This is a genomic window from Streptomyces sp. NPDC088732 (genome assembly GCF_044751205.1).
Lineage (GTDB): Bacteria > Actinomycetota > Actinomycetes > Streptomycetales > Streptomycetaceae > Actinacidiphila.
The window spans coordinates 1-49896 of the sequence record NZ_JBIVLI010000042.1 but is presented as its reverse complement, the minus strand read 5'-3'; the positions used below and the strand labels follow the sequence as shown (position 1 = coordinate 49896).

The 49896-nt window shown below is 69.6% G+C and carries 45 protein-coding genes, 2 pseudogenes and 1 riboswitch; of the genes and pseudogenes, 18 read left to right on the top strand and 29 right to left on the bottom strand.

The window, feature by feature from the left end; genetic code table 11:
• Positions 1-113, bottom strand: a pseudogene (locus ACIP9H_RS41040) (glutamine synthetase); the annotation flags it as partial.
• Between the two features lie 97 nt (positions 114-210).
• Positions 211-1842, bottom strand: coding sequence for a glutaminase A (gene glsA, locus ACIP9H_RS41035; RefSeq protein WP_401964104.1), 1632 nt, complete (start codon positions 1840-1842; stop codon positions 211-213).
• 767 nt (positions 1843-2609) lie between these two features.
• Here glsA and ACIP9H_RS41030 point away from each other — a divergent pair.
• Positions 2610-3086: a hypothetical protein gene (locus tag ACIP9H_RS41030; RefSeq protein ID WP_401964102.1), complete on the top strand. Its 477-nt coding sequence runs from the start codon at positions 2610-2612 to the stop codon at positions 3084-3086.
• Between the two features lie 202 nt (positions 3087-3288).
• On the opposite strand, the gene ACIP9H_RS41025 is transcribed toward ACIP9H_RS41030, so the two are convergent.
• A complete protein-coding gene (locus ACIP9H_RS41025; protein WP_401581192.1) occupies positions 3289-3927 on the bottom strand; it encodes a TetR family transcriptional regulator in 639 nt (212 codons plus the stop codon).
• Between the two features lie 248 nt (positions 3928-4175).
• On the opposite strand from ACIP9H_RS41025, the gene ACIP9H_RS41020 reads away from it, so the two are divergent.
• Positions 4176-4649: a cupin domain-containing protein gene (locus ACIP9H_RS41020; protein WP_401581195.1), complete on the top strand. Its 474-nt coding sequence runs from the start codon at positions 4176-4178 to the stop codon at positions 4647-4649.
• A gap of 233 nt (positions 4650-4882) precedes the next feature.
• On the opposite strand, the gene fabG is transcribed toward ACIP9H_RS41020, so the two are convergent.
• From fabG to ACIP9H_RS40940, 16 genes are all read right to left on the bottom strand, one after another.
• Positions 4883-5662: a 3-oxoacyl-ACP reductase FabG gene (fabG, locus tag ACIP9H_RS41015; protein ID WP_401581198.1), complete on the bottom strand. Its 780-nt coding sequence runs from the start codon at positions 5660-5662 to the stop codon at positions 4883-4885.
• Positions 5611-6288 (bottom strand): 2-phospho-L-lactate guanylyltransferase, encoded by a 678-nt coding sequence (gene cofC / locus ACIP9H_RS41010; RefSeq protein WP_401581200.1) that lies wholly within the window; start codon positions 6286-6288, stop codon positions 5611-5613. The genes fabG and cofC overlap by 52 nt, the downstream gene beginning before the upstream one ends.
• Before the next feature lie 14 nt (positions 6289-6302).
• The gene (locus ACIP9H_RS41005) at positions 6303-8873 is read right to left on the bottom strand and encodes a bifunctional FO biosynthesis protein CofGH (RefSeq protein WP_401581202.1); all 2571 of its coding nucleotides are present in this window, start codon (positions 8871-8873) and stop codon (positions 6303-6305) included.
• Positions 8874-8904: 31 nt separating this feature from the next.
• Positions 8905-10062, bottom strand: coding sequence for an acyl-CoA dehydrogenase family protein (locus ACIP9H_RS41000; RefSeq protein ID WP_401581205.1), 1158 nt, complete (start codon positions 10060-10062; stop codon positions 8905-8907).
• A gap of 53 nt (positions 10063-10115) precedes the next feature.
• Positions 10116-10772: an enoyl-CoA hydratase/isomerase family protein gene (locus ACIP9H_RS40995; protein ID WP_401964101.1), complete on the bottom strand. Its 657-nt coding sequence runs from the start codon at positions 10770-10772 to the stop codon at positions 10116-10118.
• Positions 10769-11818: an LLM class flavin-dependent oxidoreductase gene (locus ACIP9H_RS40990; protein ID WP_401964099.1), complete on the bottom strand. Its 1050-nt coding sequence runs from the start codon at positions 11816-11818 to the stop codon at positions 10769-10771. The genes ACIP9H_RS40995 and ACIP9H_RS40990 overlap by 4 nt, the downstream gene beginning before the upstream one ends.
• 252 nt (positions 11819-12070) lie before the next feature.
• Complete coding sequence (locus ACIP9H_RS40985) at positions 12071-12373, bottom strand: muconolactone Delta-isomerase family protein (RefSeq protein ID WP_401964097.1); 303 nt, start codon at positions 12371-12373, stop codon at positions 12071-12073.
• An 83-nt stretch (positions 12374-12456) separates the two neighbouring features.
• Entirely contained in the window at positions 12457-13335 is an 879-nt protein-coding gene (locus ACIP9H_RS40980) for an ABC transporter substrate-binding protein (protein WP_401964095.1), read from the bottom strand.
• 185 nt (positions 13336-13520) lie between these two features.
• Positions 13521-13871, bottom strand: coding sequence for an NIPSNAP family protein (locus tag ACIP9H_RS40975; RefSeq protein ID WP_401581219.1), 351 nt, complete (start codon positions 13869-13871; stop codon positions 13521-13523).
• Positions 13868-14536: an NADPH-dependent F420 reductase gene (npdG, locus tag ACIP9H_RS40970; protein WP_401964093.1), complete on the bottom strand. Its 669-nt coding sequence runs from the start codon at positions 14534-14536 to the stop codon at positions 13868-13870. The genes ACIP9H_RS40975 and npdG overlap by 4 nt, the downstream gene beginning before the upstream one ends.
• Positions 14537-14663: 127 nt before the next feature.
• Entirely contained in the window at positions 14664-15476 is an 813-nt protein-coding gene (locus tag ACIP9H_RS40965) for an IclR family transcriptional regulator (RefSeq protein ID WP_401964092.1), read from the bottom strand.
• A 27-nt stretch (positions 15477-15503) separates the two neighbouring features.
• The gene (locus ACIP9H_RS40960) at positions 15504-15974 is read right to left on the bottom strand and encodes a VOC family protein (protein WP_401581227.1); all 471 of its coding nucleotides are present in this window, start codon (positions 15972-15974) and stop codon (positions 15504-15506) included.
• Positions 15975-16051: 77 nt separating this feature from the next.
• Positions 16052-17599, bottom strand: coding sequence for an AMP-binding protein (locus tag ACIP9H_RS40955; RefSeq protein ID WP_401964090.1), 1548 nt, complete (start codon positions 17597-17599; stop codon positions 16052-16054).
• A gap of 53 nt (positions 17600-17652) precedes the next feature.
• Positions 17653-19107: an aldehyde dehydrogenase family protein gene (locus ACIP9H_RS40950; protein WP_401964088.1), complete on the bottom strand. Its 1455-nt coding sequence runs from the start codon at positions 19105-19107 to the stop codon at positions 17653-17655.
• A gap of 25 nt (positions 19108-19132) precedes the next feature.
• Positions 19133-20020, bottom strand: a complete 888-nt coding sequence (locus tag ACIP9H_RS40945; RefSeq protein WP_401581235.1) for an LLM class F420-dependent oxidoreductase — start codon at positions 20018-20020, stop codon at positions 19133-19135.
• Positions 20021-20049: 29 nt separating this feature from the next.
• Positions 20050-21243, bottom strand: coding sequence for a CaiB/BaiF CoA transferase family protein (locus ACIP9H_RS40940; RefSeq protein ID WP_401581238.1), 1194 nt, complete (start codon positions 21241-21243; stop codon positions 20050-20052).
• Between the two features lie 647 nt (positions 21244-21890).
• Between ACIP9H_RS40940 and ACIP9H_RS40935 the strand changes: the two genes are divergently transcribed.
• Both ACIP9H_RS40935 and ACIP9H_RS40930 read left to right on the top strand, forming a co-directional pair.
• Positions 21891-22649, top strand: coding sequence for an SDR family NAD(P)-dependent oxidoreductase (locus ACIP9H_RS40935; RefSeq protein ID WP_401964086.1), 759 nt, complete (start codon positions 21891-21893; stop codon positions 22647-22649).
• A 131-nt stretch (positions 22650-22780) separates the two neighbouring features.
• Positions 22781-23659, top strand: coding sequence for an ABC transporter substrate-binding protein (locus ACIP9H_RS40930; protein ID WP_401964084.1), 879 nt, complete (start codon positions 22781-22783; stop codon positions 23657-23659).
• A gap of 138 nt (positions 23660-23797) precedes the next feature.
• Here the strand turns inward: ACIP9H_RS40930 and ACIP9H_RS40925 are convergent, their stop codons facing one another.
• A complete protein-coding gene (locus ACIP9H_RS40925; protein ID WP_401581246.1) occupies positions 23798-24397 on the bottom strand; it encodes a DUF308 domain-containing protein in 600 nt (199 codons plus the stop codon).
• 188 nt (positions 24398-24585) lie between these two features.
• On the opposite strand from ACIP9H_RS40925, the gene ACIP9H_RS40920 reads away from it, so the two are divergent.
• The 3 genes from ACIP9H_RS40920 to ACIP9H_RS40910 all read left to right on the top strand — a co-directional run bounded on the left by ACIP9H_RS40920 (position 24586) and on the right by ACIP9H_RS40910 (position 28056).
• Entirely contained in the window at positions 24586-25770 is a 1185-nt protein-coding gene (locus ACIP9H_RS40920; RefSeq protein WP_401581248.1) for a sensor histidine kinase, read from the top strand.
• Positions 25767-26426, top strand: a complete 660-nt coding sequence (locus tag ACIP9H_RS40915) for a response regulator (protein WP_401581250.1) — start codon at positions 25767-25769, stop codon at positions 26424-26426. The genes ACIP9H_RS40920 and ACIP9H_RS40915 overlap by 4 nt, the downstream gene beginning before the upstream one ends.
• A gap of 337 nt (positions 26427-26763) precedes the next feature.
• Positions 26764-28056 (top strand): cytochrome P450, encoded by a 1293-nt coding sequence (locus ACIP9H_RS40910; RefSeq protein WP_401964083.1) that lies wholly within the window; start codon positions 26764-26766, stop codon positions 28054-28056.
• 58 nt (positions 28057-28114) lie between these two features.
• Here ACIP9H_RS40910 and ACIP9H_RS40905 read toward each other — a convergent pair whose 3' ends face one another.
• On the bottom strand, positions 28115-28675 hold the full coding sequence (locus ACIP9H_RS40905; protein WP_401581256.1) for a GNAT family N-acetyltransferase: 561 nt from the start codon (positions 28673-28675) through the stop codon (positions 28115-28117).
• A gap of 239 nt (positions 28676-28914) precedes the next feature.
• Between ACIP9H_RS40905 and ACIP9H_RS40900 the strand changes: the two genes are divergently transcribed.
• The 5 genes and pseudogenes from ACIP9H_RS40900 (at position 28915) to ACIP9H_RS40880 (ending at position 32549) form a co-directional block, all read left to right on the top strand.
• Positions 28915-29142, top strand: a complete 228-nt coding sequence (locus ACIP9H_RS40900) for a ferredoxin (protein WP_401581259.1) — start codon at positions 28915-28917, stop codon at positions 29140-29142.
• Positions 29139-30509 (top strand): annotated as a pseudogene (locus tag ACIP9H_RS40895) (NAD(P)/FAD-dependent oxidoreductase); the annotation flags it as partial. The gene ACIP9H_RS40900 and the pseudogene ACIP9H_RS40895, both read left to right, overlap by 4 nt.
• A gap of 282 nt (positions 30510-30791) precedes the next feature.
• On the top strand, positions 30792-31763 hold the full coding sequence (locus ACIP9H_RS40890) for a cytochrome P450 (RefSeq protein ID WP_401964105.1): 972 nt from the start codon (positions 30792-30794) through the stop codon (positions 31761-31763).
• Positions 31764-32067: 304 nt separating this feature from the next.
• Positions 32068-32274, top strand: a complete 207-nt coding sequence (locus tag ACIP9H_RS40885; protein WP_401581260.1) for a hypothetical protein — start codon at positions 32068-32070, stop codon at positions 32272-32274.
• Positions 32271-32549 (top strand): hypothetical protein, encoded by a 279-nt coding sequence (locus ACIP9H_RS40880; protein WP_401581262.1) that lies wholly within the window; start codon positions 32271-32273, stop codon positions 32547-32549. Before ACIP9H_RS40885 ends, ACIP9H_RS40880 begins: the two co-directional genes overlap by 4 nt.
• Before the next feature lie 108 nt (positions 32550-32657).
• Here ACIP9H_RS40880 and ACIP9H_RS40875 read toward each other — a convergent pair whose 3' ends face one another.
• A complete protein-coding gene (locus tag ACIP9H_RS40875) occupies positions 32658-35984 on the bottom strand; it encodes a BTAD domain-containing putative transcriptional regulator (protein WP_401581264.1) in 3327 nt (1108 codons plus the stop codon).
• Positions 35985-36104: 120 nt separating this feature from the next.
• On the bottom strand, positions 36105-36593 hold the full coding sequence (locus ACIP9H_RS40870; protein ID WP_401964080.1) for a monooxygenase family protein: 489 nt from the start codon (positions 36591-36593) through the stop codon (positions 36105-36107).
• 459 nt (positions 36594-37052) lie between these two features.
• On the opposite strand from ACIP9H_RS40870, the gene ACIP9H_RS40865 reads away from it, so the two are divergent.
• Both ACIP9H_RS40865 and ACIP9H_RS40860 read left to right on the top strand, forming a co-directional pair.
• A complete protein-coding gene (locus tag ACIP9H_RS40865) occupies positions 37053-37592 on the top strand; it encodes a hypothetical protein (protein WP_401581269.1) in 540 nt (179 codons plus the stop codon).
• 140 nt (positions 37593-37732) lie between these two features.
• Entirely contained in the window at positions 37733-39190 is a 1458-nt protein-coding gene (locus ACIP9H_RS40860; protein WP_401581272.1) for a PepSY-associated TM helix domain-containing protein, read from the top strand.
• A gap of 72 nt (positions 39191-39262) precedes the next feature.
• Here the strand turns inward: ACIP9H_RS40860 and ACIP9H_RS40855 are convergent, their stop codons facing one another.
• Entirely contained in the window at positions 39263-40372 is a 1110-nt protein-coding gene (locus ACIP9H_RS40855; protein ID WP_401581275.1) for a HoxN/HupN/NixA family nickel/cobalt transporter, read from the bottom strand.
• Positions 40373-40399: 27 nt separating this feature from the next.
• Positions 40400-40601: riboswitch (cobalamin riboswitch) on the bottom strand.
• A gap of 88 nt (positions 40602-40689) precedes the next feature.
• Here ACIP9H_RS40855 and ACIP9H_RS40850 point away from each other — a divergent pair.
• Positions 40690-41067, top strand: coding sequence for an ArsR/SmtB family transcription factor (locus tag ACIP9H_RS40850; RefSeq protein WP_401581276.1), 378 nt, complete (start codon positions 40690-40692; stop codon positions 41065-41067).
• Between the two features lie 152 nt (positions 41068-41219).
• Here ACIP9H_RS40850 and ACIP9H_RS40845 read toward each other — a convergent pair whose 3' ends face one another.
• Complete coding sequence (locus tag ACIP9H_RS40845; RefSeq protein WP_401581279.1) at positions 41220-41837, bottom strand: superoxide dismutase; 618 nt, start codon at positions 41835-41837, stop codon at positions 41220-41222.
• Positions 41838-42204: 367 nt separating this feature from the next.
• Between ACIP9H_RS40845 and ACIP9H_RS40840 the strand changes: the two genes are divergently transcribed.
• Positions 42205-43344: a HoxN/HupN/NixA family nickel/cobalt transporter gene (locus tag ACIP9H_RS40840; RefSeq protein WP_401581282.1), complete on the top strand. Its 1140-nt coding sequence runs from the start codon at positions 42205-42207 to the stop codon at positions 43342-43344.
• Positions 43345-43527: 183 nt separating this feature from the next.
• Here the strand turns inward: ACIP9H_RS40840 and ACIP9H_RS40835 are convergent, their stop codons facing one another.
• The 4 genes from ACIP9H_RS40835 to ACIP9H_RS40820 all read right to left on the bottom strand — a co-directional run bounded on the left by ACIP9H_RS40835 (position 43528) and on the right by ACIP9H_RS40820 (position 47803).
• Positions 43528-44421: a hypothetical protein gene (locus ACIP9H_RS40835; RefSeq protein ID WP_401964077.1), complete on the bottom strand. Its 894-nt coding sequence runs from the start codon at positions 44419-44421 to the stop codon at positions 43528-43530.
• Positions 44418-45212: a hypothetical protein gene (locus tag ACIP9H_RS40830; RefSeq protein WP_401964075.1), complete on the bottom strand. Its 795-nt coding sequence runs from the start codon at positions 45210-45212 to the stop codon at positions 44418-44420. Before ACIP9H_RS40830 ends, ACIP9H_RS40835 begins: the two co-directional genes overlap by 4 nt.
• A gap of 165 nt (positions 45213-45377) precedes the next feature.
• Positions 45378-46157 (bottom strand): hypothetical protein, encoded by a 780-nt coding sequence (locus ACIP9H_RS40825; protein ID WP_401964074.1) that lies wholly within the window; start codon positions 46155-46157, stop codon positions 45378-45380.
• A gap of 380 nt (positions 46158-46537) precedes the next feature.
• A complete protein-coding gene (locus ACIP9H_RS40820; RefSeq protein WP_401964072.1) occupies positions 46538-47803 on the bottom strand; it encodes a TerD family protein in 1266 nt (421 codons plus the stop codon).
• A gap of 429 nt (positions 47804-48232) precedes the next feature.
• On the opposite strand from ACIP9H_RS40820, the gene ACIP9H_RS40815 reads away from it, so the two are divergent.
• Together ACIP9H_RS40815 and ACIP9H_RS40810 are read left to right on the top strand one after the other, a co-directional pair.
• The gene (locus ACIP9H_RS40815) at positions 48233-48430 is read left to right on the top strand and encodes a hypothetical protein (RefSeq protein ID WP_401964070.1); all 198 of its coding nucleotides are present in this window, start codon (positions 48233-48235) and stop codon (positions 48428-48430) included.
• Positions 48431-48639: 209 nt separating this feature from the next.
• The gene (locus ACIP9H_RS40810; RefSeq protein WP_401964069.1) at positions 48640-49551 is read left to right on the top strand and encodes a cobalamin-binding protein; all 912 of its coding nucleotides are present in this window, start codon (positions 48640-48642) and stop codon (positions 49549-49551) included.
• The last annotated feature ends 345 nt before the right edge of the window (positions 49552-49896 follow it).

Sequence of the window (49896 nt, the reverse complement as noted above, 5' to 3'; positions counted from 1 at the left end):
TCGAAGCCCCAGACACCCGGCGCCTCGCCGTCGGCCAGGATCTTGGTCTTCGAGCGCAGCTTCGCGGTCGGCTCGGTACCGTCGATCCAGATGTATTCAGCCTTGAAAGCCACTTGCTCTCTTCTCCTTGCTGGGTGGGTGCCTGCCGGCGGTCGGCAGGACGTGGGTGGCGGCGCGGCGATTCGCGCCGTCGCGGGTGGTGGTGGCCCGTCAGCCGACAGCGGCCGGCGCAGGCTGGAGGAGCTTGACCACGTGGTCGTGGCCGCCGCGCTGGGCGTCGGAGTGCGGCGTGCCGCCCCACCGGTCCTCGATCCCGGGATCGGCGCCCTGGGCCAGGAGGTACTGGACGACCTCGACGTGTCCTTCGGAGGCGGCCAGGTGAAGGGCGGTCCGCTTGTCGTAGTCGCAGGAGTTGGGGTCCTTGCCCGTCGCCAGCGCGATGCGGACCTCATCGAGGTCGCCCTGGCTCGCCGCCCACAGCAACCGCATCGTGGACGCGATCTCCTCCTCGTTCTTGCCGCGCCGCGGATCACGCTTGCCGGACACCTCGCCGGCGGCGAAGGAGTCGTAGACATGGAAGTTGAAACGGCCCACCAGTTCCTTGCAGAACGCCACACCGCGCACCGAGTTGCCCAGCGCGTCCAGCCGCGGGGACCACACGCAGATGCCCATCACGCCAGGGACCACGATCATCAACCCGCCGGACACACCGCTCTTGGCGGGCAGCCCGATGGTGAAGGCGAACTCACCGGAGTAGTCGTACATCCCGCACGACGACATCAGCGACAAGCACTTGCGCACCGTGTCCGCGGAGAAGACCCGCTCCCCGGTCAGCGGGTTCACCCCGCCGTTGGCCAGCGACGCGGCCACCGTCGACAGCGAACGGGCATCCACCTCGATCGAGCAGCACTGGAAGTAGAACTCCAGCGTCTCCACCAGATCGGTGCCCTCCGGGAACGAGCCGTGCTCCCGCATGAAATACCCCAGGGCGAAATTGCGGTCCGCGGTGCGACGCTCGGAGAGATAGACCGCGTTGTTGAAACCCACCCGGCCACCGCCGGACAGCCTGCGCCAGGTCTCGGCGACGTAGTCGAAGCGGTCGGCCGTGTCCTGCTTCGGGCGGATCAGCGAGCACGACATGATGGCACCCGAGTTGATCATCGGGTTGTGCGGCAGGCCGTCGCTGTTCAGTGTGAGCTCGTTGAATCCACGGCCGCTGGGTTCCCGGCCCACGTGCTGGTGCACGACGTCGGCGCCGTGCTCCTCCAGCGTCAGGCAGTAGTTGATCGGCTTGCACACCGACTGCACACAGAACTGCGTGTCGGCGTCACCGACCGCGAAACGCTGCCCGTCGATCGTGCACAAGGCGATCCCGAACCGCTCCGGATCCACTCGGCCCAACTGTGGGATGTAATCCGCGACATGCCCACCGTTCACACGACGCAAATCCTCGTAGATCGCGGAAATCTCGGTCTGGAGCGCGCCGAAGTCCGGAATCACGAAGTCTCCCTTGACGGACTTCACGACGACACCGCCGCCCATCTTGCACAGGGCGATGAACCGGTGGAGATCGATTCGGGACCGGCCTTCGATGTCGGCCCCCCGGCGCAGTGCTGCCCACACCTCGGTGACCCGCGGGTCGGTTTCCGAAACACCGGACTCCCGAAGCCGTGCGGCCAGCACGGCAGCGGCGATCCGGCCGTCCTCACCGACACCCAGGGAGGTGAACAACTTGCCGTAGTACCCGGCATCGAAGGCCTCGCCGTCCGGCCGGGCACTCGGCGCCTTGGGTGCGACGCCAGCGTGGCGCGGCCGGGAACCGGCCTTGGGGGTTGCTGGCATGGCAAGGTTTCTCTTTCTCAAGACGGAGTATTTTCGCTGCGCGGCTCACCTTGGGTGACGATTCCCTGGACGCACTTCACGTGGGTGCATATGGGGACGGAGGCGATATCGGGTCACGGCGAGGGTGCCGGTCGTGACGCGGACCGCAGAAAGTGGTGCTCGTCCGCCGGCGCGGGGTAGGGCGGGGCGGGACTGTGCCACGCCTGTCACTCACCGGTAGGTAAGTGGTTGACGTGTCCCCCAATTGTAAGGACCTATGGTTCATCGTTCAACTTTCACTCTTTGCAGCCACACAGTCGCCCACCGTGGACGACTCCGCCCAGGGATCGGATTCGGAATCGATCAACGACCACCGGAGCACTGGCTGCAACCTGTGCCACACAGCGTGCACCCTCGTGACCTCTGATGCGTATATGAAATGTTGCGAGGTGAGCCCAAAGGAACGCTTAAGGGCCCCCCGACGGAGGGCGGGGTGGTTGCCCCTGCACACGCAAGGGACCGAGGTGGTTGATCAGTCAACCTCTCCCATAGCATCGAGGGAGCGCAATCCCTCACTCCCCGCAGAGCAGGTCGGACGCACCGCAGACTTCCGACTGCAGCAGGTGGTACGCGGGGCGCGTCGACTCCGCAATCACGCCGGCGACCCGAGCCGTCCACCACGGAGCGCGTCTGCAGTCCGGACGCGTCGTCGAGCGAACCCGCGCCCTTCGCCGCTCCTATGCCCCGCCAACCCCGCCCGGTATCGTGCCCGTAAGGGGGAGACCGGCATGCGTGTGGGCATCACAGGGCATCGTGGGCTGTCGCCGGAGGTCGAGGCACACGTCCGTGCCGAACTCGCCGAGCTGGTCGACGCCACCGGGGCGGAGGGCCTGGTCGGCATCAGCTGCATCGCCGACGGCCCGGACACATGGTTCGCCCAGACCGTCGTCGCGCACGGCGGCCGCCTCGAAGTGGTCGCCCCGGCAACCGAGTACCGCGAGAGCCTGCCCGCATGGCACCACCCCGTGTACGACGAGCTGATGGCCCGTGCCGCCGACGTCCACCACACCGGGTTGCGCGAGTCCGACTCGCGGGCCCATCAGGCAGGCAGCGAGATCATGGTGGGCCTGGTCGACCAACTGATCGCCGTGTGGGACGGGCAGCCGGCCCGCGGATACGGCGGTACCGCCGACGCCGTCGCCTACGCCCACCGCGTGGGTGTGCCCGTACGGATCGTGTGGCCCGAAGGCGCCATCCGCGACTGAACCACCGATCGCCGAAAGCGCGGATACCGGCCTTCCGCGCCGCCATCACGTCCACGACCGGCACCGGCTCGATCGGCTTCTCCACCTCGGCGCCCGGCCATCCTCACCACCGCCGGCTACGGGCCGGCGACCACCCCGCGCATGCTGCGTGATCAGCCGGACCGGTACCTCTGGATTGCGTTGCTCGAGCCGGGTGGCTCGTCTACCAGACCGGGCCGGTGCACATGTGCTGAATGGTGGAGGCCAGCGCCCGCTTCAGTACGTCGGCGTCCGCCTCGGTGATCGCCTCGAACGTCAGCAGGTAGCGCCCCACGTGCAGGCCCAGCAGGTAGCTGGCCACCAGGGAAGCCCGAATCTCCGCCTGCTCGGGAGCGATGGCCGTGACGATGGGAGCGATCACGCATGTGGTGAACAGCTCCCGCATCAACGTGGCCGCCTCCGGGCGTTCGCATGCCGCGTGCAACAGGGTGATCGCCGTGTTGGGCCGGCCGTCCTGCTCCCAGGTCTCGAGGAACACCGCCGCGAGACGCTCTCCGATGCGGCCGGGGCCCCCGGCAAGCACCTGGCGCACGACCGTCTCGGGATCGAAGGGCCATTCGACGGTGGCGGCCAGCAAGCCCGCTTTCGAGCCGTAGAAGTGCACGACGAGCGACGGTCTGACCTCCGCTTTCCTCGCGATCTCGCGCAGCGACGTATGGGCGTAGCCCTTCTCGGCAAAGGCCGCGCGGGCAGCCGCGAGGATCGTGGCGCGCGTCGCCTCACCGTCCCGCAATCGCGCCGCTCCGGACGCCTGCGCGCCGGGCGGGCCGGAGCCGGGGGGCGGGGTTTTCGTCGCTGCCATATCAGCAGTCTGACACTCCCGGACTGAACATGTACAGTAGGTGCAGGATACAGCTGTACATGTACAGCACGGCGCGTTCGCCACGGGATTCGCTCCACCGCACGTGGTCCGTCACAGGCGCAGCGCACCGTCCCCACGGCGCCGGGGCGACGTACGTCACTCCGCACCGGACGAATCGACGACTCCTGAGTCGCCGGTCGAGTCCGCCGGGGGTCACCCGGGAACACGTCATAAGCGAAGGAGTCACCATGAAGGCCATGCTCACCCCACTGGTGGTGCAACCCGGTGAGGCGGCCGGGGCATCGCTCACGGACGGCGCGTTCGAACTGCTCGCCGACGGCGGTGCGGTCAGCGCGAGCAGGCTCACCCTCGCGACCGGCGCCGACGGGGCACCACCGCACCACCACAAGCTCTCCCACGAGCTCTTCTATGTGCTGGGCGGGGCGATGCTGTTCCGCCTCGGCGACACACTGACCACCGTGAAGAAGGGCGGGCTCGTCGTGGTACCGCCGTGCCTGCCGCATGTCTTCGGGGCAGCGGAGGGGGAGGTGGCCGACGTAGTGGTCGTGCTCAGTCCTGGCATCGAACGGTTCGGCTACTTCGAGCAGTTGGCCGCCATAAGTCGGGGCGAGGCGGACTTCGCGTCGCTCCTCCCCCAACAGGATCGCTACGACGTGCACTTCGAGGACCTTCCCGAGTGGCGGTCGGCCCCCTCGCGGTAATCCGCCCCTCCGCCCTCGGCCCGGGCCCGCACTTCCCGCACGCCGCCCTCGGTGCGGAAGGAGTTGCGGACCCGGTGCCGGCAGTACCGCGGCCTGGACCTGCGGCAGAGGGCGCTCCTGCACGGTCCGAAGCGTTCCGACGGATCGGAACCCCGCAACGTCCTGGGCCCGGAGCAGGCCCCGGTTCGACGGGGGCTGGCCGCGCGACGCGCGGAAGCCCTCGTCGTGGCTGATCACATGTGCCGGCCGCCGGTCACCTCGATGACCGTCCCCGTCAGGTACGACGCGAGGTCCGAGGCGAGGAAGAGTGCCACCGAGGACACCTCTGACGCCTCACCGGCACGTCGCATCGGGATCTCGGCGAGTTTCGCGTCCCAGATGTGGGGCGGCATCGCCTCGGTCATCGGCGAGCGGATCAGCCCAGGCGCGATGGCGTTGACCCGAACACCGTGGTGAGCCATCTCCTTGGCCGCCGCCTTGGTGAGCCCGACGATGCCCGCCTTCGCCGCGGAGTAGTTGGTCTGGCCGACGAAGCCGACCTTGCCGGAGATGGAGGACAGGTTCACGATGGCACCGGATCGCTGTTCCCGCATGACGGCGGCGGCCAGTCGCGTGCCGTTCCAGCAGCCCTTGAGGTGTACGGCGACGACCTGCTCGAACTGGTCCTCGGTCATCGTCCGCATCGTCGCGTCACGGGTGATGCCCGCATTGTTGACCATCACGTCGAGCCCGCCGAACGTCGAGACACACAGGTCCACGGCGCTCCGGACGTCCGACGCAGCAGTGACGTCGCAGGCTGCTGTCACCACCCTGTCACCCGCGTCGAGGCGTTCAGCGGCGCTGCGCGCCGCTTCGGCGTCGCGGTCGGCGATGACGACGCGCGCGCCCTCGCGCAGGAAGGTCTCGACCGTCGCGAGTCCGATGCCCTGGGCACCTCCGGTGACGACGGCGGCGCGGTCTTTCAGCAAACCCATCGGTGTCCTCCAGGAATGGTGTGTGCGGTCGGCATGCACCTGTACGTCTCCAGGGGGAGTCGGCCGAGCGCCTCCGACAGGTGGGGGTGTGAGTGGTTCACGAGCGTTGCCACCAGCAGCAGATGGTCGAGGTGGTCGACGTCGAATCGCAGGGCGGCGAGGTCGGATTCGTTGAGTTCGTAAGCGCCCGAGCGGCGATGGGCCGCTCGCGACCCGGTGCCGTACGAGGGCCGCAGGGCCTGTCCCGGGGTCGCCGCGAGCAGGGTCGTGCCACGGCACTCCGCATCGGCGACGAACGCCCGGTCGTACGCTCGCGCGCAGCTCAGAGCACGCGCGAGGACTGCGGGTTCGATGAAGGGAAGGTCCGCCGGAAGGGAGGCCACGCCGCACCGCGGATGGAGCGCTCGTGCCGTCCGCTCGCCATGCCGGATGGCCTCGTTGAGCCCGGGGCCGTCGGCAAGGACGGCCCGCACATCGAGGTCGTCGACGGTGTCGAGGTCGTGGATGCGGTCGAACACGACGACGACCTCGCCGACCCCGGGTGCCGCCTGCGCGGCCGCCACGGTGTCGCGGAGCAGGGCGCGGGCCACGCTTCGCCGGGCATGCGGGTCCAGTTGGAGGCGGCTCTTGGCCAGACGGAGGTCCTTCTGGGGTATCACGACCACCCAGTCCCACCGCTTCACCGCAGGAACCCGACACTCAGCGGCACAGCGCGCTGCACTTCGGTGTCGAATCCGAGCGCGGCCTGCGCGCGCTCAGCGGTGACGTCGTCGTACGTGGTGGTGCGCTGCCGGGTGGGCCGGCCCGCAGCGGCCGCCAGTTCCCTGATTCCGGCGATGGTCCGCATCGACCCGTTGGTCGAGCCGGCCATCCGGCTGATCGTCTCCTCCATCAGCGTGCCGCCGAGGTCGTTGGCGCCGCCGCGCAGCATGTCGACGCATTGCTCCGGTGCGAGCTTCACCCAGGAGCAGGCGATGTTGTCGATGGTGCCGTGCATGAGGAGCCGTGCCAGTGCATGGACGGCACGGTTGTCGCGGCGTGACGGGCCTGGGCGGGCGATGCCCGCCAGGTAGATGGGCGAGTTCTGGTGCACGAAGGGCAGGGGCACGAACTCCGTGAATCCGCCGGTCTCCTTCTGCAGCTCGACCAATGTCCGCATGTGGTCGACCCAGTGACGCGGCTCGTCGACATGGCCGTACATCATCGTCGCGGTGGTGTGGATGCCGAGTTCGTGCGCGGTCCGGATGACCCGGATCCACTCCCCCGCCGGGAGCTTGCCCTTGGTGAGCACCCATCTGACCTCGTCGTCGAGGATCTCGGCGGCCGTGCCGGGAACCGAGTCGAGGCCCGCGGCGCGCGCTTCGGCAAGCCATTCGCCGACGGTGATGCCCATGCGGGAGGCGCCGCTGATGATCTCCATGGGCGAGAAGGCGTGGAGGTGGATCCGAGGGCAGCGCCGCTTCACCTCGCGTGCCAGGTCGAGGTGGACGCTGCTGGGCAGACCGGGGTCGATGCCCCCTTGCATGCAGATCTCCGTCGCCCCGACCGTCCACGCCTGCTCGACGCGGTCGCCCGCCTCGCCGAGCGAGAGGCGGTAGGCGTCGGCGTCCGTGGCCCGCTGCGCGAAGGCGCAGAAGCGGCAGCCGACGTAGCAGACATTGCTGAAGTTGACGTTGCGGTTGACCACGTAGGTGACGACGTCACCGACCGCCGTGTGCCGCACCTGGTCGGCGAGCAGGCACAGCGCGTCCAGCGCGCGGCCGTCGGCGTACGCCAGCGCGAGCGCCTGGTCGCGGGTGAGGGCCGCCGGGTCGCGCTCGGCCGCACGCAGGGCCGCGGCCACGTCGGGGCCCAGCCGCTCGGGGGCGGTGGTCCCGGACGGCGCCGCCCTGTCCTTCAACTGGTCCGCGAGTACCTGCCAGTCACCGAAGGCGTGGTCGAAGTCGCCGCGCGCGGTGGTCCGCCGGCCTTCCCGGTCGATCGCGACGTGAAGGTCGGTGCGGCCGGAGGACTCCGCCTCGGCCGCTTCCTGCCAGGGCAGGCCCGAGGGCGACACGTCGGCGGCGAGGCCTGTGGCCGGGTCCGCCAGTGCCAGCAGGTGCGGTCGGACCCTGGCGTCGGCCCACGGGCCGCCCGCGAGCACGTACTCCGGCTGAACCGCGAGCCGTTCACGGAGGTCGAACCCGGCCTCCGCGGTCAGTTCCTTCAGCTTCGCCAACTGCGGCCAGGGCCGCTCGGGGTTCACGTGGTCCGGTGTGAGGGGTGAGACCCCGCCCCAGTCGTCCACGCCGGCTGCCAGCAGCAGGCGCAGTTCCTCCGGGTCCGAGAGGTTGGGCGGCGCTTGGACCCGCATCCGCGGGCCGAGGAGGATACGTGCCACCGCGATGACGGCGAGGTACTCCTCCAGCCCGGCGTCCGGGGCGGCTCGCATCGCCGTGTCGTGTTTGGCCCGGAAGTTCTGGACGATCACCTCCTGAACGGCGCCGTACTGCCGGGCGATCCGGCGGATCTCCAGAAGTGAGTCGATGCGGTCCGCGGGACTCTCGCCGATGCCGACCAGGATCCCGGTGGTGAAGGGGATGCCGGTCCGTGAAGCGTCCTCGATGACCCGGAGCCGGACGGCCGGTTCCTTGTCGGGCGAGCCGTGGTGGCAGCCGCCCGGCTCGGCCCACAGCGAGCGGGCGGTGGTCTCGAGCATCAGTCCCATGGATCCGGCGACGGGCTTGAGCCTCTGCAGCTCCGCCCAGGTCATCACACCGGGGTTGAGGTGCGGGATGAGCCCGGTCTCCTCGAGTACGAGGATCGCCATCGCGCGGACGTAGGACAGGGTGTCCTCGTAGCCGCGGGATTCGAGCCAGGACCGCGCCGCCTTCCAGCGCTCCTCAGGACGGTCACCGAGAGTGAAGAGGGCTTCTTTGCAGCCCAGTCGGGCGCCCTCCCGGGCGATGTCGAGGACCTGGTCAGGCGTGAGGTAGGGCGTATCGAGCCGCCCGGGCGTGGTGGCGAACGTGCAGTAGTGGCACCGGTCTCGGCAGAGCCGGGTGAGCGGCACGAAGACCTTCTTGCTGTACGTCACGACGCCGGGTCGTCCCGCGTCCGTCAGGCCCGCCGAGCGAACAGAGGCCGCGACCTCGCACAGCCGGGTGAGGTCCTCGCCTCGCGCCGCGAGGAGGGCGGTGGCCTCTTCGCGGTCGATGTTCTTGCCCGCCCGGGCTCTCGCCAGCGCCCGGCGCACGGGTGCGGGGTTCACCGTGTTCCCCTCAGGTGGATCTCGTCGCTCATCAGCCGGCTCGCAGTCCCATGGAGCGGGCGACCACGTTGAGCTGGACGGCGGGCGGTCCGGCGACGACGCGGGCGATGATGCCGTCGGAGTGGTGCATCGGCAGGGTGTGGTCGCGGACGTATCCGTACGCGCCCTGGATCTGCATGGCCAGCGCGGACGCCTCGGCGTAGATCTGCCCGGCCAGGAACTTGGCCATGGTGCTCTCCACTTCGCAGGCGAGGCCAGAGTCGAAGAGGCCGGCCGAGCGCCGCACCGCGCACCGGGCGGCGTCCAGGCGGACGAACATCTCCGCGAGCGGGAGGGTGACACCCTGGTACGAGGAAATGGTGCGGCCGAACTGCGCGCGCTCGTTGGCGTAGGTGACGGTCATGTCCAGCACCGATCCGACGCTGCCGAGGAATCCGGAACTGATCATGATCCGTTCCAGTACAAGGCGCTCCTTGAGGATCTGCCAGCCCTGTCCCGGCCGACCGAGCAGTGCGGAGTCGGGCAGGTGGACGTCGCGCAGGAAGACCTCGTAGATGCCGCTGATGTTGCGGCCCAGTGCGGGCATACGGCGGATCTCGACCGAGGGGTGGTCGGCGGGTACCAGGAAGACGGCCAGGTCGTCGCGCTTGCGGCCGCTGTCGCCGACCTTGACCAGCAACTCCATGACGGTGCCGGGCAGTCCCGCGCCCTCGCAGTAGGTCTTCTGGCCGTTGAGCACCCAGCCGCCGTCGACGTGCTCGGCCCTGGTGGCGACGCTCGCGGCGTCCGATCCGACGTCGGGCTCGCTCACCGCGACGGAGAACCTGCCGTCGCCGCTGAGTACCGGAGCCACGTAGGTCTGCCGCTGCTCCGGGGTGCCCCAGCGCACCAGGTCGCGGATCCCGCTGATGTTGAGGTTCAGCAGGGCCACGAGGTCGGAACTGGCCCGGCCGACCTCCTCGCACAGGGCGACGAGCAGTCCGGCGACGTCCTCGACGGGCTCGTCCGCGTCGGCGGCCATGTCGTACCAGCCGAGCTTCGCGATCTCGCGGTAGAGCTGTTCGGGATAGGAGCCCTCCTCGTCCCAGACACGCACGTCGCGCTCCGGGGCGTGGCGGGTGATGAACGCGCGGGCTGTCTCCCGCAGTTGGGCTTGTTCTTCAGTGTCGACGAAGGGACTTGGGCGCATGGTGGTCCTTTCCTGAGTCACGTGGTGGGGGTGCTGCCGCAGGTCGCGGCACGTCAGCCGCTGAGCGCCGCGCGGAGCTTGTGCATGAGGTCTGCCGGCGCGGCGGCGAACTGGTCCACGAGGTCGCGCGCGCGGCGGTCGAGGTCCGGGGCGGCGGTGACGTCGACAAGTCCCAGCCGGGCGAGATCGTCCGCGGTGAAGCGTTCGCCGGCGGCCAGCAGCCGGAACGCGAGGGCCGGGCCGACCGCTTCGCGCATCCGCCGGACGGTCGCGGCCGGAGGGAGGAAGCCCAGTCGTAGCTCCGGGAAGCGGAAGGTCGCCTCCGGCGCCGCGAGGGTGACCACCGCTGCCGCGGCCAGGGCCCACCCCCCGCCGACGGCCGGACCCTGCACCGCGGCGACCGACGCCGGGAAAGCCTCTATGAGGTCGCAGGCCTGCTCGATCAGCCGCCGGCGCAGGCCCGGTTGTCCGATCGAGGTGCCGTCGTCGGCCCGTATGTCCGCGCCCGCGCAGAAGGCAGGTCCCGATGCCCGCAGGACCAGGACGCCCGCGCCCTGGTCGGTGGCGTCCTCGAGCGCTTCGACCAGTTGCAGGAGCAGCGGGAGGTTGAGCGCGTTGCGTGCGGCGGGGCGGTTGAGGGTCACCGTGGCCACGGCGCCGTCGCGCTGGAGGAGGCACAGTGCCGGGGTCTGGTCCGGGTCGGCGTTCACTGCACCTCCGGGAGAATCTCGGAGGTCAGCAGCTCGACCGCCTCTGCCGGATCGGGGCCCACGGGGGCCCCGACATAGGCCTCGGTGAAGCCGGCGCCGCGGGCGAACTCCAGCAGTTCGGTGAGCGCCTCGATGCAGTCCCCCGGTGTTCCGGAGATGATCAACTGGTCGGCTATCTCCTGGGGCAGCAGTTCCGCGGCGGCACGGACTCCGTGGCCCGCCGTCACGGCCGCCCGGGTCGCCGCGTAATCCGCCTGTTCGAAGCCGACGCGCTGCAGGTTCTCGTGCGGCTGCTGGCTGACGATCAGTGCGGCCTGCCTGCGTGCCGCGGCTTTGGCGGCGTCACGGTCCGACGACACGGAGATGTTCACGCCGTAGATGCGGGTGAAGTCGGGTCGGGTGCTGCGTTCCCGTCCGCGTTCGAGCCGGTCGAGGTTGCTCACCGACCCGAACTGGCCGCTGCGGAACGCGGCCAGGCTGTGCGCAGGGAAGTTGCTCGCACAGATCACACCGTCGGCGAGCTCGCCCGCCATCTCGAGTATGCGGGGCCCGGTGCCGGCGACGACCACCCGCACGGCGGGGTCCTTCACCCAGTCCAGGGACGTACGCGCGTCGTCGTGCAGACCCAGGTCCTTGCAGGTCACCGGGAAGTCGCCCATCCGGACGGCCTCGCCGCGCCAGAGCGCCCGGCAGATCCCGATCAGCTCGGCGACACGGCCCACCGGATTCGACCGCTCCATCAGCGCGCTCACCAGGCCGCCGCCGGTACCGATCCCCATGGTGACCTGGCGACCGGCGGGCATGAACTCCGCCAGCGTGGCCATCGTCGATGCCTGCTCCAGGGGGTTGCGCCCGAACGGGAAGGTGACCGCGGTGCCGACGCCGGCTCCGGTCCGGGCCGCGATCGCGCCCAGTACGGCGCTCACACCTCGCGACTGCATCTGGTCGGTGACCCAGATCGTCTCGAAGGCGCGGGCGGCTACCTGGGCGACCTCGACCATGCTCGGTCCGGCTGCCCAGGCGTGCAGTTGAATGCCCTTGATCATCGACCCTCGATTCATTTTACTGAACTGCGTCCACGATATGGAACAAGCTAAGTAGGGAAGTTGCCCAGGTCAAGACCCCTGATTCCTGTCAACGGGTCCCGCAGGACGGCAGCCGGAGACGGCCGGCGCAGCCCGAAGCCCGCGACGGGCAGGGTGGTTGGCTGCCCGTCGCGGATAGGCTGCGCGGGCCGGGGCGCCCGGGCGAGGCGACGACCGAGGTCATCCATCGCCGCATCGGCGGCGTCGAGCGCCTCAGCCGGTGACGCCGCCCTTGCCCGGGTCGTTCGGGTGCGGCTGCAGGGCAGTGACGACCGAGGTCATCCACGGCCACATCGGCAGCGTGTCGAGGACCTTGTCACGCAGTTCGGCCTCGTCGGCAGCGCGCCACAGTGCGATGCTGCGCGTCTGTCCCACCGGGCGCCAGAGCCGGACCAGATGACCGGCGGCAGTGAGCTCGGCGGCCCGAACGGCCTCCGCGGCGCGACGGCGGTCGACCTCGGCCGGATCCACTCCGTCAGGAATATCGGTGGTGACCTCCACCAGGAACTCATTCACAGGCCAGCCTCTTTCTGATGCTCGGAAAGTACGGTGCCGCGGCTCCCCGTTGGGCGGCCGGATGTCGAGATCCGCGGGACGCCCTACGGAGTGGTGGGTGCGGTGCGGTAGAAGTCGGCCGCGGCAAAGGTCGCCGGAACGCCGAGTTCCGCGGCGACCGCGGTGATCGCTTCGGCGCCGGCAGCGAGGTCCGCCTGGCCGTCGGCGGTGAAGTACGGCGCTATGAACTTCTCGTAGTGGGCCCGGACTTCCTCCTCCGTGTGCCCGCTGAGGAAGGCCCGCAGGTACCGCACCGCGGTGTCGGGGTCGTTCCGGATCACCTGCAGGGCACGCCGATGGGCTCGTACGACGGCCTGGACCGCGGGGTCGTCCGGGTGGACGTGGGTGGGGTCGACGGCCACACCCACCGTGGGGATCCGGAAGTGGTCGCCCACGAAGGCCAGTACGCTCCAGCCGTTCGCGGCCGCCACCGCCTCCGGCGCCATGGTGTCGCCGACCACGGCGGCGTCGATCTCGCCGGCGCGCAGCCGGCGCAGGTCCATGCCGTAGTCACCGGGCGAACGGACCTCAGTGCGGACGTCACGGTCCGGGTCGAGGCCGGCCTGGCGCAGGACGACGCGGATGAAGCAGCCAGGGCCGGTGTGCGGCGGATGCACCGCCAGACGCCGGCCGGCCAGATCGGCCAGGGAGTTCAGGCCGGGGCGGGCGAGGACCCAGAACTGCGGACGCTGGGTGTTGACGTTGAGCGCGACCCAAGGAATGCCCCCCACGAGCCGCGACAGCAGGGTCCGGCCGAGCCCGATGACCGCTCCGCGGCGCAGCCGTTCCGGATCCCAGACGCTGCCGTCGCGCAGAGCGACGTGGACGCCCTCCTCGGCATAGTGGTCCTGCTGGTCGGCTGTGTAGGTGACCAGTTCCTCGTGGGGACCGCGCCCCACGTATACGAGATCGATCGTATGCATGAACGTCTCCCTTTGGGGGTCGTTGCGCATCAGCGGGATCGCGGTCCCGCGCGGCGGGCGGCGACGTCGAGCCGGCCGGCGGACCGGTGACCAGCCCCTGCGATGACGCTGTCCGCGTGGTGCGTCGGACGGGAGTCACTCGGGTCAGGGGCCCTGCCCGCCGGCCCGTCGTACAGGGCCTGCGGTCAGGAGGGGACCGGAACCGCCGAAGGCACACGGCGGGAAGTCACGTAATCGGGCTCGACGAGGTAGGTGCTCACGATGGTCTCGATCAACGGCCCCGCGGCCTCGGTACGTTCCTTCAGCGCGATCCACCGCGGATCGGCTCTGAATTCGTCCCAGTGAGCGACTGCCGCGGCGACGTCGTCGAACGCGCAGGCGTAGACGATCCGCCGCCGCTCACCGACGACCTGCCAGAACCCCCGGAGGTCCAGACCCACCTCGTCGAAGAGGTCGAGGGTCTCCTCGGCGAACCGGCGGTGCAGTTCCTCCTCACGGCCGGGCAGCGCGAGGTACTCGCGCAGTTCGATGATCACGCCGGGATCCCGGACACGGCAAGGCCGGAGCGCGTCTTGTAGCGGCGGTTGATGCCGATGAGCACCGCGGTGAGCGGTTCGAGCTGGCGCGCGTTGCGGAGGGGGCCGGCCTCGATGCCGGGTCGCCCGGTGATCGTCGCGGCCAGGTCGACCACCCGGTCCTTCGCGGCCTGGTCGTCACCGCACACCAGGACGTCCTCGTGGTCGAGCAGTCCGTCCTCCTCCCACAGCGTCACCGCCGACAGGTGGTGGAAGGCGCCCACGACGACTGCGCCGGGCACCAGTTGCTGCGCCTGCTCGGCGGCGCTGCCCTCCTCGACAGCCAGGCCGTAGGGGCCATGCCGGTCGAAACCGAGGGGGTTGACACAACTGATCACCAGCTTCCCGGCGAGCTCCGGCGCCAGATCCGTGACCAGTTCACGATGGCCGGCCCACGGCACGGCGAGCAGAGCGATGTCCGCCGCGGCCACGGCGGCGCGGTTGTCGAGGCCGCGCACGTCGACATTCCTCCCGGCGCGGCCCCGGATCAGGACCGCCGTCTCCTGCGCACGTTCGGCCGAACGGGATCCGACGACGACCTGATGCCCGGCGCGGGCGAAACGCAGGGCCAGGCCCTTGCCTTGTGGGCCGGTGCCTCCCACGACAGCGACTGCGTGGTTCCCCATGGTTGTGTACTCCTCTCGGGTGAAAAACCATCCCGGCCCGGCCGCGAACGATCCGCATGAGGGCAGGGTCGGGCGGCCCGGCGCGGCTGCGCCGGGCAGGTGAGGTCGAACGGGGTTCAGGCGGCGCTCAGCCGGCGACGTCCTCCGAACCGACGACGGGGTAGTCGGCCGGGACCTGTCCACCGCTGCGAGCGGTGATGGCCCGGGCCGCTGCCACCAGGTCCGGCGCCAACTCCTCCACGTCCCGCGGTGTGAGGTCCGCGCCGATGCCGAGCAGGGTGATCAGGAGACACGGGTATCCGTCACGGTCGAAGACGGGGAAGCCCACGACGTTGAGCTCGGGCCGGTACTCACCGAAGACGGCACCGAAGCCGAGGGCGCGGATCTCCTCGCCCCCCGGGTCGCCTGCCGGCTCGGCAGCTCCTGTGCCCGGGTGCCAGGCGGCGGTGATCCGGCTGAGCAGGGGCGCGTCCCGGCCGAAGCGGGAGCCGATCTCGATGGTGGTCTTGATGGCCTTGCGGCTCTCCATCTTGGCGATCGCGGTGAAGTGCCCGTCGGGCATCGGCTGGATCGCGAGGCAGGCCAGGCGGGTCCGCTCGGCCAGTCGCTCCATGTACGGCCGTGCCTCGGTGACCGGCGTGGTGCGGGTGACCGCCGCAATGCCGTACTCCACGAGCAGCGGCCCGAGGTTGTACCGACGGGTGTCGGGGTCGTAGCTGATCAGGCCCTCGGCCACCATCGTCCGGATCAGGTTGGACGCCGTGCTCTTGGCGAGCCCGCAGCGGTTGGCGAGCTCCGTGAGCGTGGCGCCGCCGGCGCTCTGGACCAGGGTGTCCAGTACGCGAACGGTACGCGACACCGCCGGCACGAGGACTCCGCCCTGCTCGCCCGCATCGTCGTCCCGGGGCGCGCCATGCTGCTGGGATGGGCCGATCGCCACGTCTGCCTGCCTTCCGGTCGGGGTGTTTCACCCGACCGTAGCGGCATCCCCCACCAGCTCGACGAAGTGGAACAGAGTGCCGTCGGGGTCGCGGGCGAACAGCAGCTTCCAGCCGTTGACTCCGTCGGGGCCCATGACGGTCTGCGGGGTGTGCAGGAACTCGACGCCCAGCGCGTTCAGCCGGTCGTACTCGGCCTGGATGTCGTCGGTCAGGATCGAGAAACGGCACAGCCCGGGGTGGACGAGATCGGTGGTCGCCCGGCCGCCCGCCTCGATGTCGCGCCACTCGATGACGTCCAGCAGCGCCTCGTCCGGAGAGTCGTTCAGCCGCAGGTGCGCGAAGCGCAGCTTGCCGGCCCCCTCGACCATGAAAGCGCGCGCCAGGTTGGCGTCCTCGACCTCCTTGTCCTGCACGACCTGGAAGCCGATGTGCCGGTAGAAGTCGATCGAACGGTCCATGTCGGTGACGTTGATGCCGACGTGCCAGAACCTTCTCATGATGGTTCCTCCCATGGATGAGTGATGTGGGGCCGGGATCCGGATGCACCCGTCTCCCGGACGGTGGTGGTCGTGTGTCAGTGCGTGGGCGAGGTCAGCCGGCGTCTGAGCAGCTTCCCGGTCTCGGTCCTCGGCAGGGCCGCCACCACTTCGAACGCGCGGGGTCTGGCGTGCGGTCCGACGGACGCCGCCACCAGGTCGCACAGCTCCGCCCGCAGGGATGCGTCGAGCTCGGCGGGTACGCCGTCCACGAGTCGGAGGAAGACCTTCACGTGCTGGCCGATCTTGTCGTCCGGCACTCCGACCGCGGCGGCTTCGGCAACGAGCGCGTGCTTCAGCACGGCGTCCTCGATCTCGGACGGTCCGATCCGGTAGCCGCGGCTCTTGATGACGTCGTCGGCACGGCCGAGGTACTCCAGTCGCCGTCCGTACGCGCGCCGCGCCAGATCACCCGTGCGGTGCCAGGTGTCGGCGGGCGGCAGCGGGCGTTCCGTCTCCGCGTCCCACACCCCCAGCATGGCGACGGGATCCGGCAGTCCCACGGCGATCTCGCCCGCCTCGCCGGGGCCGACCTCCTGGCCGCTGTCGTCGAGGAGTGCGATCCGGTGCCCGGGATAAGGGGCTCCCATGGTGTCGTCGTCGACCGTGCCGAGGACCCCCGAGTCACCGATGAGGGCGTTCGCCTCGGTCTGTCCGTACGCCTTGTTGACCGCCCGCGCCAGATGCCGCCGTGCCCAGGCCGTCTCGGAGCGCCCGGCCGGCTCACCGCCGGTGACGACGGCACGCAACCGGCGTTCCGGCGCCCTGTCGTTGGCCTGGAGCAGACGCAGGACCGACGGTGGCAGGAACGCGGTGGTGACGCCGCAGCGCGCGAAGAGGTCGAGAGTGGCATCCGGGTCGAAGCGTGCCTGCCGGTGCGCGACCACCGGGACGCCGAAGGCCCACGGGACCAGAAGCCCCAGCAGGAGGCCGCCGATCCAACCCCAGTCCGCCGTCCCGTAGTAGACGTCCCCCGCCTCGAAGAACTCGAACGCGCAGTCCACTCCCGCGTGGCCGAGCAGCACCTGGTGACCGTGGACGATGCCCTTGGGCGGGCCGCTGGTCCCGGAGGTGTACAGCAGCAGCGCCGGGCGCGAGGGGCCCCCGGGGTACGGCGCGCCGAACTCCGCGTCGCCCGGCTGTCCCGCGATGCCCCGGCCCCCGGCGCCGTCGACGGTCAGCACGACGCGGTCCTCGACGTCGCATCCGGTCGCCCTCAGCCGGTCCAGCCCGGCCCCGTCGGAGACGAGTACCTTCGCACCCGAGTCGCCGAGGCGGTGCGCCACGGAGGTGCCGGTCAGGAGCCGCGGGATCGGAAGCAGGACCGCCCCTGCGGCCAGCACCCCGAAGACCACCTCCGCGGCGGCCGGCGAGGGGTCGAGGTACAGGGCGACGCGGTCGCCCGGCCGGACGCCGTGCGCGCGCAGGACACCTCCGATCCGCAGCGCGGCGCGCTGCACCTCGCCGAAGGTGATGCGTTCCGGCGCGTGCGGTGCGGCCGTGAGGAGCGCCACGGCGTCCGGATCCTGCGCGAAGAGCGCGTCGTGGGTGATCGAGTAGTCCGGCGCCGGTGACCACCGTGGCACGCCGCGCAGTTCCCGCAGTCGTGAAACGGTGCGCACACCCGCGGAGTCCGGCGCTAGTCGAGGCGCGCCCATACGCTCTTCTCCTTCGTGAAACTCTCGATCGCGCTCTGGCCCAGATCGCTGCCGTATCCGCTGTCCCGGAAGCCGCGGTACGGGGAGGCGGGGTTGAGCACGCCCCAGCTGTTGATCCAGACGTTCCCGGCGTCCAAGGCCCCCGCGAAGCGCAGCGCCCGTCCGACGTCGCGGGTGAAGATCCCCGCGGCAAGGCCGTACATCGTGTCGTTCGCCACGGAGAGCGCCTGCTCCTCGCCCTCGAACGGCAGCACTGCGAGGACGGGTCCGAAGATCTCCTCACGGGCTATCCGCATGTCCGGCGTCACGTCCGTGAACAACGCCGGCTGGTAGTAGAAGCCGCGGCCCGGCTCGTCCTCGGGGTGCCGCGCGCTTCCCGCCGCCAGGAGCGCGCCCTCTTCGACGCCGGAGGTGACGTACGAGTGGACCGAGCGGCGCTGCTGGGCGCTGATGAGGGGACCGATCTCCGTCTCCGGGTCGAGCGGGTCACCGACCTTGGCCGACTCGACCCGGGCTCTGACCAGTTCGACGACCTCGTCGTGGATCGGCCGCTCGACCAGGAGCCGGCTGGGAGCGGTGCACGTCTGACCCTGGTTGCCGTACATGGCCTGGAAGACCACGTCGGCCACCGCCTTGGGGCAGGCGTCGGCGAAGGCGACCATGGCCGACTTCCCGCCGAGCTCCAGCGAGGAGGTGACGAGCCGTTCGGCGGCCATGCGGCCGATCTCCTGACCGACCTCGGTGGACCCGGTGAAGGTGATCTTGCCGACGCGCGGGTGCTGGACGAGCGCGTTCCCGGCCACCGAGCCCCGGCCGGGCAGGACGTTGACGACTCCGGGCGGGATACCGGCCTCAAGAGCCAGCTCCCCCAGGGCGACCGAGACCAGTGGCGCCAGCTGAGCGGGCTTGAGGACGATGGCGTTGCCTGTCGCCAGTGCCGGTGCGATCTTCCAGACCGACTGCACGGCAGGGAAGTTCCACGGCGTGATGGCGCCGACCACGCCGATCGGCTCCCGCTGCGTCCAGTTGAGGAAGCGGCCGGGCGCCGGCGTGGTCCGCCCCTCGATCTTCGTGACCAGACCGGCGAAGTACTCCAGGGTCTCGATCATGATGGGAAGGTCGATCGAGCGGGACTCGCGGATGGGCTTGCCCATGTCCCGCGTCTGCAGGTCGGCGAGCTTGTCCTTGTTCGTTTCGACCAGTGCCGCCAGGCGCAGCATCAGGCGGGTCCGCTGGGACGGCCGGAGCCGCTGCCACGCCTTGGCACCTTTGCGCGCGGCTTCGACGGCGCGGCCGACGTCGTCGACGGTGGCCTCGGCGACAGCCGCGATGCGGCTGCCGTCGGCGGGATTGACGGTGTCGAATGTCGCCCCGGTCGAGGCGTCTGTGAGCTGGTCACCGATGACCAGCGGAACACTGGGGGTCAGAGCACGCATGATCGATATCGCTTTCGCTCGGGCGTCAGGGAAGGCGGTGAGCGGTCGGCAGGACGGCCTCGGCGAGCGCCTGGAGCTCTTCCATCGCGGACTCGAGCGTCGCGTGCTCGAACGAGGTGTCGCAGACGAAGTGGGTGACACCGAGATCGGCGTAGGCCTCGATGGTCTCCGCGTTGTAGGGCGCCTTGCGCAGCGGGCGCGCCGTCAGGGTGATCTCGCTCATGTCCCGGCCCGCCCGCTCCATGTACGCGCGGAGGGTGGCGAGGTGGGCCGCATACTCCTCGGGACCGATCGCCAGCGGGTGCCAGCCGTCGCCGATGGCGGCGATCCGCCGGAACGACGCCTCGCTGTACCCGGCGAACCAGATCGGGATGGTGCCGCGCACGGGCTTGGGGTACATCTTGAAGTCGTGCAGGTTGTAGAACTCGCCGTCGAAGTCGACCTCGTCGTCGGTCCACATCTGCCGCATCGCGTTGACCATCTCGGTCACGCGACGCCCCCGGTCCTTGAAGGGCGCTCCCAGGGCCGCGAACTGCTCCTTCATCCATCCCACGCCGATCGCGACCGACAGCCGGCCCTTCGACAGGACGTCGATGCTCACCAACGTCTTCGACGTCTGCACCAGCGGCCGCCAAGGGAGGATCAGGCAGGACGTGCCGAGTTCGACGGTCTCCGTCGCGGCCGCAGCCCAGGTCAGTGCCGTCAGGCAGTCCAGGTACGGCGTCTCGGGCTCCCAGAGGAACTTGCCGTCCTCGGTGTAGGGGTACGGCGTGTCCACCTTCGTCGGCAGGGCCACGTGATCAGTCATGAACAGCGAGTCGAACCCGATCTTCTCCGCGTACCGCGAGACCTCGCTGATCGCGTCCGGTCCGGCCCACGGACCGGCGCCGGGGATCCTGATGCCAACCTTCATGGTGCTGCTCCTTCGGGGAAGTGGCTGAATCAGCGGACGACACGTGCGGCCGTCAGCCGCGCGATGTCCTCGTCGTCGTGTCCGAGCTCTTTCAGCAGCTCGGCTGTGTGTTCGCCCAGCGATGTCGGCGGCCGCTCCACCCGACCGGGGGTCGCCGACAGCTTGATGGGGACGCCCGGCACCCGGAGCGGGCCGAGGGTTTCGTGCGCGATGTCGACCACTAGGTCCAGCGCACGGATCTGGGGATGGACCACGGCCTCGTCGTACGCCAGGACCGGGGCGCAGATGACGTCCCGTTCGGTGAGCAGTTCGACGGCGTCGTCGCGGTCGCGCGCGGCGAACCAGGGGGCCAGCGCCGCGTCGATCTCCTCACGATGGGAGAGCCGGCTCGCGGCATCGGCGAACCGCGCGTCGTCGAGCAACCGCTCGGCGTCCACGGCACGCGCCAGCCTGTCGAAGTGGCGGTCGTTGAAGGCCACCACGTGCACGGCTCCGCCGTCGCGCGTCCGGTAGGCGTTGTACGGAGCGTAGAAGTTGCTGGCGTTGCCGACGCGCGACTGCACGTGATCGGCCAGCAAGTACTGGCCCAGCCAGGGCGTTTGCAGGTGGAACAGTGAGCCGACGAGCGACACCGACCCGTGCTGGCCGACTCCGGTGCGCTGCTTCGCCAGGAGTGCGACCAGCGCCGCGACGGCGACAAGGAAGCCGGATGCGCTGTCGGCGATCGGCGGGCCGGCCTTGACGGGGGCTCCCTGGGGTTCACCCGTCGCCTGCATCATCCCGGTGAGAGCCTGGGCCACGGGATCCAGGGCCGGCCGCCCGGCCAGCGGCCCGCTCTCGCCGTAGCCGCTGACGCTGAGGCAGATCAGGTGGGGGTGACGCTCCTGGAGGTCCTCGGGAGTCAGGCCGAACCGCTCACGCGCGCCGGGCAGCATGTTCTCGATCAGCACGTCCGCGCCGGCGCACAGCTCGTGGAAGAGTTCCCGGCCCTTCTCGGTCCGCAGATCGAGCGCGATCGCCCGCTTGTTCCGGTTGACGCCCGAGTACACCCCGCTCATGCCGTCGCGACCGGGCCCGAAACTCCGGGACTCGTCACCCGCGATGGGCTCCACCTTGACGACGTCGGCACCGAAGTCCGCCAGGATCGACGCCCCCAGCGGACCGGCCACCATCGTGGCGGCGTCGATCACCCGCGTTCCCGCCAAAGCCTGCGTCTGAACCATCACACGACCGTTCTGTTCATTATCTCGAACTCGCATCGGGATTATGAACGACTGTAGGCAGGGGTCGCACCACCGTCAAGACCCGATCACCGGCACTCTCGAGCTGCACGCGTTGCAGAAAGCAGGCGTTGACGGTGCAATACCGGTGGGATGCGCACATGAGGCAGAACACTCTGCGGGCCGGCGGAGCAGCGCACACGTAGCGCGGAGTGCCACGGCCGAGACCGCGCAGGGACACCGTCAGGTTGCGCGGACCCGGCGACGCGCCATCACGTCGGACTCGACGACGGGCCGATCGGCGCGGCTCAGTTCGTCCCGGTACGACCTGATGTGATGCTACGTCAGTGAGGGAAGCGACGGCTGGACACGGTGATCCACCGGCGGCTCGAGGCACTGTTCGGGACGGACACCGGCGAGGGCTGCTTCGGATGCCCGCCCGTGCCGTTCGGATCACACGCTGGAAAGGCGTCCACCCTGCAACCCTCCGGCAAACGGGACCGGACCGCGGCGGGCTGCGGCGACCGTCGACTCTCCTGCCCCCAGAGGGCGATCCGCGCCCGGGCATCCCGTAACCGCCGCATCACCGGCGACGAACACCCCGGGGCGATCGTTCCGACGACCCCCGACGACGAGGAGGAACCGAGCCCATGGCTGGAGCAACCGGCAGGGTGGCGTTGGTGACGGGGGCCAGCAGCGGGATCGGTGCGGCCACCGCGCGCCTCCTGGCCGCGCGGGGAATGCGCGTGGTCGTCAACTACCTCCGAAGCGCCCAGGCGGCTGATGATGTCGTGGCGGAGATCGCGGCCGCGGGCGGCCGGGCCATGGCCGTGCGGGCCGACGTGCGCGAGGTCGCGGCCGTCCAGGGCATGGTGGAACAGGTCCGGGTGGCGTGGGGCGGCGTCGACGTGCTCGTGCACAACGCGCTCATCCCGTACGCAGTGACGTCGTTCCGGGAGATGACGTGGGAGGAGTTGGGCGGCAAGCTCGACGCCGAGATGCACGCCGCGTTCACGGTCACGAAGGCCGTCCTGCCCTCCATGACCCAACAGGGGTGGGGACGCATCGTCTACCTCGGCACCGGCCTCAGCCGCCGGCCGCGGGAGGGCATGATCGCACTCGGCACGGCCAAGGCCGCACTGGAACAGTTCGCCCGCTACCTCGCTCAGGAACTGGGACCGCAGGGCATCACGGTCAACGTGGTCGCGCCCGGCCCCGTGGAGGACACCCGCGTCTCCGCGGACGTACTGGACGACGCGCTCAAGCAGCGGCAGGTGGCCGCCACCCCCTTGGGCCGCCTCGCGCGCCCGGCGGACGTCGCCCAAGCGGTCGCCTTCTACACCGCTGAAGACAACGCCTTCATGACCGGCACCACCGCCGAGGTCAACGGCGGCCTCGCCATGCACTGACGCCGCCCCCCGTGCTCGGGGCCGCCGGTACCGGCCCCGCGCAGGCACGCCCACCGGCGCCTCGACAACGGGCCCGCAGTCCTCGCAACTCCGTGGGCAAAAGACGGCGAAGCGACCAGAGAGGGATCCTCATGCACACCATCGATCTCGCCTACGTCGGACGCGGCCTGCACGAGGAACTGGCCGCCTACATCGCCGACCAGCACGGCTACTACGCCGAGGAGGACGTCCACGTCGCGCTGCACGACGGCTGCGCCTGGGACGAACAGCGGCTGCGCCGCTGCGCCACCATCGGGCTCGGCCGCGCACTGCTGGCCCGGCTGACCGACGGGACACCCTGGGTCGCACTCAACGTCAACACCGACCGCCCGCTGTTCTGGTTCCTGGCCCGCCCCGGCATGACGTCCCTGACCGACCTGGCCGGCCGGCGGCTGGCCGTGCACGCCCCGCACACCGCGCCCGGCTGTTTCACCCGCATCGTGCTGCGCAAGGCCGGCCTCGACCCGGACCGTGACATCCACACCGTCGTCCGCCCGCCCGGCGACTACGGCATGGACGTGCGACGCCTGCGCGACGGCGACCTCGACGCCGCCGTCGTCGGGAGCACGATGGCACCGGAGGCGGTGGCCGCCGAGAACGGCTGGAACGTACTGGCCTGGATCGGTGACCACTTCCGGATCCCCACCGTGGGCGTCGCCGTCGACCCCACGTTCAACGACCCCGACGATCCCGCGGTCCAGGCGCTCGTACGGGCCCACCGGCGCGCCCTGCAGGTGATCCGGAACGACCCTGACACCACGGTGCGACACATGAGGACCTTCCTCGGCGGTCAGACCGAGGACGAGACCCGAGCCCACTACGAGGCCTTCGTCGCTCCGTACTTTGCGGCCGACGGCCAGGCCGACCTGTCCGTCGGCGCTGACGCGGTCGCCACGGTCGCCGGGGAACTCGGCGTTCCCATCGGCGTTGCTGCGGACGACTTCTACCGCACCGCACACATCAGGTCGTGACGAGACCTCACGCCGACGGCCTGTCACAGTACGGTTTGCCCCTGCGAACCGGCCGCGGGTGGCGTTGGACGGAGCGGCCGCCGGAAGACAGGGCGAGGCGGCCGAGCGGGACGGTCACTCGGGCTGCTCCGGCGGTGGTCAGCGGCTCTCACGTCGGCCGCGGATGCTGAGGGCGACGACGGAGACCAGGAACCAGAAGGCACCGAAGGCCGAGTATCCGGCGACGGTGGACAGGCTGCTCGTCGCGGAGGCGGACGTGGCGGCGACGGTGGCGCCGGCGAGCACGGACTGTCCACCACTGATGATCATGGGCCACTGGGCGCCCACGGTGCGCCGGCGCCGGATCGCCACGACGAGCTGGACGGCACCGGAAAGCAGGGCCCAGACGCCGAACACGAGCAGGGCTGACGCGACGGTGGAGAACACGGCGATGATCATTGCTGCGGTCGTAGCCAGGCCGAGACCCACGTTGACGGTACTCACGGGGTTCCCGGTGCCGGTGCCGGCCAGACGACGCTCAAGGAGTGTGGCGACGGCGTCCCACAGGGGGTAGACGACGAGCAGCACTGCCGCGATCAGTGTGGGCTTGTCCGTCGACACGAGTGAGGCGGAGGTCGTGAAGAGAAGTGCCACCCAGACAAGGGAGAAGGCGACTCGGATCAGGTGGAGCGATCGGAGCCCGGAGGTCGTCGTCGTGGCCGTGGCCGAAGTGGCCGAGGTTGCGGTGGTCTGAGTCATCGGGTGTCCCGTTATGATCGTGACGGTGTGAGACGGTCGCCTCGATGAGGAGTCTCAGGCGCCTCGGGAGGCACCGCGTACTTCGAACGAAGTAGTTCTGCCGTCCGCGTCGACGGCATGTGCCCTGCCGTCCCGATGTACATCGTTCGAAGTACACGACCGCCGCACACGTGGACGAGAATCGGCTCATGGACACGGCGCGGAACAGTCAGGACGGGCTCACGGCACCGCTGTGGGTCCGCCGCCCCGAGGTGCCGCACCGGGTCGCCTACACGCTGGCCGCCCTGGTGTTCACCGGCCAGATCGTGGCGGCGGTCCTGAGGGGTTCGGACTGGCCGACGGTCCTCTCCGTGCTCCTCGCCGGCGCGGGCGTCACCCTCTCGTGGTGGAAGCCGTGGGCAGGACTGGTCCTCACGAGCGCGGCGTCCTTCGCCGTCACAGCAGTGGGCCACGACCCCTTCTCGGTGTGGATGATGGCGGTGCTCGTACTGTTCTCGGTCACCCTCCGGGGAAAGCAGCCGCTGGCCGCCACCGGCATCGTGGCGGCATTCTTCCTCGGAGCGTTCATGACATTCGGAGGATTCCGTGGCGGCGCGGTCGTGGGAGCCGCCGCCTTCTTCTCGGCTGTGGGAGGAGGCGCGACGGGGGCCGCGCTCCGCATCCATCGGGACCACTGGTGGACCCTGGAGGAACGGGCCGAGAGCGCCATCGCCACCCGCGAGAGCGAAGCCACCCGGCGCGTGACCGAAGAACGGCTCCGCATCGCCCGCGACCTCCACGATGTCATCGGCCACCAGGTCGCGATGCTGAGCCTGCACCTCGGTGCGGCGGAAATCGGGCTGCCCGAAGACGCCGAGTCCTCCCGGCAGGCCCTCGTCTCCGCCAGGTCCAGCGCCCGCACCGTCATCCTCGAAACGCAACGCATCCTCGCGCTCCTCCGCCTCGGCGACGACGTCCCCGACGGCGAGGCACTGCGGCCGACCCCTGCGCTCAGCGGCCTGGAAGGGCTCATCGCCTCTTTCGAGAGCATCGGCCTCGACATCCGGTCCTCCATCGACATTCCCGCCGGCTTCGTGGAGCCCAGTGTCGGCGTGACGGTCTACCGCGTCGTTCAGGAAGCACTCACGAATGCCTACCGGCACGGTGAGGGGACGGCGACGGTGGATGTGGGCGAGCGCGACGGCAGGATCTGCGTCACCGTGGAGAACCGCGTCGGTCCCTCACTCCGCGGCTCCGGGCCGGGCAGCGGGCTCGGACTCGTGGGGATGCGCGAACGCGTCGAGTCCTCCAGCGGGCGGCTGACGATCGACAGTCACGACGGGCGATTCCGGATCCACGCGGAGTTCAGCCCCCTGGGAGCCGTCGTCCGATGACGCGCATCCTCATCGTCGACGACCAGGACGACATCAGGGCCGGCATCCGGACGATGCTCGGGCTCGACCCGGGTCTCGTTGTCGTGGGTGACCTCTCGGATGGACTCCAGGTCGTCCCCTTCCTCCGGGAGCACCCCGTCGACCTGGTCCTGATGGACATCCGGATGCCCGGCATCGACGGTGTCGAGGCCACCCGCCGGATCCGCGCGGAGCATCCGCCCGAGAAGACGCGGGTGATCGTGCTGACCACGTTCGACCAGGACGACATCGTCCTCGCGGCCCTGCGCGCGGGCGCCAACGGTTTCCTGAGCAAGACCGTGAGCCCCGCTGAACTCGTCGCCGGAATCGCCGAGGTCGTCGGTGGAGGCGGTGCGCTGTCGGCCGCCGCGACGGCCGCGCTCATCGGCCACATGACCCACAGCCCGCCCCCGGTGATCGACAAGGAACTCCTGCGGCGCTTCGACGCTCTGACACCCAGGGAACGTGACGTGGTCGTCCTCGTCGCGAGCGGTCTCGGCAACGACGAGATCGCGGCCCAGCTGTCCGTGTCGCCGTTCACCGTGAAGACGCACGCGGTGCGGGCGATGACGAAGGTCGGCGCACGTGATCGGGCGCAGCTGGTCTCGTTCGCCTTCCGGGCCGGCCTCTACCCCTGAGCCCTGAAGGCGGACCGGGCGTCGGCAGGCTGCGGGGCCGGCCCGCAGGCACGCGCCTTGAATCCATGTGGCATATGCGGAAAAATTGGACGTACGGCACATGGTGCCGAAGGCAAGTGAGAGGAGTGCCTCATGATCGCCAAGCTGCTCGCGAAGTTGTCCTTCACCCGCAACTACGGTGCGTACGGGGCCCACGACTGGGGCACGCACACCGGCGACGACAGGGTGTGACCACATGGTCGGCGGGCGCCCCCGGGCTCCCGTCGGCTCGTGACCACGCTGCCGACGACACAGGCCTGACCGCTCCAAGAAGTCAGGGGCCGATCCCATGGGCCGTGTGAACGAGCCGCCGCGGCTGCCCGGAGGCAGCTTCGCGGCCTGGAGCCGCGACCGACTCGAACTGGCGCGCCGCGGCGCCGACGAGTGCGGGGACGTCTGGCAGCTCGAGTCGGGTGTCTACGTAGCCGCTACGGCCGGGGTGTGCGAAGCGGTCCTGCACCGCTCTCAGGATTTCCCCAAGCCGTCCTCGCCCCTCTTCCCGTCGTTGAAGCGGGCCGGCGGAGCGCCGATGCCCGAGGAACGCGCGCACGCTCGTGCTGCCCGCATGCGCGGACTGCGCCCGCAGGCCGTCGCGGCCCGGGTCGGTGAGATCGCGCCCGGGACCGCTCGTTTTGCCGACCAGTGGCCCACGGACCGGGACGTCGAGATTCTGCCCCTGGTCCGGCCCGTCCTGGCGGAGATCGGCGTGCGCTACCTCTTCTCCGAGGACGCTCCCGCCCTGCTGCCCTTCGCCTGGCAGCTCTTCGTCGCCCGGGAGGTGCTCGTACGTCCCTCCCGCTGGGTATGGCCGCGCTGGGTCCCCACACCGGCGCGGCGGTTCCGCACACGACGGCAAATCGCCTTCACCGACGCCTTGCGGCCCGTCGTCCGCCGGCGCCGTTCATCGGACCGGCCCGGTGACGACGTGCTGGGACAGATGCTCCGGCCTTCCGCCCGCTACGGCCCGCTGTCCGAAGAGGTCATCCTCGACACCCTCCCCGGGATCACCGTCGCCACCTTCGAGACACCCTCCCGGGCGGCCGGATGGATCCTGCTCCACCTGGCCCGATACCCCCAGGCCGCGGACCGCGTCGCGGCCGAGGCCGCCCTCCTGCCCGCCGACCCGGCCACGACGACCAGCACCCACCTCGAGAACCTGCGGTACACCCAGGCGGTGGTACGCGAAGTGCTCCGGCTGCACCCCCCGAGCTGGCTGCTCACCCGGCGCGCCCCGCGACAAACTCAGCTCGCCGACTACACCATCGACGCCGGGTCCACCGTGCTCGTCTGCCCCTACACCGCCCACCGCGATGCACGGGAACACCCCGAACCCGACCGGTTCCGGCCCGAACGCTGGCTCGACGATTCGGGCTCGTCGGCGAAACCCGGGGTCTTCCTCGGCTTCGGCACCGGGCCGCACGGCTGTGAGGGAGCCGCTCTGGCCATGGCCGTGCTCACGCTCCTGACCGCGCAGACAGCCCGCCGCTACCACGTGAGCGAGCCGCCCGGCACGGAACCCGGCTACCGGGTCATCACCTTCGAAGGTCTCGCGACCGCCGGCCTGCACCTGCGTGCCACCGTGCGCGGCTGAGGGCAGTCCTGCTCTCGGTGGCAGGCCGTCTCCCCTTCACACGCGCTCGGTCACCGGCTCATGGTTCGCTCATCGTGTGTCGCCGGTCGAACTCGTCGGCCAGCATGCCCATCATGACGAGGTCGTGGTGCCGGCCGGCGAAGAATACGTGTTCCCGCAAGCGCCCCTCCTCGGTGAAGCCGAGCGAACGGAAAAGTGCCAGCGATGCCTCGTTGGGGGCCAAAACCGCTGCCAGGCATTTGTGGTAGCGCCGCTCGGCGAACATGAAGCGCAGCAGCAGCACCACGGCTTCCGTCGCGTAGCCATTGCGCCGGTGGTCGGCGCTGATGGTGACATCGCACTCGAACCAGCCTGAGTGAGGGCCGGTGCGATGTGAGCCGACTGCACCGACCAGCTCTCCCGTGGCCGTCGCTTCGACCGCCAGCCGGAAGTGGTCGTCGTCGCCCACGGCAACGGCCTGTTCCTTCGCCCAGGCACGGTGGATCTCGGCGGACCTCGGCAGATCCAGGCGTCCCCCGCGCGGCCCGCCGTCGTCGGCGAACCGCGCGAACGCCGTCCAGTCGTCGGGCTCGACAGCGCGCAGGCGTACCCGATGACCGGTCCAGCACGACGATGCCATGCCACATTTGATCACGCTGCTGTGTGCGCGAGGCCGACGGGCACGCCGAGGCGGACGTTGTCCGGGGCGATCGGATCCACCGGTATCGGTGCCGCCGTTATGCTGGTTCGTGGTGGTTTTCCGCTGTATTGCACCACGTGGTTCCCGTCCGATGTCGGCGGACAGCGGCCGGAATGCCTTGGGCGCCGGAGCGGCGCCGGCTTGAAGGTCCACAGCTCCCGCTCCCTGTGGAGGCCGGGGTGAAGGTTGTCGTCGATCTTTCCCGATGTACGGGGTATGCGCAGTGCGCGTTCCTGGCTCCGGAGGCGTTCCGGATGCACGGTGAGGAAGCGCTCATGTACGACCCCCACCCGGATGACGCCTCGCGCGACCAGGTGCTGCGCGCCGCGGCGGCCTGCCCGGTCCAGGCGATCCTGGTCGACCGGTTGGAGGCGCGGCACGCACCGCCGGAGGCCTCGCCGTCATGACCGGTACCGACAACCTGCGTGCGTTCAAGCGCGATGGCCGCATCGTGGTCGTCGGTGCCTCTCTGGCGGGGCTGCGGGCCGCCGAGGCGCTGCGGGACGAGCGTTTCACCGGATCGTTGACCATGATCGGCGACGAGCCGGGCGAGCCCTACGACCGGCCTCCCCTGTCCAAACAGGTACTGACCGGCTGGGTGCCGGCCGGGCGCACCGCGTTGCCCCGCCGCCGTGGCATCGATGCGGAGTGGCTGCGGGGTGTGCCCGCCGGCGGGCTGGACCTCGCGACGCACCACGTGCGTCTCGCCGACGGACGCGAGGTTCCCTTCGACCGGGTGCTGATCTCCACCGGGGTGCGGGCCCGGCCGTGGTTCGCCGAGTCCGAGGCGTCCCTGGGCGGAGTGTTCGTCCTCCGTACGCGCGAGGATGCCGAGAGCCTGCAACGGGCCCTCGCCGCCGGGCCTTCCCGCGTGCTGGTCATCGGTGCGGGATTCACCGGCTCCGAGATCGCCTCCGTCTGCCGCGAGCGGGACATCCCGGTGACCGTCGCCGAACTCGCGCCCGCCCCGCTGGTCGGGGCGCTCGGCGCCATGATCGGCGAGGTCGCGGCCGCCATGCAGCGTGCTCACGGTGTCGACCTGCGGTGCGGTGTCGAAGTCGCCCGGCTGGAGGGCGACGCGCAGGGACGGTTTCGCCGTGCTCACTTCGACGACGGCAGTACGGTCGACGCCGATGTGGCGATAGTGGCGCTAGGGAGCATCCGGAACACCGAGTGGCTGCGGGAATCGGGACTGGCGGCGGGCGTGTGGGGCATCACCTGCGACACGGGCTGCCGCGCCCTCGGCGTCGACGGCCGCGTCACCGACGACGTCTTCGCCGCGGGAGACGTGGCACGGTGCCCGAACCCCCTCTACGAGAACCGGCTCATCTCGATGGAGCACTGGGTCAACGCCGTCGAGCAGGCAGAGGTCGCGGCGCACAACATGGTCAGCGTCCCGGAGGACCGCCGAGCCCACGTGTCCATCCCGCTGTTCTGGTCGATCCAGTTCGGCGTCAACATCAAGTCCGTCGGTGTGCCGACCTTCGCCGACGAAGTGGCCGTCACCCAGGGATCGCTGGACGACCACCGCTTCGTCACCGCGTACGGCTACCGGGGCCGCGTCACGGCTGCCGTGAGCTTCAACAACGGCAAGTGGCTGGACCACTACCGGCGCTTGATCGAGACGGCCGCACCTTTCCCGCCCCCCTGCCCCACGCCCGACCGGCCCGCCGGCATGGAACCGGTGCCCGTCGACCTCCCCGGCCTCGCCCTGCTCGCCCAGAGCGCCACGGTGGTCGTCGCCGGCCAGGATCCGGGTGGGCGCCGCGTCACGGCCGTGCACCAGCAGCGGCAGGCGGAGGACCGGACGACCACGCCCCGGACTCCCGGCACCCTGCAACGGATCTTCGACTATTCCGCCAGGGCGGACCCGTACCCGCTGTATGCCGAGTTGCGTGAGACGCCGGTGGCCCGGCAGGAGGACGGCAGCTGGGTCATCAGTACGTATCGTGAGATCACGGACGTGCTGAATGACCCGCATCTGAGCTCCGACCTGGGCAATCTGTCGGATCCACCACCGCCGGTCGAGGGAGCGGCCACGTCGTCCTTCATCCACATGGACCCGCCCGAGCACGATCGCCTGCGGCGCATGGCGATGCGTCAGTTCGGCCCCCCGCACACCCCGGGGTTGGTGATCGGCATGGAAGGGACCCTGACCGCCGTCGTCGCGGGCCTGATCGACGATTTCGCGGGCAAGGAGCGGATCGACGTCGTCGACGATTTCGCCTTCCCGTTCCCTGTGACCGTGAACTGTCGCGTGCTCGGCGTGCCCCGCGAGGTCGAACCGGATGTCCACCGCTGGGTGAGCGATCTGATGAACTCGGTCGACTACACCCCTGAGACCGACCCGAAGGAGAAACTGGACAAGGGCGTACAGGCCCGCAAGGACTTGTACCAGTGCCTCGGCGAGCTGGTGGAACAGAGCCACCGCCGGCCGGGAGACGGCCTGTTGTCACGACTGGCCAACGACGACGGGCCCGACGGCCGGATGACCGACGCCGAGATCGTCGCCACCGCCAGACTGCTCCTCGTCGCGGGCCATGAGACCGTCGTCAATCTCATCACCAACGGCATGCTGACACTGCTGCGCCACCCGCAGGTGCTGCGGCGACTGCGCGACGAACCGGACCTCGTCGTGCCACTGGTCGAGGAACTGCTGCGCTACGAGCCCCCCGTGCAGATCATTCCCTGGCGGGTGGCATACAGCGACATCACCGTCGCCGACACCGTCATCCCCCAGGGCTCCCAGATCATGCTCATGCTGGCCTCGGGCAGCCGTGATCCGAAGCGCTTCCACGATCCGGACCGCTTCGACCCGGATCGGCACGACAACCAGCACCTGGGGTTCGGCAGCGGCATCCATCTGTGCTTCGGCGGCCCGCTGGCCCGGCGGGAAACCCAGACCGCGCTGACCGAGCTGGTACGCCGGCTCGACCGCCCCAGGCTGGTCACCGACCCGCCGCCGTACCGGCGCAGCCCCGTTCTGCGGGGTCCGGTCCATCTCGAGATCGAGCAGGGTGACGGTTGACTCGGCAGCGAGCGGGGGCCGTTGAAAGGCCGCGCCCCCTCGGCCGACAGACCGCCGAGCCGCCCGACGCGGAGGGCAGAGCAAGGTCAGCGGATCAGGACCTCGGCCTCGATCTCCACCGGGATGCGGAAGGGGCGCTCCGCGAGACCGACTGCAGACCGGGCAGATCAGCCGCATCCCCTTCGGCCAGCCCTTCAGGCAGTCGCCGGCCGGCTCGGCCACCCAGGTCCCGTCGCGGATCTCGCCATCGGGTTCGACGGCCGACGTCCGGGCGGCCTGCGGGATCTGCGGGATTGCGGCGTGGATGGCGTCGGTGATGGTCGTCCCCACCGAGTGCGACAGCCGACGTCCGCGCGCGGTCTGCCAGTTCAGGAGGGCATGGGTGCCGCCCGCGGAGTCGGTCCGGATCGGTGTCTGGCGCCCGCGCCGGAACGTCTTCGGCAGCTGGGCCGGCGTCATCCGGGTGGCTTCGATGTGGTCGGCGGCGGTGTTGGAGCCGGCGTTCGTGTGACGATCCGGGCCGGGACCGCCGTGATCGACGGCACCGTCTGCCCCACTTGGGACTGGAACCACCACAACGACCTGCACTCGGTCAAGGCCGGTTACGCCGGCATGAATGTGCAGATCGCCTGCTTGATGGACGGCGATCTCGTCGCGGTCGGACCGGTGCCGATACCCGGGGCGCGCCACGACGCGCACGCCCACGCCTCGGGCCTCAAAAACCTGATGGACGGCATCCATCAACTCGCCGACCTCGGCTACGTCGGCGTCGGCCTCGTGCCGTAAAAGCGCCTACCCGGCCGCGACCTGCCGGAGAACCACAAGCGGGACAACGCCCTGCTCCCCAGCGTGCGCGCGGCCGTCGAACGCGCCGCCGTCACCGGACTCATCAACCTACGAAGGTTCATGAGAGTCGCTTACGACTAGGGCTCCGGGATTCTCGTCGAGAACGGCCAGGAACCTCTCGGCGCGGCGAGCGAAGAGGTGGGCCCCGCGTTCGCCGGATCGGGTGCGGGCTTCCTCTGCGGCGGCTCGCACGACATCGACGGGTTCGCCGCGGGCCTGCAGCAGGCGCGCGCGCAGGAGCAGGAGAAGCCCTTCGGCGTAGCGTTGACCGTGGGCTTTGATGGCCTGGTCGGCCTGGTCGAGGGCGGAAGCGGCCCGGTCGGGCAGCTCGGCTGCCAACCACATCTCGGCCACCAGTCCGTACCAGTAGGCGAGGCCCCATCTCGGCGGGTCGGCCAGGGTCGCGGCCAGGAGTTGTTCGGCCTTGGCCGCGGCGCCGGCCGGGTCATCGCCGGTGAGGGCACGGGCCCAGTACCAGTCCAGCCGTATATAGGTTTCCTGGGCGACGCCGGGAAGGTCGGCGCTGGCCGCGACCCACCTTTCGGTCGCTTGCATCGCCCAGTCCGCGTCACCGGCCATCGAGGCAGCCATGGTCTGGTAACGGGTCCAGCCCGACATCTCGAAGAGGTCCCCCTCGGCCTGGTACACCGTGCCGAGCAGGGAACGCCCCGTCTCGACATCGCCATGCAGCGAGGTAATGACCCCCAAATAGCCGATCCACTCATCGGGGATCCGCCAGCGTCCGCGGTCGTCACGGCGTCGAATCGGGACACCTCCGACCTGGTCGGCAAGGTGGTACAGACTTTCTTGAGCCGGTCCCGGGTGCGGGTCGGCCGAATTCGCGAGCAGCGAGGCAACGTCGTCCGCGGTGGTACGGCCCAACCAGCTGAAACACTGATAGGCCGCGCCGATGTCGCCGATGTCCCAGTGGTACAGGCCCCAGGCCTGCCGGCCGTACGCCTGGATTTTCGGGTCCGCGGACGCCTGGCCCTGCTCATGCAGCCGGCGAGCCCACATCCCGCGGTCTTTCTCGGTGGAGACGTAGGCCCCGGTCATCCGATAGAAGAGGAACTCGGCCTCGGCCGTCTCGCGGCCGAGTCTGCGGGCCAGATATGCGCCCCGTTCCAGCAGATCGTACGTCGAGCCGCCCATTCCCGGAGGCTCGACGGCGAGGAGGTTGAGCAGCGCCAGGACGGACAGTTCGATCTCCGGCAGTCCTGCTGTCCGGGCGATCTGGATGGCCGATTCCAGGTTCCGATAGGCGGCCGCGAACGCGAGCTTGGTCGCCGCGCGGCGACCGGCGCGTGCCAGTGCCTTCGCGGTGCGACCCGAGTCGGCCAGGGGGCCGGCGGCCCACAGGTGGTAGGCGAGGCGTTCGGCGACGGACTCGTCGTCGGCGTGGATGGGTTCGAGGGCGTCGGCGACGCGCAGATGCAGCTGGACGGCCTGCTGCCGCGCGGTGGCCTCGGTGATCGACTCGCGGATCAGGTCGTGCGCGAAGTGCCACGAGAACGGGTCTTCCGGCTTGGCCTCCAGGAGACCGAGTTCTTGCAGCGGTTCGAGGCATTCGAGGCATTCCGCGATCTCGACGCCCATCGCGCGGGCAAGTAGGTCGAGGTCCACGTCGCGGCCGATGACCGCGGCGGTACGCAGCAGGCTGTGAGCGCTGTCGTCGAGGCCGGTCATCCGATCGCGGACGACGTCTCGCACGGTGGCCGGCACGCCGGCTGGTACGGATGCGCCGCCGTCGCCGAGCGAACCACCCTCGCTGAGCAGCCGGGACAGCTCCTGGACGAAGAACGGATTGCCGGCGGTGCGAGCATGGATGCCGCGGGCGACTTCGGCGCCGGGCTCGCGGCCGGTTTCGCGGCGGATGAGCTCGGTCACGTCGGTCAGGCCGAGCGGGCCGAGCCGGATCCTGCGGTGGCCGGGCAGCCGGCCGACGGTCGCCAGGACCCGCGACAGGCTGGAGCCGGGTACGGGTGCGCGATCGCGTAGCGCTCCGATGATCACCGTGCCGGTGGGCGGCCGGGCCGTCAGGTGGCCGAACAGCTGGAGTGAGGCGGCGTCGGCCCACTGCAGGTCATCGACGATCAGCAGCATGGGCCGTTGCGCCGAGGCATGCCCGACGACGGTGACGACCTGCTCGAACAGGCGGAACTGTGCACGGCTGTCGGGAATCGCCGACCCGGTGGCGTAGTCGTCCGGAGATTGGAAGAGTCCGCCGAGCTCGCCGGCGAGCCACTTCTCCCGCAACGGCGCGGGGAGGCTGTCGAGAATCGGGCGGAGTGTCTGCTCCCAGGGCCACATCGACGGTGTTCCGTCGCCTTCCAGGCACGAACCCCAGACGACCAGCGCGCCACGCCGACTCGCTTCTGCAGCGATCTCCTGCAGCAGCCGGGTCTTGCCCACGCCCGGCTCCCCTTGGACGATGCCGAGCGCCGCACTGCCGGTGAAAGCCTTCTCCACGGCTTGGCGCAGTACGGCGAGTTCCTCGACCCTGCCGACGAGGCCGGCTTCCTTCCGCGCCGAAGCGGCGGCCGTACTCGCCACGGGCGGCGAGGTCTGGGGCTGCGTCAGCACGTGCAGGTGTGCGGCCCGTATATCCGGACCGGGATCGATGCCGAGTTCGTCGGCGAGGCAGGCGCGGACCCTGTGGTACGCCGACAGTGCCTCGGCCCGGCGTCCCGCGGCCCCCAGGGTGGTGATGAGGCCGGCGTGGACGGGTTCGTGGAACGGCGATGTCGATGCGGCGAGTTGCAGCGCCGACAGCACCGATTCCGGTCGGCGCAGCGACACGGCCAGCTTGGCCGCTTCGGTGCACGCGGCGCGGAACTCGTCGTCGAGACCGGTGAAGGTCGGCAGTGCGGTCGACCTGTGGGTGAACCCGTCGCCCGCCCGGCCCCGCCAGAGACCGAGCGCTTCGACATAGCGGTCGAGCGCCGTTTCCTGGCGTTGCTGTGCCATGGCCTCTTTGGCGGTCGCAACGAGTTCTCGGAAGGTGAGGAGGTCCAGGGCGCCGGGGGCGGTGGAGAACAAATAGGCGTTGCCGCGGCGGTGCAGGTAGGAGCCGGATTCACGGGCGGGGATCGCGGGTTCGAGCAGTCGCCGCAACGCGCCGACGTATTTGTGGATGATGTTGAGCGCGCTGTTGGGGACGTCATCGCCCCAGATCAGGTCGATCAGCTCGCCCGTGCTGGTCGGCCGGCCGGCGCGGGCCAGCAGCAGCGCCAGGAGGTATGCCTGTTGTCGTGGCCCGGCATCCAGTTCGACACCGTCGCGCCAGATCCGTAGCGGGCCCAAGATCTGCAGATACGGCGAAGATCGGCCGGCCGGCTGATCCTCGCCGCCAGAGGGGACTACGGGGACTGACACCGCGGTACCTCTCGCCTCCAGAACAGCAATCGCTGGAAGCCTATCGTTTCGCTCCCGTCCGGCGCGAGTGACTTCCGAGGCGCGGACCGGAGCCGTTCCGGACGCCGAGCCGACGCTGTGTCAAGCCGTTCCGTCGGTGGGTTCCGGCTGGGTGTCCGGCGTGTAGAGCTCTTCCTCGCTGACGACCGGTGCGGTGGTTTCTTCAGGACGTCCGACTCGCGCGGCCGAGCCGAACAGGTGGCCGCGCGCCGGCCGCACGGGGGCGAAGGAGGCGAAGCCCCGCTGGCTCGGGATGTCGTCGTACACCGCCTCCATACCGCCGCGGATCAGGTACGTTTCGTGCCAGAAGCCGGTGCCGCCGCTGTCGCGCAGGAAGTCTCGCCACCAGCGCCGGTGCGGTTCGGACCGCGCCCATGACAAGAGCGAAGGCAGGTCGCGCCAGTACTGGCGGATGCCGACGTGCATGGGGAACAGCGACCACAGCAGCGACTCGTGCGACAGCATGCCTTCCGGCCGGTCTTTCCCGGATTGGCCGATCTGCGGGCCGTAGCCGGCCAAGGTGCGCAGGCCGTAGAGCCGATTGACTCGCATACCGAGGTAGACGACCACGAGGTCGGGATATGGAGTGAGGTCGACTGTCTGCCGATTGACGCGCGTAGGCATCGCTGGTGTCTCCTTGGCTCGTTGGGTGACGGGCCAAAGCTAGTGACCGGCACGGAATGGACACTTGACGTCGACTGAATGCGCGGGCGGCGGCATCCGTGCGGTCGCACTCAGCTGTGGAGTTCGGCGAGCAGGCCGCCGGCGCGCGCACAGCAACCCTCTGCCCAGGCGGAGTTTACAAACGTTGGAGCAGTTTCCGGGTCGGCGCCATCCCGCACTCGCCTTCCGAGATCTGCCCTAGCACAGCTGTGGGCGCGCCGGTGGTGCTTCCGTGCGCCCCATCCCTCATTCGGGTGGTGAATGGCATCATGGCTGCTCATGACGCCCGGGCCTGCCTTCCGTCTCGCACGTGCCGCGGTGTTCGCGGCCGTGTGTGTCGCGGTGACAGGTCTTGGACATGCGCTGATGTCGCGGTCGGTTCCGGGCTGGGCGGTGGGGTACGCATTCGCCGCGACGACCGCGGGCGCGTGGTGGCTGGCGGGTCGACGTGAGCGCGGCGCGGCAGTGGTGCTGGGCGCGACCGTGGTGACCCAATTCGCCTTGCACGGCTGGTTCGGCCTCGCCCAGGCCTTCGCCGCGGCTCCTTCGGGTGCCGGGGACGGTGCTGTCGGCCATCAGGTTTCGGGCTCCGCGGAAGCAATGCCCATGAGCAGCGCCGCGATGAGCGGCTGGTCGCCCGGCATGTTCGGCGCGCACGCCCTCGCGGCGGTGCTGTGCGGCCTGTGGCTGTGGCGCGGTGAGGCTGCTGCCTTCCGGCTCGGCCGCTCCTTGGCCGCGTTCGTCTTCGCTCCTTTGCGCAGGGCCTTCCTCGTCCATGTCGTGGTCAGCCCACCGGCGCAGGCGACGCGAGTGTCCCTTCACGCCCCCTCGCGGCTGTCTCAGCAGGCGGCCCTGTGGCACGGCGTCACCCGGCGCGGCCCGCCGCGGCCGGCGATGTGCTCCTGACCGTCCGTCTCGCTGCTGTGCGATGACGGGCGCAGTGCGGCGTGCCCGCACGCACGCCGTACCGCCGTTGAGGCGGACACAATCGTCGGCTTTGTGAGCGCCCGCGCCCCGCGCGCCGGGCGCCGATTGGGGATGCAGCAATGTCATCGACACAAGAAGAAGCGTCAAGGGACAACGCCCTCATAGCGGCATCGGCTGCCCCGGGAAGCGGTCCCGAACAAAGGGGCCGATCGTGGAAGGGGGTCCGGGCGCTGCTCGTGCGGCTGCACTTCTACGCGGGTGTGTTCGTCGCCCCCTTCCTGCTGGTGGCCGCTCTGACGGGGCTGGCCTACACCTTCACACCCCAGCTCGACCAGCTCTTCTACGGCGATCAGCTCGGCGTGGCGAAGGTGGGAGACACAGCGCGCCCGATCGCCGAACAGATCGCCGCGGCCCGGAAGTCCCACCCGGAGGGCACCTTGTCCTCGGTGATCACTCCGCCCGGGCCGGATGACACGACGCGGGTGGTCCTGTCACTGCCGGAACTGGGCGACAACCAGCGCACGGTGTTCGTCGACCCCTACACCACCGAGGTCAAGGGGGCGCTGACCACGTGGTACGGCTCCACCCCGCTGACGACGTGGCTGGACGACCTGCACCGCAATCTGCACCTTGGCGAGACCGGCCGGCTGTACTCGGAGGTCGCCGCCAGCTGGCTGTGGGTGATCGTCGCCGGAGGGCTCGTCCTGTGGCTCGGACGTGCCCGCGGGCAACGCGCCAGGTCGGCACGGGGCGTGCTGCTGCCCGACCGCTCCGCGGGCGGAGTGCGGCGTACCCGCAGTTGGCACGCTGCCACCGGCGTATGGCTCGCCGTCGGCCTGCTCGGTCTCAGCGCCACCGGCCTGACCTGGTCCCACTACGCCGGCGCCCGGTTCGGGGAATTGCTGGACGCGACCAAGGGGCATGCGCCCGCGCTGGCCACCGCCCTGCCGGGCGGGCCGGACGCAGGCGAGGGCGGGCCCGCGGGGCACGCCGGACACGGCACGGGCGCCGGCCCGGCGCCGGCCGACCCAGCCGACTTTGACACGGTCCTCGCGGTCGCCCGCGAGGCGGGGCTCGGTGGCCGGGTGGAGCTGACGCCGCCCGCCGATGCGACGAGTGCGTGGACCGTGGCCCAGGACGACGACCTCTGGCCGGTCCACTACGACCAGGTCGCCGTCGACGCCGCCAAGGGCGAGGTCACCTCGGAGAGCCGCTGGGTCGACTACCCACTGCCGGCCAAGCTCAGCAAACTCGGCGTCCAGGGCCACATGGGCCTGCTGTTCGGCATCGTCAACCAGATCCTGCTGGCGCTGGTCGCGGTCGGCCTGATCTCCGTCATCGTGTGGGGCTACCGCATGTGGTGGCAGCGCCGCCCCACGCGTGGCGACCGCACGGCGGCCCTCGGGAAGGCCCCCGCACGAGGGGCGTGGCGACAACTCCCGCTGCCGGTGCTGATCATCGGCGTCCCGGCCGTCGCCGCGCTCGGCTGGGCCCTGCCTCTGCTGGGCATCACGCTGATCGCGTTCCTCTTCTACGACATGGCGTTCGGGCTCTACCTGCGGCGCCCCGCCCCCTGACGTCGCAGCGAGCGAAGGTGCCTCCGGGTCGGGCACACCACTGTGCCCGACCCGGAGGCCACCGAAAGAGCGTCAGACGCTCCCCGCAGTTCGCGCAGCCCAGCGATCCTCGACCTTGGCGACGCGCCAGTACGCGATCGCGATGGCCCACACGACGACGAAGAGGCCGACGATCACGTAGCCGACGTTGTCGAGATCGAGGCCGGCGACCCAGCCCGTGACCCCGTCCGTCATGTCGAGCTTGTCGTGCAGGACCCCGACAAGCTCGATGGTGCCGATGACGAAAGCGACGGCGATGGACAGACCGGTGATGGTGAGGTTGTAGTAGACCTTGCGCACGGGGTTGGAGAACGCCCACTGGTAGGCGAAGTTCATGAACGTCCCGTCGAGGGTGTCGAACAGGCTCATCCCGGCGGCGAACAGCAGCGGCAGGCACAGGATCGCGTACCAGGGCAGACCGGCGGCGGCCCCGCTGCCCGCCATCACCATCAGCGCGACCTCGGTGGCGGTGTCGAACCCGAGCCCGAAGAGGAAGCCGAGTGGGTACATCTGCCCGGGACGCGTGATGGAGCGGGTGAGCCTGCCGAGGACGCGATTCATGAACCCCCTCGATTCCAGGTGGGTTTCGAGCTCGCGTTCGTCGAAGAAACCCGTGCGCATCTTCTTGAAGACCCGCAGTATGCCCAGGAGGGCGACGAGGTTCAGCACGGCGATGAGATAGAGGAACGTGCCGGAAACGGTGGTTCCGACCACGCCCAGCGCCTGGTGCGTTCCGGAGTCCTCGTCTGCCAGGGTGCCTGCCAGACGGGCGCCGCCGGCGACCAGCGCCGCCAGGACCACCACGACGCTGGAATGCCCGAGGGCGAACCAGAAGCCCACCGACACCGGGCGTTTGCCGTCCGCCATGAGCTTGCGCGTGGTGTTGTCGATGGCGGCGATGTGGTCGGCGTCGAAGGCGTGCCGCATTCCGAGGGTGTAGGCGGTGATACCGAGGCCGAGCCCGAAAGCCTCGGAACCGACCCGGTAGTCGTTCGGTGTCACCAGCAGGAACAGGACGCCGAAAGCGACCACGTGCAACGCGGCGATCACGGCCATCAGGGCCGCGGTGCGGAGCGTGTCCTCGCGCCGCCAGCGGAACGGCCCGGCGGACGGGACGGACGGGACGGATGGGGGCAGGGTCATGCGGTCACGCTCCAGCACCTCGTGGATCAACTCGTGAGATGCCGCGGCCGGTCTCCTGGCTTACGGGCGAAGCGCGCCCGCCCCTGCCTTCCCGGCCTGTGAGGACCAGTGGCACCGCCGAAGCGGAAGGGGCGGGAACTACCCGATCACAGTGGCGAGGGCCGCCCCGGACTGAGCCTTGCATCGGCTGTCACCGGTCTTCCCGAGCACCACGGCGCCATCACCCTAGGAGCGCGGGCTCTCCGCCTGCAAGGCTGCACAGGTGCAAAGACGCACAGGTATTCAAGATCACATCCTCGGCTGCCAGGATGGCGCCCATGCACCTTGTTCCCGCCGAGCGGGCGGGCCACCGAACCATTGACGGCCACCGTGTCTGCGACGCTGTCGCGGCCATTGGAGAACCTGGGCATGTACGGGCCTGGGCGGATCGATTCTCGCTGCTCGCCGACCCGGGCCGCCTCGCCCTGCTGCTGGCTCTCCGGACGGCGGGCCCGATAGCGGTCACCGACCTGGCCGTCGCCACGGGCATGACGGACACGGCGGTCTCCCAGGCCCTGCGGCTGCTGCGGGCCGCCGGCATCGTCACCGGTGACCGACAGGGCCGGATCGTCCGCTACCGCATCGTGGACGACATGACCGGGCAACTGCTGGGACACTGCGCGGACCCTCAGGGAGACGGGGCCGCCGACATGTGACGTTGCCGTCGCCCGCCGGCCGACGACGAGCTGGTTGACACCCGGCGCCTGCGAGACCCCTTCGGTGGACCGAGATCGGGACGGGCAGGTGAGCCCGGCGGGCCCCACCGGCCCCGCACACCGTGCGGGCGGGGCCGGATGCGCGTCAGCCGTCAGGCGCCGGAGGCGGTCTTCGCGGCGGTGAAGCGCGCGGTGACGTCGGTCCAGTTGACGAGGTCCCAGAGCTTGGTGACGTAGTCGGGGCGGACGTTCTTGTACTGCAGGTAGTACGCGTGCTCCCAGGCGTCGAAGACCAGGAGCGGGGTCGTGCCCTGGCCGACGTTGCCGTGGTGGTCGTAGACCTGCTCGACGATCAGGCGCTTGCCGAGGGGTTCCCATGCCAGGACGCCCCATCCGGAGCCCTGGACGGAGGCCGTGGCGACGGTGAGCTGCTTCTTGAAGGCCTCGAAGCCGCCGAGGTGCTCGTCAATGGCGTCGGCCAGGGCGCCGTCCGGGCGGTCACCGCCGTCCGGGGAGAGGTTCTGCCAGAAGATCGAGTGCAGGACGTGGCCGGAGAGGTTGAACGCGAAGGTCTTCTCCAGCCCGACCAGGCCGGTGGGGGTGAGGGCGTCCTTGTCGCGGGCCTCCGCGATCTGCTCCAAGGTGTCGTTGGCGCCCTTGACGTAGGCGGCGTGGTGCTTGGCGTGGTGGAGCTCCAGGATCTGTCCGGTGATGGCCGGCTCCAGCGCGGCGTAGTCGTAGGGCATATCAGGAAGCGAGTACGTGCCCATCAGGCACAACCCCTTTCTGCGAGGGTGATCGATTGCGCCAGGATCACCCTACGCCTCTTGTTGCGATGAACTTGCAACAGCGACAGAAGTGCATCAGCATGTTCCCTGGACGGGGTCGGCCCCTCAGCCTTCGGAGTCGTCGTGTCCGCGGTCCCGGACGCGGCACCCCCCGCGGGGTGATCGTCTTTCCAGCCGGCACCTGCCGGTTCTGGCCGACCCCGCCCACCCCGGCCCGACCCCTCCCACTGGGACCCTTGACTGGATCATTGCCTTATAAGCATTCGCCGTTAACTGCGAACAGCTTGCAAGTAGTTTTCTGTGGCGCCTACTTTGACATGTCCCTAGGTATGTCCAGAAAGAGGCGCTCATGTCCACCGCTCCACCGCCCGCCGCAACGGGAGCTCCGACCCTGCTCAACCGTGTCCGGCACGCGCTCAGTCCTCGCGAGTGGGCGCGGGTCGGCGGCATGGCTGCCTTCGTCATCGGCCTGCACGTGATCGGCTGGTTCACCCTCGTCGCCGTCGTCGCGCCGGAGCACTACAGCCTCGGCACGAAGAGCTTCGGCATCGGCATCGGCGTGACCGCCTACACCCTGGGCATGCGCCACGCCTTCGACGCCGACCACATAGCCGCGATCGACAACACCACCCGCAAGCTGATGGGTGAAGGGCAGCGGCCGCTGTCCGTCGGCTTCTGGTTCTCCCTCGGGCACTCCTCGATCGTCTTCGGGCTGGCCTTCCTGCTGTCGCTGGGCGTCAAAGCTCTCGCCGGGCCGGTCGAGAACGACGACTCACAACTGCACAACGTCACCGGCTGGATCGGCACGACCGTCTCCGGCACGTTCCTCTACGTCATCGCCTTCATCAACCTGCTGATCCTCGCCGGCATCTGGAAGGTGTTCCGGCAGATGCGGTCCGGCCACTTCGACGAGGCCGCGCTGGAAGAGCAGCTGAACAACCGCGGCTTCATGAACCGGATCCTGGGCCGTGTGATGAAGTCCATCACCAAGCCCTGGCAGATGTACCCGCTCGGCCTGCTCTTCGGACTCGGCTTCGACACCGCCACCGAGATCGCCCTGCTCGTCCTCGCCGGTTCCGGCGCCGCCTCAGGGCTGCCTTGGTACGCGATCCTCTGCCTGCCCGTGCTGTTCGCGGCCGGCATGTCGCTGCTGGACACCATCGACGGCTCGTTCATGAACTTCGCCTACGAATGGGCCTTCTCCAAGCCGGTCCGGAAGGTCTACTACAACCTCACCATCACCGGCCTGTCAGTCGCCGTCGCGCTCATCATCGGCACCGTCGAACTGCTGGGCCTGATCGCCGAGAAGGCCGGCCTGCACGGCGCGTTCTGGGACTGGGTCTCCGGCCTCGACCTCAACATCATCGGCTTCATCATCGTCGGGCTCTTCTTCGCCACCTGGCTCGTGGCCCTGCTGGTGTGGAAGTTCGGTCGCATCGAGGAGAAGTGGACCGCGGGTCTGCGTCCCGCGGAGCCGCGCGCCGACTGAGCCGCCGTCTCGAGTCCCACCCGATCCGAACGCCCCTGGACCATCCCGACCGGTCCGGGGGCGTTCGCGTGGTTCGACCGTCTCCGCGAGACGTCGCGCGGGCTGGATTCACCACGTTCTTCGCCGCAGCGCGCAGCGTTCTCGTGACGTCCCCGCGGGAAGCCCAGGAGGTGGTGCCGCGTATTACGGCACCCTTGCCGTGCTGGACGTCGGGACCAGGTCGTCCCCGTCGTCCTGCAAGGTGGAGACCGCGCTGAAGATGTAGAAGCACCCCGCCGTCACCACCGCCACGCCGGCCAGGACGGGGGTCCACGCCCTCAGTTTGGCAGTGGCCGACTGCCCGCGAAAGCGTCCTTCCACGATCGAGAATCCACGGATGGTGGCAACCCCGACGCCCGTGAGAGTCAGCGCCATCCCGACGCCGAAGGTGATCACGATGGCCAGAGCACCGAGCGCGCGGCCCGTCAGCAGCCCGCTGACGAAGATCAGGAACGCCGACGGCGACGGCAGCAGGCCACCCGAGAGCGCCAGAGCCGTCAGGCCCTGACGCGACCACGGATTGGTCAACTGCTCGACGTGGTGGTGCGCGTGGGCGGTCTCGTCGTGCGCGTGCGCGTGCGCGTGATCGTGATCGTGCCCGTGAGAGTGGCCCTCCGCATGGGAGTGGCCGTGCCCGTGGGAGTGCCCATGTCCGTGCCCATGAGAACGGCGGCGGTCGCGGAGGTGCCGGTACACCAGACCCACACCCACGATCGCGACGACCGCTCCCGCCGCGACCTGCATCCAGGCGGTGGCGGTCCGGGTGCTGACCGCCGTACTGCTGACCCCCACCCACAGCAGCGCGAGAACCAGCACCGAGAAGGTGTGCATCGTGGCGACGATGACGCCGAGGCGCACCGCGTCCTTGTAGTGTCCGCGCGTGCCGACCAGGTAGGCGGCGGTGATGCTCTTGCCGTGGCCAGGGGCAACCGCGTGAGCGGCACCGACGCCGAGCGCGACGACCAGGACCACCCAGAACAGGGATTGCCCGTCGAAGAGGGCGATCAGGTGGTTGTCGAGACTGCCTATCCCTGTCATGCGTTGCTCCTGGTACCGGTGCCGGCGTCGGCGGGTGCTGGGTCGTGCGTAGTGGAGTCCTGACCCGGCGGGAGCAGGGACTCGGTCGGCGGGTGGGCCGCCACGGCAGAAGGGCCCGCCACTTGGGCGGCCTTGCGGCGGCGCGACCGCCGGAGGACGAAGCCGCCGATGGCCAGGGCGGCTGCCACGGTCCCGATGGCGAAGGCCACGACCGTCCCGCGGACGCTGCCCCCGGAGGCCGTGAACCGTACGTGCGCGGTCGGCTGGGCGGAGGTGAACAGCGTCGGCTGCGTCTGAGCGGGACCAGTCGCGGTGAGCATGGTCCGGTACGCGGGGTGGAGGTCGGTGAGCGAGGTGATCGTGACGTCCACCGCCGTCACCGGAGCCGGGCAGTCGAAGGCCACTTGGGCTCCGCGGGCGAGGAAGTCCCGCATGTCCTCCACCACAGCGCCGTGGCAGGGGTGTCCCGCCTGTGCGACGGTGATGTGTTTGAGCAGGTAGCTGCGGATGGTCGGCGCCTCCTGCAAGCGCTGCGTGAACGACAGGTTCGAGGAGTTCGCGCCACCCTGGCCGCCGAACACGCCCAACGACTCGCCGAGTGCGACCCAGTCGAGCTTGTCGGTGTTCCACGCGATCAGCAGGCGGGAGCCCTGGACGCTGGCGCCGGCGGTGGACGGCGGGCCGAACGGGTGGGCCGAGGCGGAGGGCGCGGGGCCGGCCAGAGCGGTCACGATCGCCAGCACGGCCCCTGCCAGCGCCGTGCCCGGCGTCGGGCGTGCCGAACGCCTCAAGCGGGCTGGGAAGTGAAGGGACAAGGGTGCGGATCTTTCGTGCGGCCTGGTGGGGGCGGACATCAACGGCGCGATGGCACGTGCCGAAACCGCACTCTGTACAACCAGTCGGACACGTTCGCGACAATCGCATGGAGGCCGGATGAACATGACGATCACCGACCCCTACGGGAGCATCGGCGTACCGACGGTCCGCGGGGTCTCTCCGATCCACCCGGGGTCCGAGACCGCCAGCTGCCCTGACGTGATCCGCAGCAGGCCGGCGTTAACGAGATCGACGGCGGCCGGCCCATCCGGAGTGTCGCAAGCACCCGGACTGAACAATTGATCGATTCCGGTAGCGCGCAGCGGTCCCGATCCTTCGTCCACCGACACGTCTCTCAGCACTACGGACCTGGCGGACTCGTGCCCCTGCTGGGCAAGGAACGGCGCGAACACCTGCCAGTCGCCGAATTCCGGTACAGAGCAGAGGAAGCTTTCGACGGCCGTCACGAATCGCCGCACGCGGGCGCCCGACGAGCCGGCTGCCAGAGCGTGCAGTGCCCCCAGCGGCCCGCCGAATTCGGAGCTCACCTCGACCTGCCCGTCGGCCGAGACGGTCGTGGTCTCCTGAACATCCCAATTCCAGGACGCATGCTCCTGCTCATTGGAAAACTGCCAACGGGTGTTCCGGTGAGCCAACAACATCCCCGCGCTGTGCGGCTTGAGGTCGATCATCTGCATGCGCCAGGACCTGTCGTCGAACAGGTACATACGCCACATCCGGCGCGGCCAGTACTCGACCAGTGCCAGCGGACGCTCCTGCACGGACAGCAGAACCGCGTACTCCATCCCGGCAGCATGCCTGCGTGCCGCTACCGCGCGCGGCATCGGGTCCGGATGCGTCGTCCCCTGCTGGGAACCCCACATGTTGCCGTACGACACATCAAGACTGTCGAAGATCACAGCCGCGCATCTCCCCCCGTGGCACCAGCCGCCACCGAGCGGTGGCGCTCGACGGGTGACCCTGCCGCTTCGCTCTGCCCTTCCGGAGCTTCGTTGTGCCGCCAGTGTGGCACTGAGGTGTGACACACAGGCTTGTGGGAGGCCAGCAACCTGCTGTTACCGACGATATGGGCCGCCCCAGGTGACGAAACACAGTCGGTTCGGCGGCCCCCGTCGTGATCCATGCGCTCGCGTCAGCGACGACACTCAGGGGCGGAAACGTGGCCACTCCTGTGCGGGTGCACTCCTGCCCAACTTGTCCACGTGCCAATTTCCGTGTTCGATCCCACGCCCGCTTGAGGTCCGTGGGAGGAAAGGGTCAAGAGTGGAACGGCGGCCAGCTACCTCGTCTTGAATTCGACCTTGCCTGCGCTCATCCGAAAACTGCCACTGGAGTACAGCATCGGACGGGCCTCCACGTGATTCCCGCTGTACTTCTCAACATGCCGAATCTCAATGCCGCCAGGGGCGGTGAAGTCGATCAACGCAATGGCGACCCAGTAAGACAGGTTGCGATTATTGAACAGCGGTACTGTGACAGTCGAGCCCCGCCCATCGGTTACAACTGCCCGAGCACCGTACGACTTGAACGAGCCGACACCATTCTCAACCGCGCTGTACGCGCAGATGAGCACATATCCCTGCAGGTCAGGACGCCGGATCGTGATCGTCTCCCGCCCCGGCCTCCGGGAATCGCCATCAAGAGCGATGAATGGCGCAGCCGTGAGCGATCCCAAATTCCGGTAATAAATCACCTGTTCGGATTTGCTCGGCTTGGCGCCCTTGGGCGTCACCAGACTTCGAGGAACATGCAACGCGTAGAGATCCAGATCCGCCCCGGCCCTCCGTCTGGCATCACTGCCTCCGTTCCATTCGAGCATGGCTGTTACGGCGAGGCTTGGATCTTCCTTTCGCATGTTGATCGTTGCCTGGCCACCTTTGGTGAGCACAACCCTTCCCAGAGGACCCGGCGGGGGCAGCGGCGCCATCGGCGGCCGTTGCGGTGCAGCGGACGGAACGGTAAGGGCGCGAACCGGCTGGGCACTTGTCGCATGTCGCGACGGGCTCGGCGACTCAGGGGGCCTTGCGGCCGCAGCGGCCGAGACGGGGCCAGGGTCGTCGACTACGATCCCGAAATCCCTGGCCAGACCCGCCAACCCAGTGTCCCAGCCCTGGCCCACGGCACGAACCTTCCAGGAGCCGGCACGGCGGTAGAACTCGACGACAACCGCGACCGTCTCCTGGTTTGCGAGGGGCGGTGGGGCGAACATAATGCGGCCATCTCCGCAGTCGACCACCGCGCGCGGGGTACTGCTCGCATCGAAGTGCGGAGCCGAACATTGTGGGTCAATGCTGGCTACCACAGCGATTCGATCAACTGAACCGGGTACCGCAGCCAGGTCCGCAGCGATGGTTTGACCTGCAAGGCTCACACCGTCCTGAGAGCGGTGGTTGTAGAAGACCAGGTCCTCATCTGTCCGCACTTTGCCATCCTGGGCCAAGAGAACAGCTGAGACATCAATGCCCGTCGTCGGCGTAGTGACGGTGACTTGGCAGGTGTTGCCCAGCAAGGGAGCATTACCGCCCTTGGTGAGGTTCGTGATCATTCGTGGCCTCCCGGAGTGCTTCACCCATGGTGGTCCGTTGAGTCGGTTCGCGCCGGGAAACGGCTGATGTTCCGCGGTTGAATCCACGTCCCGAGTGGCAGCCGGTGGCGGTGGGTCTGAGGGCCGTTGCGGCTGTGCCGCGGGCGTGGCCCGTAAGGGTCCGGAGGGGGTAGGGCCTCAGGGCCGTCCCGTATAAGCACGTGACCTGTGGGTTTGCCGGACGGTACGGTCGCTGGGTGGAGCCGAAGCGACCGAACAAGTGCCCATTGCACGGGGCCGGGGTGCGTCCTGGTCATCTGGTCGGGCGGCGTCTCGAACGAGTGCTTGCGTCGTGGCACTTGTATGGCGCGGAGCCCCGGACAGGCCCGCTTGATGTGTGGCTGATCGACGGCGAGGAGGCTGCCATCGGTCCCCATTGAGGGATACGACATGGCGGAGTCCGGCCGCGTTGAGGTGGCGCCCATTCACCGCGAGGCCCCGTTCGCAGACCATCTCGGCGAGACGGTCTTGGCGGTATACGAGGAGGCGGACCCGGACACCGGCCGGCTCGCGCTTGAGCTCACCTTCGAGTCCGGCCGTGTCCGGTGCGAGACCTGGTCCGGGGATCTGCGACTGTCCAGCAAGTGATCAGTGCACCACTACCGGCGGAAGTGTGAGAATCACGCAGAGACGGCGTACACCGCGCCATGGTCGGCATCGCACGAATGCACAACCTCCTCCTCGCCGGGTGAGCCGTCCGCCTGGAAGGGGCACTCGTGGCCCACCCTGCCAAAGATCCTTTACGGGACAGCCCTCAGGAGGCGTCCACCACGGCAGGGGCCACCTACAGTCGGAGTATGCGCATCGTCTCCCTGCTCCCGGCCGCGACCGACATCGTGGCCGAACTCGGCCTGGCCGCGCAGTTGGCCGGGCGGACACACGAGTGCGACTGGCCGCCGGAGGCCGTCGCATCCGTGCCCGTCGTCACCGGTGCCGCCTTCGCGCCGGACGACCTGAGCAGCAGGGAGATCTCGGACGCCGTCGGAGGCGCCGCTCACTCCGGTTCCTCCCTCTACACCCTGGACACCGAGGCGTTGGCGGCCGCCGAACCCGATGTCGTTCTCACCCAGGACCTCTGCGAGGTGTGTGCCGTCTCCTACCAGCGGGTGAGCCAGGCGGTACGCGTCATGGACACCGGCACCCGGGTTCTGAGCCTGGAACCACGGACCCTGGACGACGTGCTGGACTGCATGGTCACGGTCGGCGATGTGCTCGGCGTCCGCGACCGGGCCGAAAGACGCCGGGCCGAACTTCGGCACCGCCTGGACCGGGTGTCCCGTCTGACAGCCGGTCGGCCGCGCCCTCGTGTCGTGGCGATCGAGTGGCTCGATCCCCTGTGGCCGGCGGGCCACTGGGTGCCGGAGCAGATCGGCCGCGCCGGGGGCGAGGCCCTGCTGGCCGCACCCGGTGAGCACACCAAGCCCATGACCTGGGAAGCGGTCGTCTCGGCGCGCCCCGATGTCGTCCTGGTCCTGCCGTGCGGCTTCTCGCCTGAGCGGACGCTGCGCGAACGAGAAGCCCTGACCGCGCTGCCGGGCTGGGCGGATCTGCCCGCCGCCCGGGCCGGCAGGGTGTGGGTCCTGGACGGCCCGGCCTACTTCAACCGCCCCGGCCCTCGCGTGGTGCGCGGCGCGGAGGTGCTCGCCCATGTACTGCACGACGTGCAGGCCGGGGAGGCGGTGACGTCGGCGGAGGCGCGGCCGTTCTGACAATCGTTCAGGCGCGAGCGGCCTCGTCCCCGCCTGCGACGGCCAGTGGGTGTCTGCCCGGCAGACGTGCCCACGAGTCCGAGTGCCTGCACGCTGCACGCTGCACGCTGCACGCGCAACGCGGCGGGGTGCCCCGCCGCTCCGGGGAAGCCCCCGTCCTCCATCTGCTGCTGCGCGATCCGCGCGATGCCCTCGTCCACGTCCGCATCGCCGTCGCGTTCCCCGATTGCTGGTAACACTCAGGGGCCGGCCTAGTACTGCAACGGTCTTTGTCGTGACGGGTGGGCAGCTTCGGGTGGTGTGTGACCGCGTCGTTTGTAGTGGCTGATTCGGGCTTGGTGTTGT

What these genes read in the sequence shown, in the direction of transcription:
- ACIP9H_RS40945 (WP_401581235.1), bottom strand. Translation starts at nt 20,020, where the DNA reads ATGAAGGTTGGCATCAGGATCCCCGGCGCCGGTCCGTGGGCCGGACCG.
- ACIP9H_RS40855 (WP_401581275.1), bottom strand. Translation starts at nt 40,372, where the DNA reads ATGACCCTGCCCCCATCCGTCCCGTCCGTCCCGTCCGCCGGGCCGTTC.
- ACIP9H_RS40850 (WP_401581276.1), top strand. Translation starts at nt 40,690, where the DNA reads ATGCACCTTGTTCCCGCCGAGCGGGCGGGCCACCGAACCATTGACGGC.
- ACIP9H_RS40840 (WP_401581282.1), top strand. Translation starts at nt 42,205, where the DNA reads ATGTCCACCGCTCCACCGCCCGCCGCAACGGGAGCTCCGACCCTGCTC.
- ACIP9H_RS40960 (WP_401581227.1), bottom strand. Translation starts at nt 15,974, where the DNA reads ATGAGAAGGTTCTGGCACGTCGGCATCAACGTCACCGACATGGACCGT.
- ACIP9H_RS40950 (WP_401964088.1), bottom strand. Translation starts at nt 19,107, where the DNA reads ATGCGTGCTCTGACCCCCAGTGTTCCGCTGGTCATCGGTGACCAGCTC.
- ACIP9H_RS41000 (WP_401581205.1), bottom strand. Translation starts at nt 10,062, where the DNA reads ATGCGCCCAAGTCCCTTCGTCGACACTGAAGAACAAGCCCAACTGCGG.
- ACIP9H_RS40990 (WP_401964099.1), bottom strand. Translation starts at nt 11,818, where the DNA reads ATGATCAAGGGCATTCAACTGCACGCCTGGGCAGCCGGACCGAGCATG.
- ACIP9H_RS40815 (WP_401964070.1), top strand. Translation starts at nt 48,233, where the DNA reads ATGGCGGAGTCCGGCCGCGTTGAGGTGGCGCCCATTCACCGCGAGGCC.
- ACIP9H_RS41030 (WP_401964102.1), top strand. Translation starts at nt 2,610, where the DNA reads ATGCGTGTGGGCATCACAGGGCATCGTGGGCTGTCGCCGGAGGTCGAG.
- ACIP9H_RS40820 (WP_401964072.1), bottom strand. Translation starts at nt 47,803, where the DNA reads ATGATCACGAACCTCACCAAGGGCGGTAATGCTCCCTTGCTGGGCAAC.
- ACIP9H_RS40920 (WP_401581248.1), top strand. Translation starts at nt 24,586, where the DNA reads ATGGACACGGCGCGGAACAGTCAGGACGGGCTCACGGCACCGCTGTGG.
- ACIP9H_RS40980 (WP_401964095.1), bottom strand. Translation starts at nt 13,335, where the DNA reads ATGCATACGATCGATCTCGTATACGTGGGGCGCGGTCCCCACGAGGAA.
- ACIP9H_RS40935 (WP_401964086.1), top strand. Translation starts at nt 21,891, where the DNA reads ATGGCTGGAGCAACCGGCAGGGTGGCGTTGGTGACGGGGGCCAGCAGC.
- ACIP9H_RS40940 (WP_401581238.1), bottom strand. Translation starts at nt 21,243, where the DNA reads ATGGTTCAGACGCAGGCTTTGGCGGGAACGCGGGTGATCGACGCCGCC.
- ACIP9H_RS40905 (WP_401581256.1), bottom strand. Translation starts at nt 28,675, where the DNA reads ATGGCATCGTCGTGCTGGACCGGTCATCGGGTACGCCTGCGCGCTGTC.
- ACIP9H_RS40890 (WP_401964105.1), top strand. Translation starts at nt 30,792, where the DNA reads ATGGACCCGCCCGAGCACGATCGCCTGCGGCGCATGGCGATGCGTCAG.
- npdG (WP_401964093.1), bottom strand. Translation starts at nt 14,536, where the DNA reads ATGGGGAACCACGCAGTCGCTGTCGTGGGAGGCACCGGCCCACAAGGC.
- ACIP9H_RS41020 (WP_401581195.1), top strand. Translation starts at nt 4,176, where the DNA reads ATGAAGGCCATGCTCACCCCACTGGTGGTGCAACCCGGTGAGGCGGCC.
- ACIP9H_RS40925 (WP_401581246.1), bottom strand. Translation starts at nt 24,397, where the DNA reads ATGACTCAGACCACCGCAACCTCGGCCACTTCGGCCACGGCCACGACG.
- ACIP9H_RS40865 (WP_401581269.1), top strand. Translation starts at nt 37,053, where the DNA reads ATGTCGCGGTCGGTTCCGGGCTGGGCGGTGGGGTACGCATTCGCCGCG.
- ACIP9H_RS40810 (WP_401964069.1), top strand. Translation starts at nt 48,640, where the DNA reads ATGCGCATCGTCTCCCTGCTCCCGGCCGCGACCGACATCGTGGCCGAA.
- ACIP9H_RS40885 (WP_401581260.1), top strand. Translation starts at nt 32,068, where the DNA reads ATGGCGTCGGTGATGGTCGTCCCCACCGAGTGCGACAGCCGACGTCCG.
- ACIP9H_RS40930 (WP_401964084.1), top strand. Translation starts at nt 22,781, where the DNA reads ATGCACACCATCGATCTCGCCTACGTCGGACGCGGCCTGCACGAGGAA.
- ACIP9H_RS40845 (WP_401581279.1), bottom strand. Translation starts at nt 41,837, where the DNA reads ATGGGCACGTACTCGCTTCCTGATATGCCCTACGACTACGCCGCGCTG.
- ACIP9H_RS40915 (WP_401581250.1), top strand. Translation starts at nt 25,767, where the DNA reads ATGACGCGCATCCTCATCGTCGACGACCAGGACGACATCAGGGCCGGC.
- ACIP9H_RS40835 (WP_401964077.1), bottom strand. Translation starts at nt 44,421, where the DNA reads ATGACAGGGATAGGCAGTCTCGACAACCACCTGATCGCCCTCTTCGAC.
- ACIP9H_RS41025 (WP_401581192.1), bottom strand. Translation starts at nt 3,927, where the DNA reads ATGGCAGCGACGAAAACCCCGCCCCCCGGCTCCGGCCCGCCCGGCGCG.
- ACIP9H_RS40860 (WP_401581272.1), top strand. Translation starts at nt 37,733, where the DNA reads ATGTCATCGACACAAGAAGAAGCGTCAAGGGACAACGCCCTCATAGCG.
- glsA (WP_401964104.1), bottom strand. Translation starts at nt 1,842, where the DNA reads ATGCCAGCAACCCCCAAGGCCGGTTCCCGGCCGCGCCACGCTGGCGTC.